The following is a 56,243-nucleotide window of genomic DNA, read 5'->3' as shown; positions in this document are numbered from 1 at the left end:
AGATCGTCAACGAAGAGACCGGCCTCGCTGCCGAAGCAGTCGAAGCCGACAAGTCGTTCACCGACGACCTCGACATCGACTCCATCTCGATGATGACCATCGTCGTCAACGCTGAGAAGAAGTTCGGCGTGAAGATCCCCGATGACGACGTCAAGGACCTCGTCACCGTTCAGGACGCTGTCGACTACATCAACAAGGCTCAGGAAGCCTGACCCACAGCAGCCGAACACGGCCCGTCCACAGACGGGCCGTGTCCACACTATCGACGAGGTTTGTACCATGACATCTAAAGTTGTCGTCACCGGAATCGGTGCGGTAACCCCCTTGGGCGCGACTGTCGATGCCACTTGGGAAGCCATTCTGGCCGGCAAGTCCGGCGTCCACACCATGGACAACGATTGGTCAGAGAAGTACGGCCTCGCCGTGGACTTCGCCGCGCAGGTCGACCCACAGGTCGTGCCCGACAATCTCAAGCGGGTGCAGGCCAAGCGCCTCGACCCCTCGAGCCAGTTCGCCCTCATCTCCGCTCGTGAGGCCATGGCCGACGCCGGCCTCGAGGAGACAGATCCGGAGCGCACTGCCGTCTCCTGGGCTACCGGAATCGGCGGAGTCTGGACGCTGCTCGACGCCTGGGACACTCTCCAGGAAGAGGGCCCGCGCCGGGTCATGCCTCTGACCGTTCCTATGCTCATGCCCAATGGTCCTGCGGCCGCGATCGGAATGGAATTCGAGGCTCGCGCCGGTGTGCAGACTCTGGTCTCCGCCTGCGCCTCATCGACCGAGAGCCTCGGTCATGCTTATGACGTTCTGGCTTCGGGCAAGGCCGATGTCATCATCGCCGGCGGTTCCGAAGCTGCGATCCACCCGATCACCCTGGCGGCGTTCAACTCGATGCAGGCGCTGTCGCGTCGCACTGATTCGCCCGAGGCCGCATCGCGTCCCTACGACGTCGATCGCGACGGTTTCGTCATGGGCGAAGGAGCAGGCACGCTCATCCTCGAAACCGAAGAGCATGCCAAGGCCCGTGGAGCGAAGATCTACGCCGAGGTGGCCGGTTGGGGCATCTCGAATGACGCCTACCACATCACCGGCGGAGAGCCCGAGGGCAAGCATGCCCTCGCCGCCATGCAGCAGGCCCTCGACGGCGGTGAGATCACCGCAGCCGAGATCAAGCACGTCAACGCCCATGCGACTTCGACCCCGGTCGGAGACATCCCGGAGTCGCTGGCCATCAGTGAACTCCTCGGGGACAACGTCTCTGATGCTCTGGTCTCGGCCACGAAGTCGATGACCGGCCACCTCCTCGGCGGCACCGGTGCGGTGGAAGCGATCCTCACGGTCAAGGCTCTGCAGACGCGCACGGCTCCCCCGACCATCAATGTCGATGAGGTCGACCCGAAGGTCGAGGGCATCAACATCGTCCGTGACACTCCGCAGGAACTGCCTTCGGGCGATATCGCGGCGATCACGAACTCATTCGGCTTCGGTGGTCACAACGCCGTCGTCGCCTTCCGCTCCGTCTGATCAACGCCGCTCCAATCGAGCGGCTCGGCCCACTCCAGAGTGGACAGCACAGGTTTGATCCTGGGCTGCTCACCTTGGAGTGGGCCGTTTTCATCGGTGCTCAAGGAAAGAGCGAGTGCGGGCAGGCAAAATGGACACACCCGAGGCAGGTAGGTGTGCCCATTGAGCAGAATTGTGCCGGAGCCGCCGAATGACTGTACGGCCCGGAGGCGATTCAGCCGACCTTGGTCAGCCAGCGAACCGGTGCGCCCTCGCCTGCGTGGCGGAACGCGTCGAGTTCCTCATCCCACGCTTCGCCGAGGGCAGTCGCCATCTCCGAGGAGAACTTCGCGGGATCGCCTGCAGCGCGTTCCATGACGGAGCGGATGCGGTCTTCGGGAACGAGGATATTGCCAGCTGTGTCGGTCACGGCGTGGTAGATGCCCAGATCGGGTGTGTGGCTCCACCGTCCGCCGTCGACTCCGGGAGAGGGTTCTTCGGTGACCTCGTAGCGGAGAGAATCCCAGCCGCGCAGGGCCGAAGCGATACGGGCTCCGGAGCCCGCCGGCGCGCGCCAGCAGACTTCTGCGCGCACGAGACCTGGAGCAGCCGGCTGGGGTGTCCAGTCGAAGCGTGCTTGTGCGCCGATGGCCCCGCCCGCTGCCCATTCGATGTGAGGGCACAGCGCACGAGGTGCTGAGTGGACGAAGAGTACGCCCTGTGTCATATCCATTTCTGCCTCCTACCTCGGATACGTCTTCCCCTACGTTCCGAAAGGAGGTGCTGACCACATGATAGTCGATGTTCGACGTGCAGCCAAGCATCAAAGGTGCTGGTGGCGTCGTGTGTCTGCGCCGCCTCCTGACAATCGGACAATGTCAGCCTGACAAGGCCGAGCACGAGTCGCTAGGCTGGCGGGTTCCGTCTTCAAGCCGAATCTCGGTCGGGAGGCCGAAGCAGCCCCCGCCGAGGAGTGACTACGGTGCGAAAGCGTGCCGTACGGTGCCTTCGCCTTTCGCACATTGCCCACCGTCCGCGTCTGTGGTGCCCCCGGTCGGACTTGAACCGACGGCCAAGGAATTATGAGTTCCCTGCTCTAACCAGCTGAGCTACGGGGGCCAGCCGAGACAACATTAGCACCATCGGTGCCCCCTGCCCCATTCGGATCTCACGCGCATTCGGTCGTGCCGAGACGCACCGCCTCCACGGTCTCAGGCCGGCAGATGCGCCGTCGCGGTGAGAGGGGCGACGCGGGTGAGAACGCTGCGTGCCGCGTCGACGCATGTGTAGCGGTCGGTCGTGATGTAGACGTCGAAGACGGTCTGTCCGTCGCTGCCCGGGTCGTTGCGTTTCGATGCCGCGACCATGCCCGACCAGTCAGGTCCGACTACGACGACTCCGTGTTCATTGCGCATGGGATCGGAGGCGTCGACGAGTCCGGTCCGCACACCACGGATGGGTGGTCCGTCGAACCCGCCGGAGAACATAGCGGTCAGGCCCACAGTGTCACGGATCTTCTCGTACCGAAGTCGTGTCGCCTCGGAGAATCCGTCGTCCTCCCCGAACACTCCCAGGGTGATCGTCGCGGTTCCCGACGCCAGAGCGCGTTCTTCCAATGCCGCGATCTGCGCGATGAGCAGTTCGCGGTTCATCACCAGCGGTTCACGCCGTAGTCCCTGCGAGATCGAATACGGAGTCCCCAGTGCCGGCAGATTGCGTGAGTAGTGCGAGACGAGGGCGTCTTCACTCGGTTCGGAGAACGGCTGCGGCTGTTTCGTAGCCTCACCGAAGTAGGGTCCGGACATGAACCGTGCCCCCAGTGCACGCACACGGTCCAGATCGTCTTCGGTCTCGACGCCGTCGGCGAGGATGACAGCTCCTGTGCGTTCGAGATGGGCATGGAGCAGGCGATTGAGCTCAGCCAGATGTGACTCGCAGTCGATGTGCAGAACATCCGGGTGGAGTCCGACGACCGAGGGATTGACCAGCGGGACGAAGGAGGTGCTGCGCAGATCGGCGCCGACCGATGACATGCCCACTCCCCACCCCAGCGCACGCGCCGAGCGCACTGAGCGCAGCACCGAGGCCGGGGACGATGCGACCCGGTTGGCGTCGAGCTGCAGGATGACTGAGCGGTCGGGTTCCCCGCTGCGATCCTCGAGAGTCGCAAAGGATTCGGCCTCGGCGTGGAGGAACAGGCGGTTCGACTTCGGCAGTCCCGCACCTTCTGCGGTACGCAGTGCCGAATCCCGCAGAGAGGCGTCGATATCACCGGTGATCGTGGAGGCACGCATGGCGTGGCGCAGGTTCTCCGATTCGGCGCGACCCAGCTCCGGATCACCCGTGGGGGCCTGCAGGATCTGATGGCCGACCCGATGGAAAGTCAGTGCGTCGACGACGGGGGCGAAATAGGTTTCGATCCCGCCCGAACGCACGAGTTCCTCGAGCGCAAGCTCGTCATCGGGTATGGGCTCGACCACTGTGTATCCTTCCATGGGCTGATGTGCGTTCACAGTCTTCCATATTCGGACACGGCGGATTGTCTAAAATCCGTAACATTATTGCGCTGACAGCTGAGGGCGTTCTCTTCTCCGCCGGACGCGGTGCGATCGGCGGTTCATACGCGGCGAGGGCCGCCTCGGCGGACTTCGATGAGACCGACGAATCCGGCGAGGACGACAATGACGACGATGGCGGCGAACGCCCCGATCATCCCCCAATGCCAATTGCTCATCGCAGTGATCGAGAACGCCAGAGCAGTCATGATGGCCAGCCCCATCGAGGTGCCGATGCGCTGCCCCGTCTGGAGCACTCCCCCGGAAGATCCGGCGTATCGCAGCGGGACTTCCTGCAGAGTCAGGGTTTGGTTGGGGCTGATGACCATGCCCTGAGCGGTGCCGATGAACGCCAAGGTGAGCAGCATCCACCATTCGCTGCCGATGCCCTGGGACAGCAGTGCGACGACGCCGATCGTGGCCACCAGACCGACAAGGCAAAGGGCGATCCCCCACACTACGAGGCGACGCCCGATCTGAAAGACGAACCGTCCGGAGACGTCGGCGGAGACCGCTGAGAGCAGTGCGGCCGGCAGACCGATCATGCCCGCGGCGAGCGCCGAATGCCCCAGACCCTGCTGCATGTACATAGCGACGAGGACCCAGACGCTTGTGACTCCGAGGAAGTAGAGGGCGATGATGATCGACCCATTGCTGAAGCTGCGGATGCGGAAGAGATCGAGGTCGACCATCGGCGGTCGGCCCATTCGCGCATAACGGCGTTCCCACCACGTCCACAGCCAGATCGCGCCGACACCGAGCGGGAGGGAGAGCCAGATGAACCAACCCAGCGAAGATTCGACGAAGGGCAGAAGGATGAGGAGCACTCCGACCCCGAGGAGGACAACTCCCACCGGGTCGAGGTCCTTGTTGCCCTCGGCACTCTTCGCGCTCTGTTCGACGGCGGGTCGCCAAGCACCGCTCGGCAGCCAGATCCGGGCGAGGACGAGCGAAGCAATGGCAAAGGGCACATTGACCAGGAAGGTCGCCCTCCAGCCGAGGTCACCGCCGAACAGCGCGATGAGGGCGCCGCCGAGCACCGGGCCGATGGCCACAGACAGTCCGACGGTGGTGCCCATCAGCCCGAAGGCACGACCGCGCGGCGGCCCCTGGAAGTACTGCTGCAGCAGGCCCACGACCTGTGGGTTGAGAAATCCCGAGCCCAGCCCCATGGTCACACGGGAGATGTTGAGCGTCAGCGGATCGGGGGCGATCCCTGCCACCAGAGAAGACACCCCGAAGAGGCCCACGCCGATGACGAACAATTGGCCGCGCCCGAAGACATCACCGGCTCGTCCCGCGGCGACGAGGACGACACCGAAGGAGAGCGCATATCCGGTGAGCACCCACTGCAGAGCCGATGTGGACGCGTCGATATCGGCGGCGATGGAGGGCAGGACGACGTTGATGCTGGAGACGGACAGCAGCGACATGAAGAGGGGAACGAGGCCGATGATGAGGATGCGCTTCTGCGTCTGCGTCATCTTCGTGCTCTCGCTCACTCGGTCTCCCCTGTTATGTGTCGTTCCGTCTCATCATACGTTCGCGGATGGTTACTCGGACCCGGTCTTCAGCGTTCGTGGGCGGACACCCAGCCGAGAGCCGGCGCGACGTGCTCGGCAAAGGACTCAAGGAGGTGCAGATTGTAGTCGACTCCCAGCTGGCTGGGGATCGTGAGCATGAGGGTATCGGCGGCTGCGATCGCCGCATCGGCCCTGAGCTCTTCGATCAGTCTGTCCGGCTCACCCGCGTATGTGCGGCCGAACGTCGAGCGAGTGTCATCGATGATCCCGATCTGGTCTCCCTGCCCGGCGCTGCGTCGCCCGAAGTAGAGGTCGTCGAGGTCGGTGGTGATCGGGAAGATGCTGCGGCTCACGGATACTCTCGGCGTCCAGCCATGCCCGACCTCGCTCCACACTGCCCGGTATCGTTCGATCTGCTCTGCTTGCAGGTCGCCGAAGGCGGCGCCGGTCGCTTCGGTGAGCAGGGTCGAGCTCATCAGGTTCACGCCCATCTGTGCCGCCCATTCGGCGGTCGACGCAGAACCTGCGCCCCACCAGATGCGACGGTCGAGTCCGGGCGAATGCGGTTCGACGCGCAGGCGCGCTCCGGGGCCGAACTGCTGCGGATCGGCGGAGGCGAGTTCCTCGCCGCGGATGGCGCGGAGGAAGCGATCCTGAGTTGCACAACTTTAGTTACCCACCGCTGAAGCCCGAATTTACGATTTTTCCAGCGCCTTGAGCATGTTCTCGACGGCCTTGGGCACGTCCGGTGTGAACGTGATTTCCTGCCCACCCACGCGCCCGGTGAACTCCCGCAGCGGCCGCAGACTCGTGATGATCTTCTTCAACGACGCCCCGGTCGCCTCTTGCATGAACCTCGACACGGCTAAGGAAGTGAACACGAGCGTCAAGTGCGCCTCGATCGCGTCCCTCTTCCGGTGAAAGATCGGCCTGGCCCTCAAGTCGGTCTTCGACATCCGGAAAGACTGCTCGACATGCCACAAGTCGTGATAGCTGCCGATCACCTCAGCAGCCGACATGGTCCCGGCGGGAATGTTCGTGACATAGCCTTTGAACCCGGTCAGCTTCATCGCCCGCTCGTAAGCCTTCTCATCGAAGGCCTTCTCCTCATCCGTAACCTTCACAAACCGGGCCTTCTTCGCCGGCTTATCGCCATCGATGATCGCCAATGCCCGGTTACGCTGCAGGTTCAGCGTCTGCTCATCACGCATCGCACGCTTTCGCCGGTACTGCCACACCACCCGCCACGCATCCGGATGATCCTCAGCCGACCAGACGGGTTCGCGTCTCCTCTTCACCCGATCCGGGTCGAGTCGCTTCACACCCTTCGGGGTGATCGTGTCGATGATCTGCCCATCGGTGGTGTACTCACCATTCCACCGAAAATGAGTCGCCAGATCATGCGGGGCTTTCGTCTGCCTCGACCCAACGATGAACCGCAGGCCGGCATCATCGAGTTCTTTAAGGTTCTTGGCTGAGAGCATCCCAGCATCGGCCGCGACGACCATGTCCGTGACCTGGTGCCGTTCTTGGAAGGCTTTGATCACCGGAATGATCGTGTGAGTCTCTGCCTTCGCCCCTTCAAAGCAGCCGATCTCGAGTGGGAATCCGGTCCGATCGACGAGGAGCCCGACGACGATCTGCGGGTCGACACGGCGTTCTTTCGAGTACCCGACCTGACGCAGAGCGTCTTCTTTCTCAGCCTCGAAATATAATGTCGTAACGTCATAAAGAAGCAGACTGATGCCGGTGGTGGCAACACTGTGAGCGAAGCACTTCTCAGCGATCTGAGCCCTGTAGTCGCGCTCTTTCGCCCGGAGTAGGCAGTTGAGGAACGTGTTGCGGTGAACAACCTCGACACCGAGTTCGTCGAGGACTCTGACACTGTCAGACTTCGACGTCGGCTCAACCAGCCGGGCAGCAACGAGCTGGAAGAAGGCCTCATCATTGATGACGTCGAACCCGAGCCTTTGGTACACGCTGCGGATCGTGTCGATGAGCAGCCCAGATCTGCTGGACTTCACGACAGCTGATGACACCCGCGGTTTGTCCGCGGTATCGAAGTCGAGTGTGGCCTGACCGGGGTCACGCAGTTTAGCTTTGCCAGCCTCGACGAGAGCGGCGAGGTCTTCGGGCGTGTGAGCTGACCCGAGGTGCTCGACGATCCTGTACCGCCCGCCGGTCTTATCAGCGATCTGCACGGCAGTGGCGCCCGACGCGGTGGGCACCTTGCGCACGAAAGGGCTCATTCCCCCATGATACGGCTCAAATTAGTTACCCAAATCTCTGACGCATAACCGTCTGACCAGCCTCGATATGTTGGGAGACGCCGAAAACCTCACCTACTTGGGCAAGTCAGGTCCGGGGCCGAACTGCTGCGGATCGGCGGAGGCGAGTTCCTCGCCGCGGATGGCGCGGAGGAAGCGATCGAACTTCTCTCGGGCCATGTTCGCTGCTTTCGGCTCGGTGTGGTCCTCGTAGCCGAAGGCTTCCCAACCCCGCAGGGCCGGTTCCGGCGAACCGCGGCTGATTCCCAACGCCAGTCTCTGGTCAGAGAACAGATCGAGGGCGGCGGCCTCCTCGGCGAGGTAGAGCGGGTTCTCATAGCACATATCGGAGTTGTAACGCCGGTTGTAATAGACTGGGCCGCATGGTTGAACTGGTATCGCTGAGGAAGACGAACGAGGTTGCGGCGTACGTCCGCGCTTCGATGGACCGCAAGGGCGATCGGTGGACCGTCGAGACCCAACTGCGGAAGATCAGGGCACTGGCCGAGGCCAAGGACTGGGAGGTCGTCGAGGTCTACGACGACAACGCGGTGTCGGCGACGAAGAAGCGCCGCGCTGGCACGCGGTGGGCCGAGATGCTGGACGACGCCCGTGCGGGCCGGTTCTCGATGGTCGTCGCCGTGGACATGGACCGCCTCCTGCGCAGCACGAAGGACCTGAACACTCTGATCGACCTCGGCCTGCGGGTCGTCACCGTCGACGGCGAGATCGACCTCTCGACGGCCGACGGAGAGTTCCGGGCGACGATGCTCGCGGCTCTCGCCCGGTTCGAGGCCCGGCGCAAGGCTGAGCGTCAGATCAGGTCGAACGAGCGCCGACGCGCAGAGGGCATCCCCACTTCGGCCTGGAAGGCGTTCGGGTGGACGAGAGATGGCGAGTTGATCCCAGAGGAGGCCGAAGCAGTGCGGCGGGCGTTCGATGCGTTCCTCGGCGAGCCGTCGCTGTCGATCCGGCGCATCCGTGAGGACCTGAACGAAGCAGGGCATCGAACCGCCCGCGGGTCGGAGTTCTCCGTCGATGCCGTGCGGTACCTGTTGGCGAACCCCCAATACGCTGGCTACATCAAGCACTACTCGTCGGGCGAGCTGTACCCGGTGAAGGGTAAGGCGTTTCCGCCCATCGTCAGCGAGCAGACGTGGCGGGCTGCGGTGGCGAAGCTGGAGGACAACGTGCGGAGGTCGGCTAGGCAAGGCAATCAGCCGAAGTACCTGCTGTCCGGGATTGGGTTGTGCGGGAAGTGCGGCGCGACGCTCGTCTCGGGATCTAACAGCCGCAAGCAGCCGACATACCGATGCGGCGAGAAGTTCCACCTCACCCGCCAGCGCGAGCCCGTCGATGCGATGGTCACGGAGGCTGTGCTCACCCGACTCTCGTCGGTGGACGTGCACGACCTCGTGATGCCGCAGGAGGATGAGGGGCCTGACCGCGAGGAGCTGCTGACCGAACGGAACGCCCTGGTCGAGCGCGTGAAGGAGCTGAGTCCACTGCTGCGCGACATCCACCAGCCGGTCCTGGAGATCACCGCGGCGATCAATGGCGTGAAGGCCCGCATCGACGAAATCGACGCGGAGCTGCTCGACCGCTCGGTGTCGGTGGCGGCGAAGCTGCTCGCGGACGTGGACGAGCCGGTCGGTACCGCGGAGCGCCGAGAGGTCGTCGAGTCGAAGTGGAGGGCGTTGGACGTGGACCGTCGCCGGATGCTCGTGGACGAGCTGGTGACGGTGACCATCGAGCCCATCGCTCCCGGCCACGTGAAGTTCGACCCCGACCTCATTCGAATAGAGCCGCGTCGCGACTGACACGCGAGTCGACTCGTCAGTGGACTGGTGAGTCGAGTCATGGGAGAATGGTTGCAGACAAGAAGATCCCACCGGGGGCCAGACTTTGAAGCTGGCGGTACTACTCCCGGATGAGTCGCCGGTCAAACAGCCCAACTACCGTGGCGGGGAACCGGAAGCACACTCATGTTTGAGGACTTCCGATGTCTGTCGTTATCGACGCTCCCCGCGCATTTGCGCTGGACCATCCTGGGCTCGACCAGGACCCGACCCCCGTTTCGCAGGCTGATGGGTTCGATCCCGTCATCGCCGCCGCCCGTGCCGCCGGTCGCCGGGCCGGCGAGCGCCTGGCACTCACGCCACTGACCCCGCGCCAGCGCGCCGCCGTCGCCGCCGTGATGGGCGGTGATCGCTGATGAGCGCCAACTCCGCTGCTTTCGATCAAGTCAACGCGTTCCGCTGGCGTCTGGGCGACCCCTCCCTCACCGACTCCGAGGCCCGTGTCTACGACCTTGGAGTGCTCCGCTCCGTGCTGGAGGAGGCCGTCGAGATCGCCGTCGCCGATGCCCGCGCCGATGGGGTGACCTGGGCCAAGATCGGCGATGCCCTCGGCGTCACGCACCAGGCCGCGATCAAGCGCTACCGCAAGGGCGGTGCCCGATGAGCACCGCCGGCCGCACCATCACCATCGTCCCCGCCGACCTGACCCCGCCCGGAAGGCCTGGCCTGGCACCCGCCGAAGGCGGGCTGCCCGTCGTCGTGATGACGGTCCGCAGCCGTGCTTCGCACTCCAAGAGTTTCGGGAGCCTCATTCGTTCCTACGGGCGCGGCAAGGGCTTGTCGATTGCCGCGCCTTGCAACAGCATGCCTGGTCAGCAGCCGGTACCACCCTCGCTCCGTCGCGTCGCCCCACGGGATCATTTGGGGCCTCATTTGGGGGTCAATAGGGGGTCATTTAGGCGCCGCACTTCCTCTGAGGGCCTCCGCGCCGCCCGCGACGAGGGTGGTCGCCGTGGCTAAGCAGGAGAACAACCCGACCAGCATCGGGCTCACGCAGTACCTCGATCCGTCGTACTGGACCTGGGCCGCCGAGGATCCGAACGGGGCTGCGCTGCTCCAGCAGGGGGCCGGACCGATCCTCGCTTACGTGGTGCAGCGGCTCGAGGCTATCGGCTGCGAGGTCACCGAGGCCTACGGCATCGTGCACGACAAGGACGAGCGCGAGGTCTGGAGCGACACGGAGAAAGCCCTCGTGGTCGAGCCGAAGCCGGATCACTTGCACGCGGTGATCAAGTTCGCAAGTCGTGCGAAGAGCGCTCCGCTGGATCGGCTCGCGTTCGGCATCGGCGTCGAGCCCCAGTACGTCGAGAAGCCGGGTCGCGGACGGTATGCCTTCGACAACATGCTGTCGTATCTGACGCACGTGAAGTACGCCGACAAGCACCAGTACGCGCCGTCGGAGGTCGCCACGGTGCGCGGGCCGGACTACCTCGGCATCGACGCGCAGCGCCGCGAGACGTGGCTCAAGGGCCGCGCCCACGTGAAGAAGAAGGTCGTCGCCGAGAACTTCGAGGACATGCGCGAGCGGGTGCTCCAGGGCGAGATCACTCGCGACCAGATCATGCTCACCGACGAGCTGTTCGACATCTACTCGCGACACCAGCGGGAGATCGACGACGCCCTTTCGGCCTACGGCCAGCGCCGCGCGTACCGGGCGGCGGCGAAGCTCCGCGCCGGTGCCTTCTCGACGCATGTCGTGTTCGTCCACGGGGACGCCGGGATCGGCAAGACGCGGTTCGCCACGGACTTCATCACGTCGGCGATCGACGCGGCGAACACCCACGGCGAGCGGTGGCAGGTCTACCGGGCCGCGACGGGGAACCCTCTCGATGACTGGCGGGGCGAGGAGGTGCTGCTGCTGGACGATCTGCGGGCTTCGGCAATGGACGCGAACGACTGGTTGCTGCTGCTCGATCCGTACAACGCCTCGCCCGCGAAGGCGCGCTACAAGAACAAGGGCGAGGTGGCTCCGCGGCTGATCGTCATCACGGCCACCATCGAGCCGGTCGAATTCTTCTTCTACGCACGCCAGAAGGGCAATGTGGACGAGGCACTGGACCAGTTCATCCGTCGCCTGGCGTCGGTGGTGAAGGTATTCCGGGCCGACGACATCAACCGCTACCTCGTGCAGCACATCGGGAAGATCGAGCCCTACGAGTGGCATCAGTGCAGCCTCCCGGCTTCCGCGCACACCCCGGGCGTCAACGGCAACGCCTACCACCAGCAGGTGGCTCCGTCGCGCGAGCTCACCTACGGCCCGGAGAGCTCCGTGGAGCACGACGCCGACAGCGCCGTCGTCGAGCTGTTGAGCGGGCTCGCGGTGCGCAGCCCCGATGTGCCGCTGGCACTGGTCGCGGGAGGTGCCGCATGAGCACCCATCAGTATCCGCTCTCCCAGGGGGTCGAGGGGGCCGGAGGCCCCTCGCAAGCAGCCGGGGAGGACATGAGCGTCAGCGAAATGTCCGACACGGCTACTGCTTGCCACTCTGGCGTACAGGTGGAGCAGCAGGCCGACTCCCAGGTGAACACCGGTCGGGCTGATGCGGAGGCTGTGCGGCAGAGTCACGGCGGCGCGAAGCGTCGTCGTGGCAGCGGCGGGCGGCTCGATACGCGCTTCGATGACGCCACGCTCGGGGCGCTTCGCAGTCGTGCGGAGCGGCTCGGGCTGGCTCCGAGCACGTGGGTGCGGGCCGTCGTGCGCGATGCCCTGCACGCCTCCCGGAGCGAGGAGTTGGATGCCGCCGTGGCCGCGCACCTGCTCGGCGTCGAGTCCCGCGTCCAGGCCTCGGCGGACGCCCGCGAGCTGGCCGCGCAGGTGCGCCCGCTGGCGATCAACGTCAACGACCTGGACCGCCGCGCGCGGGCCGGTGAGGCCGTGGCGCTGTCGGCGGAGGTGCCCGAGCTGATCGAGCTGCTGCGCGAGGTCCGGGCGCTGCTCGGTGATCGGGCGGCGTCATGAGCACCACGCACTACAGCCCGAGCACGAGCGCCGCAGACACCGAGCGCTACATCCGGGGCAAGGAGGACGAGCGCGGGGTCGCGATCACGTGCGATGTTCCGGGAGGCCCCGGCGCGTTCTCGGCGCGTGCTCGCGCGCTCACGCAGAACATGAAGCGCGACGTCGAGGCCCTGCACTACCGCCAGTCGTTCAGCGATGAGGAGTTCGACCCGAAGAACCCGGAAGACGTGCAGCGGGTCAATGACTTGGGCTACATGCTTGCGAAGAAGATGCACCCTCGATCCGACTGCCTCGTTGTCACTCACACCGATGGGCGGGGCGGCAAGGCACACAACCATGTCTTGGTCATCAACCACGACAACGAGACGGAGAAAGCACTCAGCGACTACCGCACGTTCCACGACCGCAAGGCCGGGAATCAGCGCGGCGTGCAGTCGGCGAACGACGAGCTGATGCGCGAGCACGGGCTCTCGGTCGTGAAGCAGCTGGAACGCGCGCCGCAGGACTGGGAGCTGCGCCGCGAGGACTTCGCCGAAGGGTCGCTGGACCGCGAGATGGGCGACCGGATGAGCGCCGCACTGGCCGATCCCCGATCGGTGGACAAGGCCGGTCTGGAATCGGTGATCGCAGAGCAGAACCAGCAGCACCACGACGGGGAGCGGGTGCCGCGAATGCGGCTGCACACCACCGTCAGCAAGAAGGGAAAGAACGCGGGCAGGGAGACCTGGACGCTCTACATCGAGGACGACCGCGACGAGACGAAGCGGGCCGAGCGCCTCAAGCGCACGAGTGCGCTCTCGGCGGACTTCACGCCGGAGGGCGCACGGGCGTTCTTCGACTACCACCAGCAGCTGAAGGAGCAGGACCATGAGCGCAGCGCTCGACAGGCTGAAGCAGCAGAACGCGCAGAGCGAATCGCCGCAGCAGCTCAGCAGTCCCGAGACGACGGAGACCTTGAACTCGATCCTCGCCGCCGTCGAGGCACAGAACGCGAGGATCGACCGACTGACCGAGCAGCAGAAGAAGCTCGCGGGGTTCGTGAAGGTCATGGACGAGGAGATGAGCAAGCGCATCGACCGGGTGTCGACCTCGCAGCCGTCCGTCAGCACGTCACCGCAGATCGAGAGCGTCGCGAGCAGGCTGACCGAGATCGAGCAGACGCTCAGCGAGTTCGTGCAGAGTCTCGACGGGAAGCGGCTGAGCGCCGCCTCGCAGAGTTTGATCGCCGAGGCGCAGAAGAATCACGCGGCTACGGCCTCGGCGATTGAGGGGCTCCAGGCGCAGGCCGGGGCGAACCAGAAGCTCGTGAGCCAGGTCGGCGGCGCGGTGCAGCGCATGGAGAAGCGGACCGAAGAGCGCGTGCAGAGGGCCGTCGAGCAGGTCGCCGGGGAGGCCTCGGCTGCGATGACCGCGAACCTCGACGCGTCGAACGAGCGCGCCGAGCGGATCATGCAGGCGACGGCGAAGCTGGAGGCCCGTCAGCTCTGGTCGGCTGCCGCCGCGATGTGTCTCGCGCTCCTGCCGGTGCTCGTAGTCGTCGCCGGGCTCTGGATGGGCATCGCCGGGATCATCACGGGCACTCAGTGGGCGCTCGACGTGGACGGGGGCGTCTGGCTCGGTATCGGACGCTGGATCGTGGTTGCCGTGGGCCTCGCCGGGGCCAGCTACGGGCTCTTCGCCTCTGTGCGGTGGGCCGTCGGCCTGGTGGAGACGTGGAAGGACCGCGGGATGCCGAAGTGGCCAACGTGGCGCAGGTGATCAGAACTATCCCTGTACCGCTTCGAGCGCGAAAAAGAGGAAGCACGGAGACGTCGTGACTCGGAGGAAGTCCTCGGGGTGCAGATCGCGAGCTTCTGTCAGAGGCTGCGGCTCAGTGATGCTGGTGAGACGAAACCCAGCCGAAGCGAATTCGTCGAGCATCTGCTGCAGGGACCTGCGCCAGAACCGCATCGGGATGCGCCTGCCGCCGAACTCCCATTCGAAACCGTAGCTGGTGGTCTCGAAGTAGTTCGGTCGCTGCTCCTGGATGTTGTAGGCGACGATCGGGTGGTCGACGGATGCGAACAGTCGGCCACCCGGCCGAAGGACTCGCCGCATCTCGGATAGCGCCGGTGCCCAGTCCTCAAGATAGTGCAGCACGAGCGAGGCGATCACATCGTCGAACGAGCTGTCCTTGAACGGCAGCGGGTCGTTCAGGTCGGCCTGACGGAGATCGACTTCGTCACCCAGGCGCTGCCTCGCATGGTCGAGCATTCCGGCGCTGGCGTCGATGCCCGTGACGACCGCTCCTCGGTCGTGCAGTGCCGCGCTCATTGCACCTGCGCCGCACCCCGCGTCAAGAACTTTGCGGCCTGATACTTCACCGGCCAGAGCTAGCATGGCTGGCCGTTCGTAGTAAGCGTTGGCGAGGCTGTCGTCGTTCTCGGCAGAGTAAGCGGCGGCGAAGCCGTCATAATCGTTGGCTGATAGCGTGCCTTCGTCGGCAGTGTTCAGAAATCCATCGTTCATGCCCCTCATTGTCTCAGTCGAAATCGTTCTTAGCCGAACATACGAAGGGAACGTGCGTGTCACAGATCCCGACCGAGCACAGCCGCCAGAGTCATAACTCCAACATGCCCTACAAGTACCCTGCTGGCCCTGACCGTACGGCTCCCAACACCAATGATGGTCATGGAGTCGATGAGCCCCAGGCGAATCGCGACGTGAGCATCGACGTGCGGGTCACGAAGGCGGAGCGCGAAGCGGTTCGGCGACGTGCTCGCAGGCTCGGCGTGAAGCCGAGCAAATGGGTACGCACGGTCATTCTCGACGCCCTGGACTCCCGCCGGGACGGTCTCGGGCATCTAGAGGTCGCGGCGGCCTCCACGCCGTCGCCGGAGCTGGGTCAGGCGGTCGAGCAGGTGCGCCGAATCGGGATCAACCTGAACCAGGCGGTGCGTCGCGGTGGTGCCCTCGACGACGCTCTGCTGCGCGAGGTCATGGAATCGATGGATGCCGTGCGGGCACAGCTCGGGGATCGGACGGCGCTATGAGTACGGTCAACGTGAAGCCGTCGCGGTCCGCCAGCGACTCGGTCGGGTACGCGCTGTACGGCAACGACAAGGACAAGCGCACAGAGCACGTCCAGACCGGCACCGATCGTGCCGCAGCGATGTCGTGCTCGGTGGAGTCGCCGTGGGCTTTCGTCGCCCGCGCAGAGGCTCTGGCGAGGGCCCACGGGCGGAAGAACGAGCTGTACTCGTACACGCAGAATTTCTCGCCGGACGAGTTCGGCAAGAACGACCGGGGGCACGTGCAGCGGGTCAATGAGCTGGGCGTGAAGCTCGCGGAGCGGATGCACTCGGCCGATCACCTCGTGGTCACCCACGCCGACTCGGCCGGCGGGCACCTGCATAACCACATCTACGTCATCAACCACGACAACCTCACCGGGAAGTCACTGCAGCGGAACACGTCGTGGAAGAACGGCCTGCGCCAGGCCAACGACGAACTGATGCAAGACGAGGGGTGCCAGGCCCTCCCGTCGCCGGAGCAAGCAAAGCCGGACTGGTCGCAGCGCCGGGAGGACTTCGCGTCAGGCGGATTCGAGCGCATCCTCGGGGACAAGGTCGCCGCCTCGCTGCGGGACAAGCGGTCAGTGGACCGGGCGGGATTCACCGAGGTACTCGACGAGCATGGCGTCGCCCTCGCAGAGACCCAGCGTGACGGCTGGACGTACAAGATGCGCCGGGCCGACAACGGCAAGCTCGGCCGGAAGAAAGCATCCGAGCTGACGCCCGAGTTCACCGCCGAGGGCGCACAGCAAATCTTCGAGTTCCACGAGAACAACCGACCGAAGGAGCAGAGCAATGAGCATTCTCGACGAGATGAGGAACGAGCAGCAGGAGACCGAGCCGAGCTCGACGGCGTCGAATCTGTCGGAGCCTACGAACGCCGACGTCATCGCAGCGGTCAACAGGCAGACGAAGGCCGTGAACGGACTGAAGTCGTATCTGCGGATCGCGATCGAGGAAACCGTCAAGGAGGAGCTGAAGGGCCTGCCGTCGACCTTGCAGCCGTCCGTCAACAAGTCGCCGCAGATCGAGAGCACGCTCAGAGAGTTCGCGCAGAGTCTCGACGGGAAGCAGCTGCAGAGCGCCTCGCAGAGCTTGATCGCCGAAGCGCAAATGAATCGAGCAGCTACGGCTTCGGCGACTGAGAAGCTCCAGTCCCTGGCCGAGGACAACCAGAAGCTCGTGAGCCAGGTCGGCGGTGCCGTGCAGCGGATCGAGAAGCGCACCGAGGAGCGGGTCGAGAAGGCGGTCGAGCAGGTCACCGGGGAGGCCTCGGCCACGATGACGGCGAACATCGACGCGTCGAACGAGCGCGCCGAGCGGATCATCGCCGCCACGGCGACGCTGGGGCCCGTCAGCTCTGGTCGGTCGCCGCGGCGATGCGCCTCGCCCTCCTGCCGGTGGTCGTGGTCGTCGCCGGGCTCTGGATGGGCATCGCCGGGCTCATTACGGGCGCTCAGTGGGCGGTGGACGGGGACGGGAGCGTGTGGCTCGGGATCGGGCGCTGGCTCGTGGTCGGCGCTGGCCTCGCCGGGGCCGGTTACGCCCTCTTCGCGTCCGTGCGTTGGGTCGCCAGCTTGGCGGAGACGTGGAAGGGCCGCGGGATGCCGACGTGGCCGAGCTGGCGCAAGAGGTGACCGCGATTCCCGAGGGCAAGCGCGCGGAGCGCGTGCGGCAGCCCCTGCATCGGGACGATTGGTCAGCGTGCACTGTATAGTTCAGTGCATGCTGACTATTGCTTCGCGCCTCGACGTCATGAGCCGGCTTGGCCGGGCCATGGCCGACCCGACGCGCTCCAAGATCCTGATGTCCCTGCTCGACGGCCCGAGCCACCCTGCCGTGCTGTCGCGCGAGCTGGGGCTGACGCGCTCGAACGTGTCCAACCACCTGACGTGCCTGCGCGACTGCGGGATCGTGGTCGCCGAGCCCGAGGGCCGCCAGACCCGCTACGAGATCGCCGACCCGCACCTGGCCGGGGCGCTGACGGCGCTGGTGGACGTCACGCTCGCGGTGGACGAGAGCGCGCCGTGCATCGACCCGCACTGCTCGGTGCCCGGCTGCTGCGCCGCGACCGGTTCAGGGGACGCCTCGTGAGCGCCGCCTGCGGCTGCGACGAGCCGACCACCAGTGCCGCCGAAGAGGCCGAGGAGGCCGAGCGCCCGTGGTGGCGCGATCCGGGACTGGTGGTGCCGATCCTCTCCGGCGTCGCGTTCGGCACCGGCCTGGTGCTGGAGTGGTCGGGGCTGCACGTCGCGGCGCTCGTCGCGTTCTGGGCGGGCCTGCTGCTGGGCGCGTACACGTTCGTGCCCGGCGCTCTGCGGAACCTGTTCGTCAAGCGGAAGCTGGGGATCGCGCTGCTGATGACGATCAGCGCCGTCGGCGCAGTGATCCTCGGCTACGCCGAGGAGGCCGCCGCACTGGCGTTCCTCTACTCGATCGCCGAGGCCCTGGAGGACAAGGCGATGGACCGCGCCCGCGGGGGCCTGCGCGCGCTGCTGAAGCTTGTGCCGGAGACCGCGACCGTGCTGCGCGACGATGCCTCGGTCGAAGTCCCGGCCAAGGAGATCGCCGTCGGCGACGTGCTGCTGGTCCGCCCCGGCGAGCGGGTCGCGACCGACGGGACTGTCCGGTCCGGTCGCTCCAGCTTGGACACCTCGGCGATCACCGGCGAGTCGATCCCGGTCGAGGTCGCCCCCGATGACGCAGTGTCGGCGGGCGCGATCAACACCGCCGGGGTCCTGGAGGTCGAGGCGACCGCGGCGGGCACCGACAACTCGCTGACCACCATCGTGGAGCTGGTCGAGCAGGCCCAGACCGAGAAGGGCGAACGCGCGCGCATCGCCGACCGGATCGCCCGTCCGCTGGTGCCCGGCGTGATGGTCCTCGCCGTCCTGGTCGGCGTGCTCGGCTCGCTGCTCGGCGACCCGGAGACCTGGATCACCCGCGCCCTGGTCGTGCTCGTCGCGGCCAGCCCGTGCGCGCTGGCGATCGCGGTGCCCGTCACGGTGGTGTCCGCGATCGGGGCTGCGACGAAGTTCGGCGTCGTCATCAAGAGCGGTGCCGCCTTCGAGCGCCTCGGCGGCATCCGCCACCTCGCCGTGGACAAGACCGGCACCCTGACCCGCAACCGGCCCGAGGTCACCGCCGTCGTCGCCGCCGACTGCTTCGACGACGCGCAGGTGCTCGCCTGGGCCGCGGCGGTGGAGCAGCACTCGACGCACCCTCTCGCCGCCGCCATCGCCGCCGCGGGCCAGGGAGCCCCCGCCGCGCAAGAGGTGACGGAGGAGGCCGGCCACGGCATCGGCGGCACCGTCGACGGCCTCCGGGTGAGCGTGGGCAGCCCCCGCTGGATCGACGCCGGACCGCTCAAGGCCCGGGTCGAGGACCTGGAGGCCGAGGGCCAGACCTGCGTGCTCGTCACCGTCGACGGCCGCCTGGCCGGGGCGATCGGGGTCCGCGACGAGCTGCGCCCCGAGGTCCCCGACGTCGTGCGCACGCTGAAGAGCCAGGGCGTCGAGGTGAGCATGCTCACCGGAGACAACGCCCGCACCGCCCACGCCCTGGCGCAGATCGCCGGGATCGGCGACGTGCACGCCGAGCTGCGGCCGGAGGGCAAGGCCCGCATCGTGGCCCAGCTCTCCGAGCAGTCACCCACCGCGATGATCGGCGACGGCATCAACGACGCCCCCGCCCTGGCCGGGGCGACCGTGGGCATCGCGATGGGCGCGACCGGCTCCGACGCCGCGATAGAGTCCGCCGACGTCGCCTTCACCGGACACGACCTCGGCCTGATCCCGCAGGCGCTGCGGCACGCCCGCCGCGGCCGGGCGATCATGAACCAGAACATCGTGTTGTCCCTGGCGATCATCACCGTGCTGCTGCCGCTGGCCATCACCGGCGTGCTCGGCCTGGCCGCAGTCGTGCTCGTCCACGAGGTCGCCGAGGTCGTCGTCATCGCCAACGGGCTGCGCGCCGCGCGTGCCCGCAAGAGCCAAGCGGCGGCCGCGTCGCCTGAGACGGCGTCACCGGCCGCGGTCCGCGCGGACAGAGCCTGAGAGGAGTGGATCATGGAGATCACGTTGCAGTACTTCGACGGGTGCCCGAACTGGGAGGTGCTCGACCGGCGGCTCACCGAGGCCCTCGACGGCCGATCGGACGTCCGCGTCGTGCATCAGCGAGTCGAGACTGCCGAGGACGCCGCCCGCCTCGGGTTCCACGGGTCCCCGACCGTCCTCATTGACGGTTCCGACCTCTTCGCCGACGAGCACACGCCGGTGGGGCTCGCCTGTCGAGTGTTCCGCACTCCTGCCGGGCTGGCTGGTTCGCCCACCGTCGATCAGCTGCGCGAAGTACTTGATGCGCCTCTATGAGGGTGGAGCACCGCCGGGTTGCGCGATCATCGCACCGACGCTCAGCGCAGGAAGAGCCGCCTTCATCGAAAACCAGCCAGGATTGCCGTCAGCGTTGTGCTGTAAAGCGCGCGAACGCTGACAACGGGTGCTACAACCCGGGCATGCGCTAGCGCATATCGATGACCCCGGTGCCCACTTCGATTGTGCGGGTCTTTGCGGCGATCGTCGACAGCAGCGGAATCGGAGAAGCCGCCTGGGTCGCGAAATGGTGGACGCGGAAATAGGCACCGTTGATGCCGAGTTCGTCGGCACCGACGGAGATCTCCAACGCGTCGCGCAACATCTGCCCGGCATCGAGGTCGGAACCGTAATGGCCGAAACTGAGGAATCCGAAAGACTTCATAGAGATTGAACCGGGACCCGTCACCCTTCTATTCCCGCCAGCGTGCCGGTTCCCACCCACACATCGATGACGCCGGTCGGCGGACACGGCCTCGATCAAGGCGAAGAGCATATATCGACCGGCGTACGGGTCGACAGACGCGCTGCGGCTTGAATGACGGGATATCGGGCGAAATTTTCGTCCGGCAGCGTGTCAGAGCAGTCGGGAACCATTCAGGCCGGTCGGAAGGGGCACGTCCGGCAGGAGCGAGTCGGAGCCGAAAGGTCCGGCTCAGCGGGCGGCCTATAACCCTATAACCCGGTCAGCCCGCACGCGGACCTCAGCAAAGGTCAACCCGCAGGTGGACCTCAGCAAGGGACAGCCCGCACGTGGACCCGGAGACGACGAAGGCCCCGTCCACTCGGACGGGGCCTTGGCTGCTCCCCCGGCTGGGCTCGAACCAGCGACCCTTCGATTAACAGTCGAATGCTCTGCCAACTGAGCTACGGAGGAATGCCGCAGTATCCTGCGGACGTGCTGTCCACCTTAGCAAACCCCACGGCCCGCGAACAAAACCTGACAGAGTGCTTTACCTCACAGGAATCGGGGTTTCCCCACCCGCCGCCGCGGGTTCCCTGACAGTCTCAGCGCAGGGTTGCCTCACAGTCAGGACAAACACAGTTCACAGCCGTCTGCACGACCGTCCTGCGCGATAGACTCGAAGCGATCCGCTCCCCGCATCTGCCCCATCGAAATCTGCCCCGTCGAAACCGGAAGAGTCATCGTGACCATTGTGGCAATCGCCTTCGCCGTCCTGGCAGCTGTGGCACTGGCGTTCGGCGCCCTGTACCAGCACGACGCTGTTGCGGGGCAGGATGACTCGCACAATGGACTCAGCTGGGCGCATTTCACCGAACTGCTGCACAACCGCCGGTGGCTCCTCGGGCTGATCATCCTCGGCTTGGGAACGGCAGGAAACTTCGTGGCCCTGGCGTTGGCACCGGTGATGGTGGTTCAGCCGATCGGGGCGTTCTCACTCATCGTCTCCGTGCTGCTCGGCGTCCGTCACCGCGGGCTCAAGGTCAACAGGCGGCTCGTCCAGTCGGTCGTCTGGTGCACTGTCGGGGTGACGCTCTTCGTCGCGCTTTCGGCCACGACTGCGCAGTCGGAGGTCCACCTCGGCGCCGATGCGATGCCGCTGTTCTGGATCACCTCCATCGCCGTCATCGTCGGCCTCGTGATCATGCTGGTCTTCCGCCATGCCCCTCAGCTCGTGCTCATCACTGCGGCCGGGCTGCTCTTCGCCTGTGTGGCCACGAATGCCCATCTGGTCAGCGTCCAGTTCCTCCAGGCCGGGCTCGAGCAGGTCACCTGGATCAACGTCGCCGCACTGTTGGCGGCCGTGGCGCTGGGATCCTGGTTCGTCCAGAATTCCTATGCGGCAGGACCTCCTGAGATGGTCATCGCCGGGCTGACCGTCATCGACCCGATCGGGGCCGTGATCCTGGGCACCATCGTCCTCGGCGAGGCGGCACATTCACCCGTCTGGCTGGTCGTGCTCATCGGTCTCACCGGATTGGTCGCCTGTGCGGCCGTCGTTGTATTGTCGCGGTATCATCCCGATGTCAGAGATCGAGAAGCTCAGCGCAGGGACGCCCGGCGTTCCGACACCATGACCGACACCGAGGAGAGCTGAATCCTGTCTGCGCACCGTCCCACTCAGAAACGTCGGATCCTCATTCCGGCAGAGACCTACGCCCCCGAAGTCAATGGTGCCGCGAAATTCGCCGAACGGTTGGCCGAAGGTCTCGCGGACCGCGGAAATGATGTCCATGTGGCCTGTCCCTCAGCGACGGGCAAGCCTTCGGTCAGCGTCGAGAACGGAGTCACCGTTCACCGGCTCACTGCCCATCGATGGCCACTGCACCCGACATGGATGATCTGCATGCCGTGGGAGACGAAGCCCGAGCTCTCACGACTGCTCGACAGCATCCGCCCTGATGTCGTCCACACTCAGGCTCATTTCGTCATCGGCCGCTACGCGTTCTCCGAATCGATCCGGCGCGGAATCCCCGTCGTGGCCACGAATCATTTCATGCCCGACAATGTCCGCCCCTACCTCAGGGCTCCGAAGGCCGTTCTCAACGTCGGCACCGCCATCGCCTGGTGGGATCTGCGCCGAAAATTCCAGTCCGCCGATTTCATCACGGTTCCCACACAGCTGGCTGCCGACCTGCTCACCGAGAACGGTTTCTCCTCCCCCATCCGCGCGGTCTCCTGCGGGATCGACCTGCAGCGCTTCGCTCATCTGCGTGAGCTAGACTCGGCTGCTCCGCGGGCCATTCCCCCTCGCGTCCTCTTCGTCGGTCGCCTCTCCTCGGAAAAACATGCCGCAGACATCGTCGAGGCCGTGGCGAAGACCGATCCGGAGCTGGGTCTCGAAGCCGATATCGTCGGCGGCGGCGACCAGGAGGAGCCGCTGAAGCAGCTGGCGTCGGAACTCGGCATCGCCGACCGTGTGAATGTACTCGGCAAGATCAGCGACAAGGCACTCATGGAGGCGTACCAGCGCTGCACCTTCTTCTGCATGCCCTCGACCGCCGAACTGCAGTCCATCGCCACGCTCGAGGCATTGGCCTCCCGTAAACCCGTGGTGCTTGCCGACGCGGTCGCGCTGCCGCATCTCGTCCGCGACGGCATCAACGGGTATCTGTTCCCGCCGCGCGATATCGATGCGTTGGCCGATCGGTTCACGCGCATCTGCCGGATGCCCGACGTCGAACTCGATGACATGTCGAAGGCGTCTCTCGACGTCGTGGCCAAACACGACATCGAGTACACCCTCGATACGTTCGAAGCGATCTACGACGGAGTCGTCCGAGACGCCGTCGACTCGCCGGCGGCGTGAGGGCTGATCGGCCTCAGGGACCCGCCGGCGGGACGAAGATCGTCGGTTCTGTCGACATCTGATTGAAGTCGACTCCGGAGATCATGTCGTCGACGGACCTCCACCGACCACCGATGTCGCCGAAGCCGAGTGACTGCTGCATCCAGACAAAGAAGTCAGGGGCGGTCCACCCGATGCCGCGCAGCTGCTGGCAGGTCACCGCTCCATCGCGTTTGGCCAGCCGCTGTCCGCTCTCGTTGAGCACCAGCGGCACATGCAGCCAGCGGGGTTCGGGCACTCCCAGCAGCCTGGCCAGATACGCCTGGCGAGGTGCTGAGGAGGCGAGGTCGTCCCCGCGCAGGATCTCGTCGATTCCGCTCGCTGCGTCGTCGACGACGACGGTGAGATTGTAAGCGAAGACGCCGTCACCTCGCCGCAGCACGAGATCGTCGACGATGGCGTCCACCCGGCCCAGCAGCACATCGTCGATCTGGTGCTCTCGATTGTCCGTGCGCAGACGCAGCGCCGGCGAACGGTTCTCCGCCTCCAGTCTCCGCCGGTGGGATTCGCGCTCCCCCTCGCCGAGGCTGCGGCAGGTCCCGGGATACGCCCCGGGTGGCGCGTGCGGTGCGCTCGGCGCTTGGGCAATGTCCTTGCGAGAGCAATAGCATTCATAGACGAGACCGTCCGCCGCCAGTTTCGCAATCGCGGCCGAGTACTCCTCGGTACGTTCAGATTGGATGGTAGGCGGCTCATCAGGTGTGACCCCGAGTTCGGCGAAGACTTCGAGCTGCGAGTCTGCCGCACCGGCCCGCACCCGGTCGAGATCCTCGATCCGCCACAGGAACCGTCGGCCGGTCTGCCGAGCCCGCACATAGCTGAGCAGACCGGAGCGGATGTTGCCGATGTGGAGGTCACCGCTCGGACTCGGAGCGAAACGACCAGCTCGGACAGCCGGGTCGGACCTGGTCACTGACGAGCCACGAGATCGCCGTACTGCGGGAACCGCTCGAGGTAGTCCTGCACATAGGAACAGGTCGGTACGATTGAGGACCCATCTGCTCTGATCCGTTCGAGCACTTCAGTGACGAGGGTGCGGGCGAAGCCGCGCCGGGAGAAGCCTTCGGAGATGATCGTGTGCTGCAGCTCCACGGTGCGGTCATCGATGACCTGGTAGGCGAGGAACCCGATGAACTCCCCCGGGGTCTCATCGGTGAACAGTTCGTACCGTTCACGGTCGAGGTTCTTCACGACCCTCACCGGTGTGGGGCTGAGCTGAGGCTCTGGCATTGGTGCGCTCCTTCATGGCCGACTCCTAAGTGAACGATACATGGTGTCGCGTGGCCCGGTCGGGAACAACCGGGCCCCGCGGCATCAGTCGACTATCTTGGTGGTCAGGCCGCCCGCCTCGGTGTCGGCGGTGGTCTTCCGTTGGAGCCGTGACTCGAGCCATCGGGCGAAACCGGCGACGAGCATATTGATGATGATGAACAGGACCGCTCCGACGATGAAAGTCGGCAGCAGGTTGTTGTACTCGCGTCCGATGAGGTTCACCTGGTACAGCAGATCCTGGTATGTGACGATGAAGCCCAGAGCGGAGTCCTTGAGGAGGACGACGATCTGGGCGATGATCGTCGGCATCATGGCCCGCAGAGCCTGCGGCAAGAGCACGAGGCTCATGACCTGGCCGGAACGCAGCCCGATGGCCATTGCGGCCTCGCGCTGCCCTGTGGGGACGGCGAGGACGCCGGCCCGGATGATCTCGGCCAGCACCATTCCGTTGTAGAGGGTGAGGCCGAAGACCACGGACCAGAACGAACCGATCTCGTTGCCGAACATGAGGAACATCGCGAAGATCAGCAGCAGGACTGGCACACCCCGGAAGAACTCGAGCACGATCGTGCCGGGGACGGAGATGACCTTTCGGTTGGACAGACGCAGCAGAGCGAAGACGATGCCGACGACCATCGCCAGCACGGAGGCGACGACGGCCACCTTGAGCGTGGCGAGCATCCCCTGGAGCAGCACCGTCTGGATCTGCGCAAAGGTGAATGGATACCACTTCGCCGGATCGAGTTGGCCCGCGTCGGCGAACTTCCAGACCACGAAGGCCGCGATCGCCAACAGCACGAGCGTCGAGATCACGGAGAGGATGATGTTGTTCCGGCGCGATTTCGGACCGGGTTCGTCGAACAGCACTTGAGTGGGTGCGCTCATCGCAGGATCACCAGCTTCTTCTCCAGGTAGTCGAAGACTCGTCCGAGCAGCAGAGCCAGGATGAGGTAGGCCAGCGCGGTGCCGAACAGCAGCGGGATGACCAGGTCCCCGCGGATCTCGATGGCATTGCGCATCGCCGAGATGAGCTCTCGGTTGTTGAACGCCGAAGCGATCGAGGTGTTCTTCAGCATTGCGATGATGACACTGCCCAGGGGCGGGATCACTGTGCGGAACGCCTGCGGCAGGACCACCTCGCCGAGGGTCTGTCCGAAGCTCAGGCCCACGGCCCGTGCGGCTTCGGCCTGACCGACCGGGATCGTGGCGATACCCGACTTCAGGGTCTCGGCCACAAAACAGGCGGTGTAGACGGTGAGCGCGATCGTGGCGTAGACGAACGAGTTGAAAGAGCTCGTCGAGCCGAACCGGATGTCGAGGAACGGCAGCCCGAACGCACAGAAGAACATCACCAGGGTCAGCGGCGTGTTCCGGACGACGTTGATGTAGGTCGAAGCCGCCCCGCGCAGCACCGGGGTCGGAGACACCCGCATGGCGGCGAGCACCGTGCCGAGGATCATGGACCCGACCAGGGCGACGGTGAAGAGCTTGATCGTTCCCCACGCACCGGAGAGGAACAGCTGGAGAAGCTCCAGGAAATCCATATCAGATTCCTTAATCGATGCGAGGGCACCGGGATCGGCGCCCTCGCATCATGTCAATCTGTGGACGGGGTCAGTAGCGGTCGACTTCGGGCATGTCGACATCATCGGTGGATCCGAGGGTGTATTCGAATGCCTTCTCCCAATCGCCGTCGTCCATGCCCTGCTCGAGTGCGTCGTTCACGGCATCGCGCAGCGCATCATCGTCCTTCGGCAGGCCGACGCCGTAGGGCTCTTCGGTGAAGGGTTTGCCGACGACCTTGAACTCGCCTTCATACTGCTTGGCATATCCGCGCAGAATCGCATCGTCAGTGGTCACGGCGTCGACGGATCCGGACTGGAGGTCGGTCACGCACTTCGAGTACGCGTCATAGGTGACGAGTTCGGCCTTCGTGTACTTCTCCTCGATGTTCTGCGCCGGGGTCGAACCGTCGACGGAGCAGACCTTCTTCCCGTCGAGGTCCTCCGGCCCGGCAATGTCCGAATCCTCGGCTACGAGCAGATCCTGGCCTGCCACGTAGTACGGTCCGGCGAAGTCGACGACCTTCTTGCGCTCGTCGTTGATCGTATAGGTGGCCACGACCATGTCGACGGTGCCCTGCTGCAGGAAGGGCTCACGGTTGGCCGACACGGTCTCGGTGTACTTGATCTGGTCGGGTTCGAAACCGAGCTGTGCGGCGACCATCTTCGCGATCTCGATGTCGAAGCCCTCAGGCTCTTCCGAGCCTGCCGAGACGTTTCCGAGGCCAGGCTGGTCCTTCTTCACGCCGATGGTGATCTCACCGGCGTCTTGTGCGGCTTTCCACGTCTTCGAGTCGGCGATGTCCGCGCTGTCGTTGACCTCGTACTCCGGAGCCTCGGCCTGGGCCCCATCGCCGTCGGCCGGTGCATCGGGAGTTCCGCCCTGGCCGCAGCCGCTGAGCGCGAGGATGCCGATCGCCGCGGAGGCGACTGCCAGTCTGAGCTTCTTCATTGTCTCTCCTTGTGAGTGAGTTGGTGCTGAGTGATCGGGTGGATTCAGTTCGTCAGGATCTTCGACAGGAAGTCCTTGGCTCGGGTGCTCTGGGGATTGGTGAAGAACTCCTCGGGTTCGGCGACCTCGACGATCTCGCCGTCGGCCATGAACACCACGCGGTGCGCGGCCTTGCGGGCGAAGCCCATCTCGTGGGTGACGACGACCATCGTCATACCCTCCTCGGCAAGTCCGACCATGACGTCGAGGACTTCGTTGATCATCTCCGGGTCCAGCGCCGAGGTGGGCTCGTCGAAGAGCATCACCTTCGGCTTCATCGCCAGTGCCCGGGCGATGGCCACACGCTGCTGCTGGCCGCCGGAGAGTTGAGCCGGATATTTGTCTGCCTGGTGTGCGACCCCGACTCGTTCGAGCAGCGCCATGGCCTGTTTGTCCGCCTCGGACTTCGAGAGCCTGCGCACCTTGATCGGTCCCAGGGTGACGTTCTCGAGGATCGTCTTGTGAGCGAAGAGGTTGAACGCTTGGAAGACCATCCCAACGTCCGAGCGCAGCTGCGCCAGGGCAGCCCCCTCGGCCGGCAGATCCTTGCCGTCGATGGTGATGATGCCCGAGGTGATGGTCTCCAGCCGGTTGATCGTCCGGCACAGAGTCGATTTGCCCGATCCCGATGGGCCGATGACGACGACGACTTCCCGCTCGGCGATATCGAGGTTGACGTTCTTCAGGGCATGGAAATCGCCGTAGTGCTTCTCGACGTTCGACACCGACACCAGCGGTTGTGATTCAGCTCTCATGTGATGTGATCCTAGTGAACCGGAGCACACAAGGAAAACTCAGCCCCTTGTCAGAAAGAACTGCAACCGACTTGTGACTTCGACCGCGGCCCCGCCGGAGCGTGCCTGCCGCCCTCAGATGGACGCATTGTGGGCGATCTTCTCGCCCTCCTCGCGCAGCTCGACCTTGCGGATCTTGCCCGACACCGTCATCGGGAAGGACTCGCGCACCTCGACGTAGCGGGGGATCTTGAAGTGGGCGAGCTTGCCGGAGCAGAACTCGCGCACCTCCTCGGCGCTGAGTGAGTCGAATCCGTCCTTGAGGATCACCCAGGCCATGAGCTCTTCGCCGTACTTCTCGTCGGAGACGCCGATGACCTGGACGTCGCGGATGGCAGGGTGGTGGTAGAGGAACTCTTCGACCTCGCGCGGGTAGACGTTCTCACCGCCGCGGATGACCATGTCCTTGATGCGTCCGGAGATGTCGACGTAGCCGTCGTCGTCCATGATCGCAAGGTCCCCGGTGTGGATCCAGCGGGCGGCGTCGATCGTCTCAGCGGTCTTGTCGGGCTGTTCCCAGTATCCGAGCATGACGGCGTAGCCCCGCGTGCAGAACTCTCCCTTCTGTCCCCGCGGAACCGTCTGGCCTGTGACCGGATCGGCGATCTTGATCTCGAGGTGGGGCATCACCCTGCCGACTGTCTGGGTCCGCTTCTCGATCGAGTCGTCGACGCGGGTCATCATCGACACCGGCGCGGTCTCGGTCATGCCGTAGCAGATCGCGACCTCGGACATGTTCATGTCCTCGATGACGCGGCGCATGGTGTTGACCGGGCACGGCGAGCCGGCCATGACTCCGGTGCGCAGTGTGGAGAAGTCGAACTCTCCGAATTGCGGATGTTCGAGCTCGGCGATGAACATCGTCGGCACCCCGTACAGCGAGGTCGCCTTCTCCTCGGTCACAGCGGCCATGGTCTTCACCGGGTCGAAGCCCGGCGAGGGCAGAACGATTGCGGCTCCGTGGCTCAGCGCTGCAAGGTTGCCGATGACCATTCCGAAGCAGTGATAGTACGGAACGGGAACGACGACCGCATCGGCGGGCGTGTAGTCGAGCATCTCACCGATGAAGAACCCGTTGTTGAGGATGTTGTGGTGACTGAGCGTCACACCCTTGGGGAACCCCGTCGTGCCGGAGGTGTACTGGATGTTGATGGGCTCATCAGCGGAGAGGTCGTCGATGACCTGCTGCAGACGCACCGCGTACTTCGCACCGTCGTCGTCGAGCAGCTTCCTGCCCCGGTCGATGAGGTGGCCGAAGGATTCGCGCTCGCCGATCGCTGCGTCCCCGGTCAGGTCCTCGGGCACGGTGTCGAGGAAGACGAGGTCGAGAGACGGGATCTTCGCGGCCACCTCGGTGGCGATCGCGCGGAAGTCCGAATGCGGAGGTGCGACGATCTGCGAGATCATCAAGGTCATGCCCGACTGTCCGACCACGTATTCGAGTTCGTGGCTGCGGTAGGCCGGGTTCACGTTGACGAGGATGGCCCCGATCTTGGCCGTCGCATACTGGACGAGCGCCCATTCCGCGACGTTCTGGGCCCAGATGCCTACTCGGTCGCCCTTCTTGACACCGCGTTCGAGGAGGCCGATGGCCAAGGCATCGGTGTCTCGGTCGAAGTCGGCGTAGCTCCAACGACGCCCCGAATGCCGGTCGACGAGCGCCAGGGCATCGGCGTTTGCCGCCGCGGTGCGCTTGAAGTGTTCGGCGATCGTGATCCCCAGGAGGGGTTCGGTCGATGTTCCCGAGGAGTAGGAGAGTTCTGCCATGTCGTGATGCTCCCTTGCTTCGATACGCAGGACTACTATGATCTACTGCACAGTATTCCTTCTCTGTCCTCAGCGCAAAAGCTGGAGAGGAAGTCGCCGCCCGGGACCTGCGTCGCCGTGTCGACGCCACCCACACGCGACACATAGGTGGCTCGTCCCGAGTCGATGAGGACGAGCGAGGACGCCAGCTCGATGACGTCTTCGACATCGTGGGTCACGAGCATCGCCGTGCGGCCTTCGAGCACGCGGCGCATCACCCGTCTGGTCTCGATCCGCACGTCGACGTCGAGTGCGGCGAGCGGTTCGTCGAGGAGGAGCAGGGTGGGATCGATGACGAGGGCACGGGCCAAAGCGATCCGCGCCGCGTGCCCTCCGGACACCGCGCTCGGGCGGCGCTCCGAAGTGCCGCCGACACCGAGGCGATCCAGCATCTCCTGTCCGCGCCGGCGTGCCTCCTGCCTGTTGACGCCGCGACAGCGCAGCCCGAAGGCGACGTTGTCGATGACATTGAGGTGCGGGAACAGCAGGGGGTTCTGGGCGAGGTGGACGATGCCGCGCGCATGGATGGGCGGCCAGATTCCGGCATCCACGTCGAAGATCACATCATCGCCGATCCGCAGGCTGCCCGCATCGGCTGCCAGGACACCGGTGAGGATCTGGAAGAGCGTCGACTTCCCGGCACCGTTGCGGCCGATGATCGCCGTCGTCGACCCGCTCGGCACCGTGATATCGAGTTCGGATCCCCGTTCGGCCAGGGAAGCACGCAGGCTGAGGTCGGGATGGGCGTCGGGGAACTCCCGCCGAGGCAGCCGCACGGGCGGTGCCGTCGGCACGGTGGAGACGGACGCCGGCGATTCTGCGGTCGCGGCCGCGTGAGCGCCGGCGCGGTCCGCAGGTACGGAGGAAGCAGCGGGCGCAGAGGACCCTGCGGAAGCGGATCCGACGCCGCGGGACCCTTCGAGGTTCGCCGGCGACAGCGGAGCGGGACGGCGCACACGCGGAGCGTGAGGCGAACGGTATGCGAGGACGATGATGATGAGCGCCACAAGGACAAGCAGCAGCGACAGCGCAATGGCCGACTGCGGATCGGATTCGCGAACGAGGTAGATCTGCAGGGGCATCGTCCGCGTCACGCTTTCGAGCGATCCGGCGAAGGTCAGAGTGGCTCCGAACTCGCCGAGTGAGCGGGCGAAGCAGAGCACGGCTCCGGTGATGATGCCCGGGCGCAGCAGCGGCAGGCTGACGGTGAAGAATACGCGCGCCGGGGTGGCCCCGAGTTCGGCGGCGGCGAGCTCGAAGCGCGATCCCTGTGCCGCCACCGCGGTCTCGACCGACATCACCATGAAGGGCATGGACACGAAGATCTGGGCGACGATGACGGCGGCCGTGGTGTAGGCCAGGCCGAGTCCCGCCTCGGTGAGAGCCGCGCCGAGTGGGGCGGAGCGGCCCCATGTGTAGAGCAGAGCGAGACCACTGACGACGGGAGGCAGGACGAGCGGCAGAAGGATGAGTGTGCGCACGACTCGCTGGCCCGCGAACCGCTTCGTCGCCAGCAGGTACCCGAGGGGGAACCCGATGGCGACGGAGACGATCGCAGAGACGGTCGAGGTCAGCAGCGACAGGCCCATCGCGATCCGCGACTCCGGTGCCTGGATGACCGCCGAGACAGTGTCCGGCTCGATCCTCGAGATCATCCCGATGATCGGCAGGAGCAGGAAGGCGATGCCGACCGTCGCCGGAATCCACAGCCAGGACGGCGCTGTGGAGTGGCTGCGTGTGCGTCTGTTCATCAGGGCGTGGCGAATCCGGCTTCCTCAAGCATCTTCACAGCCGTGTCGGACTGCAGGTACTCGACGAAGGCGTCGGCTTCCTCCTGGTTTTCACTCGCTTCTACGGCGGCGGCCGGGTACTGGTTGACCACCTTGTCGGCGCCTTCGAGGTCGACCATCTCGACTTCGCCGTCACCGCGGGGGATGTCGGTCACATAGACGATTCCGGCGTCCGCCTGGCCGGCGCTGACCTTGCCGAGAACATCGGTGACCGAGTTCTCTTCGCTCTTGGGGTCGAGGGTGAGGTCATTCTGGTCGGCCCATTTCTCAGTGGCTGAGCCGCAGGGCACCTGCGGTGCGCAGATGACGAGGTCCTTGCCCGTGAAGTCCTTCGGAGTCTCGATGTTCTCCGGGTTGCCCTTGGCGACGGCCAGGGCCAGCGTGTTCGAGGCGAAGATCTGCGGATCACCGGCGAGCAGGTCGTCTCCGGCCAAGGTGTCCATGTTCTTCTCATCTGCGGTGGCGATCACGTCAGCGGGAGCGCCTTCGGAGATCTGGGAGACGAGGTCGGACGAGCCGGCGAAGGAGAACTTCACGTCCGAGATGTCCGGGTTCTCCTTCTTGAACTCATCGGCGATGTCGGCGAAGACCTCGGTGAGCGAGGCGGCGGCGAAGACGGTGAGCTCCGTCTTCTCTGCCGAACCATCGTCGGAATCGCTCGAGGAGCCGGACGAGCAGGCGGTCAGCGTCAGGGCTGCGACGGCGCAGAGCCCGATGAGAGTCTTCTTCATGTTCCTATTGAACCCGCAGATGCGCTCCATTGTCGACTTCATCCCCCGATATGAGACTCCATCTGTGGTCGGGGCTCGAATTCGCGGTCCGAGAGATCAGTCCTCGGACACCGTATCGACCGAGACCATCGTCGCCTTCACCGAGGCGGTGGCGAGGCTGCCTGGCTGCAGGCCGAGTTCACGGCAGGCTTCGGCCGACATCAGCGAGACGACGCGGAACGGCCCGCACTGCAGGCTCACCTGGGCCATCACTCCGTCGACGGTGACGTCCGTGACGAGGCCGGCGAAACGGTTGCGTGCGGAGCTGACGACACCGGTCGGGTCCGGCAGACTGCCGGCATTCGACTGCGCCAGCGCAGCCAATTCACGACCGTCGACGACGGCACGGTTCGATGCGTCCTTGTGGGAGCTCAGCCGCCCTTCGGTGATCCAACGCCGGACTGTGTCGTCGCTGACTCCCAAGAACTGGGCCGCGTCGCTGATGCGCAGCTGGGTCATTCGAGAGCTCCTACCCATTCTTCGGTGCCGTCGGTGAAGTGCTGGTGCTTCCAGATCGCTACCCGAGCCTTGACCTCGTCGATGAGTTCGGAACAGGCAAGGAAGGAATCCTTCCGGTGGGCGGAGGCGACGACCGCGGCCAGGGCCACATCTCCGATTTCGAGGTCTCCGACTCGGTGGACGACGGAGAGCCTGACCGCGGGATGGCGGGCGGCGATGTCGGAGGCCACCTCGGCGATCTGGGTGCCCGCGAGCGGATGGGATTCGTAGTGCAGACGATCGACTCCCCGACCTTCGTCGTGGTCACGGATGACTCCGGAGAAGCTGACGACGGCACCGCACGTGTCTGTGAGGACTTCGGGTTCGAGCTCTGCCGTCGAGATCGGGGTGTCGACGACCCCGGTGGTGATGACGGTGCCGGTGCTCATGACTCGCGCGTCCAATCTCCGCTCCTTCCGCCGGACTTCTCGATGACCTTGACTTCGCCGATCACGGCCTGGTTGTCGACGGCTTTGATCATGTCGAAGATCGTCAGCGCCGCGGTCGTCACAGCGGTCAGGGCCTCCATCTCGACTCCGGTCTTCGACACGGTCTTCACCGCGGCGGAGATGGCCACCGCATCCGGGCGAAGCTCGAAATCGACGTCGATGCCGGTCAGCGGCAGCGGATGGCACAGCGGGATGAGGTCGCTGGTGCGTTTGGCGCCCATCACCGCGGCGATGCGCGCCACCGGCAGGGCGTCGCCCTTGGGCAGCCCGGCTTGCGCGATCATGTCGATGACCTCAGGCCGGGTGGTGATGGTTCCGGTGGCCACTGCTCGTCGTTTCGTCACGTCTTTGTCTCCGACGTCGACCATCTGGGCAGTTCCGGTCTCGTCGACGTGGCTGAGTTTCATGCGATCTTCCACGTCATCAGCCTATCTCCCACAGCTGAGAACGGATCGTCTGCGCCTGGCTGCTCGGGCGAGACGAAGACGAGATGGGTGGCTTCGGCATAGCTGTGGAGCAGGTGGGAACGGGACCCGCCGACGAACTCGAGTCCTTCGTCGGTGAGCCTGGCACGACGGACCTGGAGTTTTCCTGCCGGATGAGTCTCGTCGAATCCGTGGGCCAAGCGGTGGTAGGCGACCTCGCGGGGTGGCTCGTGTCCGCTCAGGCCGAGCAGAGCAGGGCGGATGAAGAGTTCGAAGCTGATGAGTGTGCTCACCGGGTTGCCCGGCAGCGCCACCCAGGCATGGTCGGCCAGGCGTCCCCGCCCCTGCGGTCCCCCGGGCTGCATGGCGATGGGTTCGAAGACCATGGAGGAGTTCGCGTCGAGTTCGGCGGCGAGTCTGACCACCTCGTGGGCGCCCTTCGATATGCCGCCGGTGGAGACGACGAGATCTGCGGAGCTGGCCCGCACCGTCTCGAGCAGCCGCTGCGGATCGTCCGGGACGAAGGCGACGTCGACGGCGACGCCGAGACGCCGCAGTCCTGCCGAGAGCGTCACGGAGTTCGCGTCGTTGATCCCGGCGGCCGCCTCAGCGGTGATCTCGTCGCCGGTGCTCACGACAAGCACTCGCGGCAGCGCCTGCACAGGCAGCTCGCTGATGCCGCAGGCCGCGGCCACACCGAGGTGGGCCGGTGTGAGCATCGTGCCCGCCCTGAGGACGGTCTGGCCGGCGCGGACATCGCTGCCGCGGACCCGGACGAAGGCACCCACGTCGGCGTCGACCGGGACCTCGAGCGTGATGGACTCGGTCCCGAAGACTCCCGGTGAGGTGTCCTCGATCTTGACGATGGTGTCGGTGCCCGGCGGCAGCGGTGCCCCTGTCATGATCTCCACTGCTGTTCCCGCTGCGACCGCCTCACCGCGAGATCCGGCGGCGACGCGTCCGCGCACCGGGACTGGTCCCAGCTGATCAGCACGGGAAGTTCCGGTCGGCGGCGCATCCCGAGCGTTGAGAAGATCGTCGACGGTCGCAGCGGCGAGGGCGTAGCCGTCCATGCTCGAGTTGTCGAAGCCGGGCACGTCGATCGGTGAGGCCACATCGGCGGCCAGTCGGCGCGGCGCGGCGACCAAGGAGGCCAGCGGCAGCGTCTCCGTCCCGAGGAATGGCGCGATCGTCTCGTATATCCGCTCACGATGCATCTTCGCAGTAGTCATGGGACGATGATATCGACACGCTTTCAAGGAGGATGACGCAATGGAGAAGATCGGCCTGCCCATGCCGGTGCTGAGAACTCCGACAGTCGACCCGGGCGAGGAGTTCACTGCCCACAGCGAGAGCGCTCTGCTCGACACCTTCGATCGTCGCGCTCGCGACCTCCGCATCTCGCTCACGGACTTCTGCAATCTGCGCTGCACGTACTGCATGCCGGAAGAAGGCGTCGAGTTCATGTCCCGCGATTCCGCGATGACCGGCGACGAAATCGTCCGCTTCGTCCGCATCGCCGTGGAGAAGTTCGGCGTCGATCAGGTCCGATTCACCGGGGGCGAACCGCTGACCCGCAAGGACATCAACGAGATCATCGCCGGTGTCGCGGCGCTGCAGCCGCGTCCGAATATTGCGCTGACGACGAATGCGATCGGTCTGGACAAACGCGCTGCGGCGTTGAAGGACGCCGGATTGGATCGCATCAACGTCTCGCTCGACACGATCGATCCGTCGACCTTCGAACGCATGACCCGACGTCCGTTCCTCAAACGGGTCCTCGACGGCATCGACGGGGCGAAGGATGCCGGACTCCAACCTGTGAAGATCAATGCCGTGCTGCTGCCGGGGATCAACGACGCACAGGCCCCCGATCTTCTGCAGTGGTGCCTCGAACAGGGCTTGAGTCTGCGGTTCATCGAACAGATGCCCTTGGATGCCGGTCATTCCTGGGACCGGACGTCGATGATCACCGCAGCCGATATCTTCGCACTCCTCGAACCCCGTTTCGTGCTCACTCCGGATTCGGCCCCTCGCAACGGTGCCCCGGCCGAGAAGTTCCTCGTCGCCGATCGTCGTCGTCCCGACGCAGTCCTCGGAACAGTCGGGATCATCGCTTCGGTGACCCGTCCGTTCTGCGCCGACTGCACTCGCACTCGCCTGACCGCGGAGGGCCGCGTGCGCACCTGCCTGTTCTCCCGCACCGAGGTCGATCTGCTCAGCGCAATGCGCAACGGTGCCTCGGACGAATCGATTGCGAACCTGTGGAAGGGTGCGCATTGGAAGAAGCTCGCCGGTCATGGGATGGACACGGAATCATTCGAGCAGCCCCAACGTCCCATGAGTGCTATCGGAGGGTAAGTGTCCACCATCACCGTTCGGTTCTTCGCCGCAGCCCGCGAGGCCTTCGGCGCCCGCGAATCCCAGATCCGCGCCGGTTCCGTCGCTGAGCTCCTCACCACCCTCGCCGAGGCGGCCGATCCCCAAGCAGCGGCGGTGCTTTCGCGCTCGAGCTTCCTCGTCAACTCCGTGGCCGCCACCGACCGGTCCGCTGCGCTGTCCGACGGTGACACCGTCGACGTCCTCCCACCGTTCGCCGGTGGCTGAGTCCCTGGTTTCGGACGCTGGCGAAGGACCGCGTTCCGTCAGCGCTGGTGGGCAGCCGACCGTGACAGATAGGCCAGGTACCCGCCGCTGATCGAGGTCACGTCGATGCCGCGTGAGCGCAGCTGTGCGGCCGTCTTGGCCGAACGCACTCCTGACCGGCAGTAGAGTGCCACACCGGGTGCTGACTCGGCCGGCGACTGTCGGCTGATCGTCTCAGTCGACGGCAGCCTGGTCGGGTCGGCCAGCAGCTCGTCCATGGGAATATGGAGAGCACCGGGAACCATCCCCGAGGCGACCTCGTCGTCATCGCGGATATCGACGAGGACCGCCTCGTCGTCGACCTCCTGCCAACTGAGCGTGGCGAGGCCCAGGGTACGCTCCTGATCCGCCGTCTCCGACCCGGTTTCTGCCGACTCGCCGATCGCGCTGACAGGGGCGAATGAGTCCTGTTCGTAGTCGCCGCGATGCTGTTCGAGGTCGGTGACCGGAGATCTGCCGGGGATCGGTGAGACCGGTACGATCTCCCATCCGACGTCGAGGCTGCTGTGGATGGCCACACTGTTGTGCAGCGGCGTGCCGATTCCGGTCAGCACCTTGATGGCTTCCATCGCCATGGCTGAACCGATGCTACCGCACAGGGGTCCGAGGACTCCGGCGACCGAGCAGTCGGGCACGCTACCCGGTGCGGGAACCTCGGGATAGAGGTCGCGCAGGGTGGCGCCGTGTTCGGCATCGAAGACGGCGACCTGCCCGTCGAAGCCGAGGATCGTTCCCCACACGAGGGGGATGCCGAGAATCTCACAGGCATCATTGGCGAGATAGCGGGTGGCGAAGTTGTCGCTTCCGTCGATGACGATGTCGATGCCGTCCAGAGTGTCGAGGGCATTGTCAGGGGTCAGCAGCGCAGGGATCGTGCGGACCTCGATCGACGAGTTGATTCCGCTCATCCGCTGCTGGGCAGAATCGATTTTGCGCGTGCCGATGGCCGCCTCGGTGTGGATGACCTGTCGATGCAGATTGCTCAGCTCGACGATATCGGGATCGACCACGGTGATCGTGCCGATGCCGACGGCCGCAAGATAGCTGAGAATCGGGGCGCCGAGTCCCCCGGCACCGATGACGAGGACATGCGAGTCGAGCAGTGCCGCCTGCGCGCTCTCCCCGAACCCGGACAGTCGGATCTGGCGAGCGTAGCGGGTCCGGTCGGCAGGGCCGAGGCGTGAAGTGGACATGGCTCCATTCTAGTTCGGCTGTGTGGTCAGCGCCTGAGCCGTTCTCTCGGCGTCTTCGCCTTTGCTGTGAGCCTCAGCAGTCGAGATAGTCGACGACAGTGCCCGCTGTCAGCTCTTCTGTGCCGCGCGGAGAATCGGTGGTGCGGGGGATTCTGATGATCACGGCGGCTGCGGCGAAGTTCGGCAGTCTGGCGCGGTCGGAGGCGAGGATCTCTCCTGTCTCAGTGAAAGTGCCGGGACGGAAGGTGACAGCGTTGCCGTGGCGGCGGAGGCTCGGACCCGCGAGGATGCCCTTCCGCCATCTCTGCCGCAGTGTCTTTCCGGCCAGCAGCGAGCCGGCGAAGAGGTGAAAGGCGACGAAGGCTCCCTGCGGTGTGCCTGGCAGATGGAGCAGCGGCAGGGTGCCGTAGTGTCCGAATCCCTGAGGGGATCCGGGTCGCATACCCAGTCGGCGGAAGGTCGAATGGTCAGGCTCCAGGGTCTGGCGGACGACTTCGAAGGCTCCGGCGCTGATTCCGCCGGTCGTCACGACGAGATCGGCCTCGGTCTCCAAAGCTGTCAGTACGCCGCGCAGCTGCCCGGGATCGTCGCTGCAGGTGGCCTCGATGGCTTCGGCGCCGAGGTCGCGGACGGCGGCGGCGAGCATCGGCAGGTTCGAGTTGAAGATCTGGGGGCCGACCGCCTCGGTGCCGGTGTCGGCTGCGTGGTCGGGACTGCGGATTTCGTCTCCGGTGACGATCACCCCGATGCGGGGTCGGCGGGTCGCTTCGATTTCGGTGATGCCGAGCATGGCGAGGGTGCCGACTCCGGCGGATGTGATCCGCGCACCAGCAGGCATTACGGTCTCCCCGCGGCTGATGTCCTCACCGACCGAGCGGATGTTCCAACCGGGGCGCACGGCTTCGGGAAGGGAATCGATCCGGATGGCCTCGGGAGGCGGCCCGGTCTGCAGGGCGTCGGTGAGTTCGACGGGGATGACAGCCTCGGTGCCGGTGGGGACGGGAGCCCCGGTCATCACGCGCACGCCGCATCCCGGCTGCAGGGCGACGCGGTCGTGACCGGCAGGCGTGTCGCCGACGACCCGGATGGCCTCCCCGTGCCGAGCCGCGTTCAGGGCTTGGGAGTCGAGGGCGAATCCGTCCATCGCCGAGGCGGCAAAGGCGGGCACCGAGCGTGGAGCCGTGATGTCTGTTCCAATGGTGCGTCCGGCGGCGAACTTCGCGGGCACCACCTCGGTGTGCGGCACCGGTGCCGATCCGGCGATGAGCTCGGAGTAGTCCTCTGGGTCCAATGATGTCCTTCCCTCGCATCGATCCTACGCGTCGCGGACCGATGATTCGGTGCAGGTCAGGCCGTGTTCGTCTACAGTGTGGAGCGTGGACACTGACCGAGCGGTAACCATCGGATCCTCACAGCTGAAACTGCTCAGCTGGGAGGCCGCCGCGACTGCCCTGTTGGCGATCTCTGCGGTAGTGCTCTTCGGCGTGGGAACAACGTTTCCGCAGGTCCGAGGCTTCGGCTATGTGCCGATGCTCGCGGCCCTGGTCATCGCGTGGAGTGTCAATCGGAGTTTCGCCCGGGATCTCAGCATCATCACCGCATGTCTTGCACTCATCTCGGCGATCTCGGTCGAGGCCGATATCTCGTGGACGAACATCGCGCGGATGGGTGTGGTCCTCTCCGCCGTCGTCATCGGTCCGTGGCTGGTGACCCGGTATGTGTTCAAGGACAAGACGATCCAGTACCCGATGCGGCGCGGCCGACCCTGGTCGCGGCTCGAATGGGGGTGGCTGGTCTTCGTCGTCGTGGTCGCATGGGCGGTGCTGCCCCAGTACTTCATGCGCACCGGGGTCTACCTCAACTGGCCGCCGCTGACGAACTGGTCGGAGATCATCCGCCTGTTCTTCGGAGTCAACGCCGTGGGCATCTGGGACGAACTGTTCTTCATCTGCACCGTCTTCGCCCTGCTGCGCAAACACTTCGCGTTCTGGACGGCGAACGTCTTCACCACGATCATCTTCGTCTCGTTTCTCTGGGAGCTCGGCTATCGGTCGATCGGTCCGCTGCTGACGATCCCCTTTGCACTCGTGCAGGCCTTCATCTTCACCCGCACGAAGTCGCTGCCCTATACGGTCACGGTGCATCTGCTCTTCGATGCGCTCGTGTTCCTCACGATCGTCTACGCCCACCACCCGCAGGCGCTGCCCATCTTCATCGGCGTCTGAGCCTCCAGCACGTCGGCGTCTGAACGCCCAGCACGTCGGCGTCTCAGCCCCCGCGCTGGCGTCGGAATCCCCACCCGCCTCGACGCATCCCACCTGCCTTGACGCACCCGACCTGCCTTGACGCATCACACTCGCCACGACGCATCCCACACCATTACCCATACAGCCTCCCGCCAATGCCAATTCCTCCCCTCAGCGCGGCACCTTGCACCGGTGCGGCCAAAACCTCCTGCAGGAACAGGGTGTTCTGCCGCTGGCGGTGGGTGATGCGCCTCCGGGAACGCCGAAGGCCCCTCGAACACACCTATTCGAGGGGCCTTCACGGACCAGATTCCCTGGTCAGATTCCATTGCCAGAAGCGTCAGCGGATTCCGCGCAGCAGCTTGAGCATAGGCTTCGTCAAGGTCAGCGCGAGCAGACCGAGCACAACCGACGAACCGCCGACCGACAGCCAGTATGGTGCCTGGTTGGCAGCGTCGAAGTACCCGCCGAGCACACCGGACAGCGCCGTTCCCACACCTGACGCGAGGAAGAACACGGCGATCATCTGGGACTGGAACACCTTCGGAGCGACCTTCGTCGAGAACGACAGCCCGACCGGCGAGATGAGCAGCTCACCGAAGACGAAGACAGCCAGAATCAGGGCGACCCACAGCAGCGGCGTCTCATTGGGACCGGCGCCCGCGAAGGGCAGGAACATGAGGAATCCGACGCCGATGCACACGAGCGACAGGCCTGCCTTGACCGGCGTCGAGATCTGCTTCGGGCCGAGCTTCATCCACATGGTCGCGAACAGCGGTGCGAAGACGATGACGAAGAAGGCGGGAATCAGCTGGATCCAGTTGATCGGCATCTCCCAGCCGAAGATCGACCGGTTGAGCTGAGTGTCCGAGTAGACAGTGAGCACGCCGAAGATCTGCTGATACATCGACCAGAACACCACAACTGTGATGAAGAACGGGATGAATGCGAGCACTCGAGAGCGCTCGTCGGAGTTCGTCTGCGGCGAAGTGTACATGACGATGAAGTAGCAGGCGGCCGCGCCGGCAGAGATTCCAGCGATCCACCAGTCGAGATTCTCAGGATTGACGATCTTCGTCACCCACAGAATGACGGCGAGGAGAATGACGACCACGACGGCCACGGTGAAGAGGTAGAGCTTGTTCTTCGGCAGCGGATTGACTGCAACACGGGATTCCGGCGGCAGGCTCTTGCGACCGGTGAGATAGATGATGAGACCGAGAGCCATACCGACGGCGGCGGCTCCGAATCCATAGTGGAAGCCGATGTTCTGCTGCAGAAGGCCGGTGAGCAGCGGGCCGATGAGCGCACCGATGTTCACGCCCATGTAGAAGATCGTGAAGCCGGCGTCACGACGCGGGTCCTTCTCTTCGTAGAGTTCGCCGACCAGCGCCGAGGCGTTCGCCTTCAGACCACCGGACCCGAGCGCGACGAGGATGAGACCGACTGCCACTCCCCCGAAGCCGGGGATGAGCGCCAGGCAGATGTGGCCGATCATAATGATGATCGCGGAGTAGAAGAGGACCTTCTCTGCTCCGGCGAGACGGTCGGCGACCCAGGCGCCGAGGATCGTGGCGAGGAAGACCGCACCGCCGTACGCACCGACGATCCCCACGGCTGTGCCCTGCTCCATCCCCATGCCGCCGTCAGTGACGCTGAAGTAGAGGTAGAGGGCGAGGATACCGTTCATCCCGTAGTAGGAGAAGCGCTCCCACAGTTCCAGGCTGAACAGCTGCAAGAGCGGCAGGGGGTGTCCGAAGAAGCGGGTATCGCCGCGGACTGCCTCGGTCGTCGAGGTGCTTGAAGACATTGTGTGCTTTCCGTAGTGGTGTGAAATGCCACGTTCCGTGTGCTGTTTCACGATGGACCAGCGGATATATTACTCCTCGGCCATCCCGCGGTCACCCCAGGCAGACACTGGGACACAGCGTCCCAGAAAGCGGAAAGTCAGAGTGATTCAGATCTCTTCTGCGGCCTCAGACACGCGCTGTCGCGACCGCTTGGCCGCCTTCCGATCGTCACGTCTGCCGACGATCAGATTGAGCACTCCGGCACACAGAACGATCACCGAGGCGGCCACCGGGACAGCCATCGCCACAGCCGTCCCCTGATCCTCGGCGAGGATGCCGTTGATCGCCGAGGACACCGATTGGCCGACGATGATCGCCGATCCTGCCATCGACATCACCGTCGCGGAACGACCAAGCGGGGCCCGTTCGGCTGCGAGGCTGAAGAGGGTGACGAGGCTCGGCCCGATTCCCGTTCCCATGAGCAGCAGGGCCAGGACGATGATCGGCATCGATTCCGTCGACGCGAGGATGACCGATCCCGTGACCAGGATCGGCGCGAAGCACAACAGCCGTGCCCACAGCGCAAACGTTGCCGGGAAGAGCGCCACCGAGATGGCCAACACAGCCGAGCCGATGCCCATCACCCCGTAGATGAGGCCGGCTTCCTCCGGCCGGCCGATGTCATTGGTCAGGGCGGTCAGTGCCGTGAGGGTGGATCCGAACACCATTCCGACGCCGAAGACGCCGAGGATGATGACGAAGACTCCGGCGGTGAACATGTCCTTTGCCGGTGCGCGCTCGCCGAGGCTGTTCGACGTCCCCGTCGAGCGTGCCCGACCCGTCGGGTGCAGGGCGAATGCCGAGACGAAGATCAGCGTCATCACGATCGCCCCGATGATGGGGGCGACCGGATTGAAGAACGTCGCCAACAGTCCGACAAGGAAGGGTCCGAAGACGAAGATGACCTCATCGGCGGCGGATTCGTAGGCCATCGTGGCGTTGAGGACCTTCGGCCGCCTCGGCGACGGCAGTGTCGTCAAGACGATGTCGACGATCCGTGAGCGTGACATCGGTGCCACCTGAGGCGAAGTGGCGCCGATCGCGAACGCGGCGATGAAGACGACGAAGTCGGGCAGCGGACTGAATACGACCCACGCCATGAAGGTCAGGGCCAAACAGTTGAGGACACCGGCGATGAGCAGAACATAGCGCTGCCCCCACCGATCGGCTGCCGCGCCGATGAACGAGCCGAACAGTGCCGTGCCCAATCCGACCATGGCGGAGTTGACTCCGCCCAGGCTCAGCGATCCGCGGCCCGCCACAACGAGCGTGAGGACGCCGACGACGATCATGGCGAACGGCATGCGGGCGACGAACGCGATCGGGAAGTAGCTGCGGCCGACGGCCGAGAACAGAGTCGGTGAGGACGGCTGTCCGGAAGAATGCCGAGCCCGGGCGGGAAAATCGCTGTCAGTCATATCAATCCAGTTTCTGCTCCCGATCGTCCGGGAGGTCGTGCCGCCGTGGTGACCTGGATCAAATCACTCGGTAGATGCACTCTGGTGGTCGGAGAAAGTCGAACCGGACGGTTCCCCTTCAGGCTACTGCGTTTGGCCACTCGATTCGAGTGGAAGCGAACCAGGAGACGTTGAGCTTCGTCACCAATGCACGGACCCCATTCCCATCCCCGACTCAGAAAGAACGCAGATCGGTCTGCGAGGATGACGGATATGAACTTCTTGTCTCGCGTCATCGTCAACGCATGTGCGATCTGGGTGGCCGCCTGGATTCTGCCGGGCGTGACGATCACAGGGAACCGGGTCGTCGAGGAGCAGGCCGGAGCCATTCCGGCGATGATCATCTCCTACCTCGTCATCGGCCTCATCTTCGGGTTGGCGAATGCCTTCATCAAACCGATCCTCAGCTTTGTCTCCGCCCCGATCACGTGTCTGACTCTGGGCCTGTTCTCCATCGTCATCAATGCGATCATGCTGGCCCTGACGAGTTGGCTCAGCGGGTTCACACCCTTCGAGTTCAGCATCGATTCGTTCTTCTTCTCCGCCATCCTCGCGGCGATCATCGTCTCGATCGTCTCCGCCCTGCTCGGATGGCTGGTCCCGGACAGAAGCGCCGAGCACGACCGGAGATGAGCAAAGTCCTCTACGCGATGTAGACTGTGGCTGAGAGTCAGCTGACCACCAGAAACATCGCCGGAGGAGACCATGTCCAATATCGCCGCCCCGAAGAGAACCCGCAATTCCGCATCGTTTGCCGATGTCATCGTCTTCGTCTTCGCCTTCGCGCTCTTCCTGTTCGGGCTCTACCTCTTCGGAGCCTCGTTCTCCTCACCCGAGGGAACCGAGTTCTGGGTGTTCTGGGGCGGTCTGCTCGCGTCGAGCTTCGCTTTCCTCGTACCGATCGTCTACCGCTGGGCCCGCGACTCTCGCGGCTGATCCCCCGGCAGGTTCACGAAGGGCCGCTGCGCTGATGCGCAGCGGCCCTTCGTCGTCCGTGCTCAGTTCGTGCTTCCCCGTGACAGTCGTCGCCGGCAGAATTCCATGATCGCCGAGGCGGCTTCCTCCGATCGCTCGTAGTGTACGAGGTGGCCTACCCCGCTCAATTCCACGAATTCGACATCGGCGAGCTCCGCGGCGAATGCTCGGGTGGGTTCGATGGGGGCGATTGCATCCTTGTCCCCGGCGATGACGAGCGTGGGCATCGTCAGGTGGTCGGCCACCTCGGTGACGGTGTGAGCGACGGACGTCGCGAAGGCCTCCGACAGGGATCCTCGGTCGGCGAACGACGAAAAGTGCCTGCCGTGCTGGTCATGGATGAACCGGCGCAGCCCGGGGTCGCGGGTCGTGGCCATGGCCATGCTCATGGCCCGCACGATCGCAGGATTGCTCAGCAGGCAGCGACCGGCGCGCTCGGGCAGTCGCGCACCGAGGGCGTAGTACACGCGGGTCGCCGCGGTGAGGAACCGTGCGGGCCCTTCCAATGCGGGACTGGTGATCGGGTTGATGAGCACGAGCTCGTCGACCGACTCACGGTGCCGAGCCGCGAGGTGGCTGACCAGGATCGACCCGAACGAATGACCGACGAGGATCGGCGTCGCCCCTGTCTGCCGACCGATATCGGCACGAAGGGCCACGAGGTAGTCGACGAACGCAGAGAGCGAGGACCCCGAGTCCAGCGGCGCAGTGAGCCCGAACCCGGGCAGATCAGGGACGATCACCTCGCGGTCGGTGACGCTGCCGGCGATGAGGTCCATTCCGTGATGGTCTCCTCGGAACCCGTGCACCATCAGCAGAGGGCGCTGCTGACGGTCCCCCGGATAGACCCATGCGGCCGTGCTGTGCGAACCCAGGCGAATGTCGATTCGCTGTGATGGCCGTGACCGCAACTCAGCCGGCTTCGGTGGTGTATACGGAGCTGACCGCACGGCGGGGAACGACCACGACGGGCACGGGCAGTACACGCAGCAGACGACGGGCTCGCGCACCGATGGCGACCTTGCCTCCGCGGCCGAGCCGGCTCGAGCCGATGAATGCGAGGTCACCGGGTTGCCATTCGATGGCCTCGGCAGCCTCTTCGATATCGGCCCCCGCTTTCGACTTCACTGTTGCCCGCCCCGAGGCGAGCATCTCCGAAGCCTGGTCGGCCAGCACCGCTCCCCCGTATTGTTCGGCGAATTCGGTGATCTCGGCGACCTCGTCGTCATAGAGTCCGTCGTCCTCGATCAGTGAGAGCAGTCGCAGGTCGACTCCCAGGCCGAAAGCCGATTCGATTGCTGCGCCGATGAGTGACGAAGCACCTGGACGAGCACCGTAGAGTGCGGTCACGCGCGAGATCGGCCCGATATCAGACTTCCCCGAGGGAGCGAGGACGACGGGCACTGTCGATGCATGCAGCAGCGACGAGGCGACCGTGCCGATGCGCAGCTGCCGCATGAGGGTGGTGGCACGGGCGCCGATGACGATGCCCAGGGCGCCTTCTTTCTCAGCGACCTCCATGAGGCCCTTCGACTCGTTCGACGCGATGTGGATGGCACCCCTGGCCTTGACGTCATCGGGAATGAGAGCCAGGGCCTCGTCGAGCCAGTCGTCGATCTGCTGGGCCACGATTCCGGCACCGTCCTTCGGCACGGCGCTGCCGGCGAGGATCGTCGCCGATTCCGGGCGGACGATGGTGACCACGAGCTCGACATCGATGGAGCGGGCGATCGAGATGGCCAGCGAGATCGCATCCCGGCCCCGATCCGTGGCGATGTATCCGACGACAAGACGTCTGGTGGTGGCGGTCTCTGACATTCTCAACTCCTGAGGCTGCGCGTCCGACTGATGCACTTCTCCCTCGATTCTACGTCGGCGCAAACGGCGCTTCGAACTGCCGATTTCGGGAGCGGTCCTTCGTGCCCGAGCATTCCAATCGAAATAATTTGAGAAAATAATGAACAAAACTCCCACAGGCATTGAATGCTGTGCTAAATTCGACAGTGCAATTACGGATTCGCAGACATCACCCTGATTGTATATTGACAATAGAGGACGCTGACGCCGTCCCCACGAGATCCACGACCATGAAAGGAGAGCAGTTTCGATGTTTAATTCTCTTGCATGCCCCGACCTTCGAACACGTCGGCATGAATATGCTGCCTGCCCGATTGGCGGACAAGGACTCGTCGGCTGATACAGCCGTCTTTCACGTCTTTTCCACCGGTTGGCTTCCGGCCGCCGTTGTCCCCTGAGCCACCGGTTGCCTGAGATCCGGCATCTTTCACGCCTGGCATGTGTCCAAGTCATTTCGGCTAGCCTGCAGTGCTGCACCACCGCACGCAGCAACCTCTGACCCAGACACACCACGACGGACTCGTTGAGTTCGGACTCTGATCTGCTGTCACCGCGGATAGTCACGGTATGACTGTGTACGTTCGCAGCGTTGCCCATCATTCCGAGTCCACTGCCTTTTCGAGTTTCGTTGCCATTTCGATGAACCTGTCATTTCAATGACACCTTGCCACAGTGGCGGTCCTCTGCCTTTCTGCGGTGCACCCATTGTCGGGTGATTCATTGTCATTGATGCGACATTTTCGGATTCTGTCTATCTGATCGCCATTCCGGGATATCTCCTGCCTATTTGCGGATATCCCCTGCCTGAAAACCACGAGGAAGAATTGTGTCGACCACATTCCCATTCACCTATCCACGCCGCTGGGCCCTGAGCACCGGGATGAAGCTCATCCGCTGGGCTCGCCGCCCAGCTCCAAGCACCGAAGACCGTCGCCAGAAGGCGGCCCGTCGCCAACAGAGCCGCCTGCGCGAACACGCTCGAGAGCAGCGTGTCCGTGAACTGCGCGAACGGGACATCGTGCGCTACCTCAGCCAGGTCAGGCCATACATCTGAGTCACCACTGCCCGAGTCTGCGGACTCGGGCAGTGTCTCCAAACAACGGCACGTTCTGTGCTGAGCGTCACTCTCCGCCGATTTGGTCTCTCACCCACACGTGGGTAATATTGATCAGGCAAGCGGGGGTATGGCGCAGTTGGTAGCGCGTCTCCATGGCATGGAGAAGGTCAGGGGTTCGAATCCCCTTACCTCCACCGCTGAAAGGCCGGAATCCGAATCAGGATTTCGGCCTTTCGTCGTCCCCACCCTTCTCTGCTACCTGACGGGGGCTCAGCAACCTGGCGCCAGGTTGCTGAGCCCCCGTCAGGTAGCAATCAGGGGGAGGATTCTAGGTTGAGGAGGTGGCGCTTCTTCTCCTCTCCCCATGCGTAGCCGGTCATTGATCCGTCGGCGCCGATGACGCGGTGGCAGGGAACGATGATGCTGATGGGGTTCTTCCCATTGGCGGCTCCGACGGCCCGTGCGGCGCCGGGGCGTCCCAAGTTCCCGGCCAGCTCTCCGTACCCGGCGGTGCGGCCGAAGGGGATCAGGGTCAGTGCCTGCCACACCGAGCGTTGGAATTCAGTGCCCTTTGCCGCAAGCGGCAGATCGAACCGAGTGCGTCTGCCCGCGAAGTACTCCCCCAGCTGCGTCTCTGTGCGGTGGAAGATCTCCAGATCCCCCGCCGGCGTCGGATCGCTGCCGAAGGTTCTGCGCAACCGCGCATCGATCTCGTCGGACACCTCCAGGTAGAGGCCCGTGAGGCAGATTCCGTCCGAGGTGGCCAGAATTGATCCCAGTTCTGTGTCCAGGATCGTCGTGTACACCGGCGCCGAGGCTGTCGGCAGTCGGAGAGCTCCCGTCACGACGGTTGGGCTGCCGGTGTCAGAGATTGTCGTGTTCGACGTAGTCATATCTGTGTCTCCTCTGTGCCTGAGTATGATTCTTCGCTGTCGATCGTTGATGGTCGCGAGTGGTCAGGTCCGCGCAGCATGAGCGTGATGGGCCCAGAGCAGGTGGGTGAGGTAGGACCTCCAGGGACTGGACTTTCTCACTGTCTCGGACCAGTCACCTGTGGAGACTGAATTCCCGCCGAGTTCGGCAACGGCCTTCTTCACTCCGAGGTCGGAGCCCATGAACACATCCGGATCGCCCAGGGCGCGCATCCGGATATAGCCGTTGCTCCATGGACCGATACCGGGGAGGGCAAGCAGATTCATGCTCGCAGCGTCGCGGTCGCTTCCGGGACCGAGATCCAGCCTGCCATCTGCCATCGCCGTCGACAGCGACTGAATAGTGCGGATGCGGCTGGCCGGCAGGGACCATTTCTCTGCGGGGACCGCGGCGATGCATTCTGCGGTCGGGAAGAGCCGATCCACACCGTCGACGATCATCTCCGTCGACAGCGCTTCTCCGGTGCCGGCGACGAGTCGCTCCAAGTGGGTGCGAGCCGCGGACAACGAGATCTGCTGACCGAGCACTGTCCGCAGCGCCAACTCTACGGGATCACTGTGTCCGGGCGACCGGATTCCAGGCAGCTCATCGACCACGCTGCGAAGCCCCGCGGATCTGAGGGTCTCAGCGATCGCCACGGGGTCGGCGTCGAGATCGAGAGTGCGCCTGGCACGGGCCACGGCGCTGCCCAGATCGCGGGTGTCGGCCAACCGGAGGCGGCACGCGATGAAGTCTCCTGCGCCTTGCCGCAGCGTGATGACGGCTGGTCCATGGGCCAACCTCATAGAGCGCGTGTAGGCACCGTCTGATATCGATTCGATCCCGGCCACGGCTCTCATCTCGAAGTACTTCAGCAGATGCGCAAAGTCGAACGGGGGACGGTACGCCAGTCTGAGAACGAGTTCGTCGGTCACCGGATGTTCGGCACCTGCGGTGCGCAGCTGTCGCGGGCTGATCGAATACATGTCGCGAAATGTCTCGTTGAACTGTCGGATGCTGGAGAAGCCTGCCGCGAAGGCGATCTCGCTCATCGGCATCGAGGTGGCTTCGATGAGAGTGCGGGCTGTTCTCACACGTTCCGTGCGGGCCAGGGCAAGAGGCCCGGCACCGACTTCGGCATGGAAGAGTCTGCCGAGCTGTCGGGAGCTGTAGCCGAGCGCGGCGGCCACAGACGCGACTCCCCCACGATCTACGGCACCGTCCCGGATGAGCCGCACGGCCCGGGCGACGATGTCACCGCGAGTATCCCATTGCGGCGAATTCGGACTCGCATCGGGCCGGCATCTCCGGCAGGCACGGAAACCTGCGTCTGCGGCTGCGGCAGCGGTGATGAAGAAGTCAACGTTCGCCCGGTGCGGCGTCTTTGCCGGACAGGACGGACGGCAGAAGATCCCGGTGGTGCGCACCGCGGTGAAGAACATCCCATCGAAGCGTCGGTCACGGGACGTGACTGCCTGATAGCACTGATCGGACGTGAACATAGTCCCATTCTCTGCCCCGAACGGAACAATTACTAGCGGTTTTCAGACACGGCAGTGCCTGGGACCAGACGAGGCAGGAAGCGGACGAGGACGAGCATAGCCAGCAGTTCGACGAGTGTCTGTGTCACGACCCCCGCGGGACCGATCCCCTCGCCGGTGATCGCACGCACAATCGGGAGCATGACCAGGGAATTGCGCGTCACTCCTGACAGAATCACGGCGCGTGACCGGCGTGGCCCAAGATGAAGCAGCCTTGTGACGCACCATCCGATCGCGGTCATGCCGACCGCGAAGACTGCGAAGACGATGGCCACGATTCCCAACTGTCCGGCGAATCCGGCGATCATCGGGATGACAGCGGCAGTGATGACGAGCAGCGTCACGGTCATCGCGGGGTCCATCAGACGCGTGGTCGCATCGACGGCCCCGACCAGTCTCGGTGCCCACCGGACGATCCGCTGAACGAGTACAGCAGCCGTGAACGGGACGATGATGAACAGCAGCAGTGCGCCGGCCAGCGGACGGACGGGCAGATCAACGCTCAGCCGGCCACCGGTGATCGCCCACAGCATCACCGGCAGCAACAGCAGCTGTGCGATCATGAGCACGGGAGTCAACGTCAGAAGCAGATCAGCAGCACCCCCGGCAGCACGTGTGAATGCGATGACATAGTCGATGCAGGGACACAGCAGCACGATGAGCACCGCCGGCAGCAGAGGATCAGCGATGTCGAAGACCGCAATGAGACCGGCGACGACCAATGGGACGACGAGGAAGTTCAAAGCCGCCACCACCGCGAGGAAACGCAGATCGCGAACCGCGCGCATCCCTGTGTCGAACGGGATGTCGAGAAACGTGAGGAAGAGCAGCACGATGAGGCACGGGGCCAATGCTGCTTCGGCGAGAGCGGCGAAGCCGGTGATGCCGGCCCCGAGGACGACTCCGAACGCCGCGCCGCCGAACCACCAGAGTGTCCGGACCGACAAACTGCGGGAGTGCTTCGCCGAACATGAGGCATTTCGCTCCGGCCCCGAATGTGGAGGAGTCGACAATTCGGATCAGAAGATCAGTCGGATTCGGGCCAGTAGTGGGAATCCGGCAACGACCGTCTGCCGAAAATGGCTTGGCCGACGCGGACGCAGTCCGCTCCCTCTTCGATGGCGACTTCGAAGTCACCGGACATCCCCATCGACAGCCGAGCGGGGCCGAGCAGGTCAGGATCGGTCTCGCGAACCCGGTCACGCAGGCTGCGCAGCAGCTGGAAGCAGGGACGGACGCGGTCGATGTCCGAAGAGAGGATCGCCAGGGTCATCAGCCCCTGCACCTTGAGGGACTCGAATGCTCGAATATCTCGGAGAAAGCCGAGGAGTTCTTCCGGGGGCATGCCGAATTTGGAATCCTCGGCGGACGTATTGACTTGGACGTACACGTCGAGGCTTCGCCCTTGCGCTTGGAGCCGTCGGTCGAGGGCTCTGGCGACCTTGAGCCTGTCGAGGGCCTGGAACTCGCCTGCGAACTCCGCCACGTCTTTGGCCTTGTTCGACTGGAGATGCCCGATCACCGCCCAGTCGATGTCGAGATCAGCCATCTCATCCGATTTCCGGTGGGCTTCCTGCACCTTGTTCTCTCCCAGCTTCGCACAGCCGGCGGCGACGGCGAGGCGGATGCGCTCTTGGGGAACGGTCTTGCTCACGGGCAGCAGCTCGATGTCGGTTCGGTCCCGCCCGGCACGCTCGGCGGCAGCGGCTATCCGGCGCTCCACCCCTGCGATATTGGCTCGGAATTCCTCGACCGTCGTTGCCGTCGAATACTGTTCGTCGTGATTGAGTCCGTTGTCGTCTCCCATATTGTCATCGTACTCAGGTTCTGTGCCCGTGCATGCGGTGCTCACGCCACGATGCGGGCCCGAGCGGTCGGTCCCCGCCCGGTCATCGATTTGGCGTCCTCCCAGGCCGCGGCCAATCGCGGCCCCACCTGCTCCAATTCGGTCTCCGGCACCGTATAGGGAAGCCGGATCCACCGGTCGAGCCCGCCGACCGGAGCGAAGTTCGGTCCGGCGACGAGCCGCAGACCATGGTTCCTGGCCGCGATCGAGAGCACTCCGGAACGCGCTTCCGGCAGTTCGGCCCACAGGGCCATACCGCCGGAGGGGACGAAGAGCTTCCACTCGGGAACCCAGGACCTCACCTGCGCGACGAGTATGTCGCGAGCAGCTCTGAGCCGAAAGCGGCAGTCGGCGACTATCGCGTCATGGTTCCCCATGAGCTCAACGGTCACGAGCTGCTCGAGGACCGGTGCTCCCAGATCGAGTTCGAGGCGGGAGGAGGCGAAGTGTTCGACTCGGCGGCGGGGAATGCGCATCCAACCGATGCGCAGTCCTCCCCAGCAGATCTTGCTCATACTGCCGACGGTCACCGAGTCAGTGATCAGTGCAGACATCGGGGTCGTCGTCGGGCCGTCGTCCAACCCCAGTTCGACGAGCGACTCATCGAACACCGGAACGACACGATTCCTGCGGAGAGCCTCTGCCAGGCCCGGGCGCTGGGCCTCGGTCAGAAGCGCGCCGGTCGGATTGTGGAAATCGGGGATGAGATAGGCGCTGCGCGGACGCGTCTGGCGCATCAGCTGCTCCATGGCATCGATGTCCCAGTGATGTCCCTCGGGCCCGAACTCGAGCGGATAGGTCACCAGTGTGGCCCCCGCAGACTCGAGGGTGGCTATCGCGTTCGGGTAAGTGGGGTTTTCGATGAGTACTCGCGAGGTCCCCCGCGTTCCGCCTCGGCGTGTGGACTCACCCGATTCGACGTCGAGGAGGGCCCGGACGGCGATGGCCGCTCCGCCGAATGCCCCGGACGTGATGAGGATCTGGTCGGGGTCCGTCGGCGTGCCCCGCCGTGTGTGCCGATCGGCGATGATCTCACGCAGGACCGGAAGACCCGAAGGATAGTACCCGGTCCCTGGGAGGTAGGCGCCCAATCGCGACAGTGCCCGTTCATAGGCTTCGAGGATGTTCGGGGAGGCGGCCGGCGCGGTGCAGGTGAGGTCGATCTCCGTGTCATCCGCTCCCGCAGGTGAGAGCAGATGATCGATGCGACCACCGGGAACACGGGGCAGCTGCACAACGCTGCCGGAAGCGCGTCGAGTCAGGATGTACTCCTGGTCCCGCAGCTGTGCATAGGCACGCCCCGTCGTCGTCCGCGACAGCCCGATCGCGACTGCGAGTTCCCGCTCACTCGGCAGCCTCGCCCCGACCTGGATGCGCCCGTCGGTGATCGCTGCGGCCAGTGCTGCGGCAAGCGATTCGAAGACCGGCGCCTTCCACGGACCGCTGCCGATGACGTCCACGATGCGCTTCGCGCCCACGACCGGTGTGTTCACAAGGCAATCCTCATGAGACCACTTTCCCGCAACTGGCTATTTCCCACAAGACCAATTTCGGCCATGATGGAGGTGCCACCCTGATCGCAGCCCACAGAAAGCCACCGGATGACAACGATGAGAGCACCGAAACGTCAGCTCGCCAACGTCGGCCCCATCGAACAGCTGCGCGGAGGACGACTGTGGCGACGCTTCCCCCAGCTGCTCCTCGGCCTTTACCTCTTCGGCGCCTCCATGGCGATGATGGTCAACGCGGGTCTCGGCATGATGCCGTGGGACGTCCTCCACTCTGGCCTCCAGAACCATGTGCCGCTGACCTTCGGCACCATCATCACCATTCTGGCCTTCCTCGTGCTGCTCATCTGGATTCCACTGCGCCAACAGCCGGGCATCGGCACGATCCTCAACGCGCTCCTCGTCGGGCCCGCACTCGACCTCACCCGTCTGTTTCTGCCGCGGCCTGAAGACCTCGGATGGAGCATCGTGCTCATGGCTGCAGGCGTCGTCCTCAACGGGGCCGCCTCGGCGATGTACATCGGCTCCCAATTCGGGCCGGGGCCGCGCGATGGACTGATGACGGGCATCTCCCGAGTCACCGGCCGGTCGATCCGACTGGTGCGCACCCTCATCGAAGTCAGCGTCGTCGCCTTCGGCTGGCTGCTCGGCGGAGTCGTCGGCGTCGGCACGGTCCTCTATGCGCTGGGTATCGGCCCGATCACCCAGGCGCTCCTCCCTGCCTTCACCGTCGAGCTGCGCCCACGTTCGATGCCGTCGACGACCGACGAAACCGGCGACGACTGAGCTGCAGGCGCCCCGAGTCTCACTCCATCGAATCGAGGATATCGGTGAGGTGGTCGAACGTGGTCAGCGGATTGACGATCGCGAATCGGGCATTCGGTCTCCCCTGGTGCGAACTGGGCACCACGAAGGCGCGCTGGTCTTCGAGGAGACGGTCCGACCACGCGTCATAGTCCGCCCGCTGCCAACCGTCGCGTTCGAACACGACGACCGAGAGTTCGGGCTCGCGCACCAGCCGCAGATGCTCCCGTCGCTTGATCTCGGTGGCGATCTGTCGAGCCAGATCGATCGAATGTCCGATCGCCTCCCGGTACGTTTCGGCACCATAGCTGGCCAGCGAATACCACAGCGGCAGTCCGCGAGGCCGCCTGGTCAGCTGGATGGCGAAGTCCGAGGGACTCCAGTCCTGCGCGTCGGTGAGCGTATCGAGGTATTCGGCCTTCTGTGTGTGCGCTCGCCGTCCCCGATTCGGATCCCGGTAGATCAGTGCGCAGGCGTCGAAGGGCGCGAAGAGCCATTTGTGCGGGTCGACGATGAGCGAATCGGCCCGCTCGACTCCGGCGAACTTGTGGCGTGCCTGCGGCGAGAGCATCGCGGCCAGACCATAGGCGCCGTCGATGTGGAGCCAGAAGTCGAACTCGTCCTTGAGCGCGGCGATCCCAGCGATGTCGTCGATCGTGCCGAAGTTCGTCGTCCCCGAGGTGGCCACAACCGCGATCACGGCATCGCCGTGCTCGGCCAACGCCTCGCGCACCCCCTCGGGGCGCAGGATCCCGTCTTCGCCCGTGGCCACGGGAGCGATGTCGACGTCCATGACCTCAGCCGCCGAGGCGACCGATGAGTGGGCCTCGGCACTGCACACGATCACCCACCGCCCCGGGCGGGCCGTGCCGAGCTTCTCCTTCTGCGCATTGCGTGCAGCCACGAGTGCGGACAGGTTCCCTATCGTCCCGCCTTGGACGAACACTCCCCCTGCAGCCTCAGGCAGCCCGAACTCTCCGGCCAGCCAGCGCAGAACCTCGTTCTCCGCGTGGACGACTCCGGCACCCTCGAGCCAGGAGCCGCCGTAGAGGGCGCTGGCGGAGACGACGAGGTCGAAGGCGACAGCGGCCTTCGTCGGCGCACTGGGAATGAAAGACAGGTACTTCGGATGGTCCGTGGAGATGCAGGCGGGAGCGAAGATGTGCTCGAAGATCGCCAGGGCCCGCGCGGACCCGAGCCCCTCCTCGGTGACGGTGGGTCCGGCCAGCCTGCGCAGCTCGGTCTCCGAAGTCGGATGATCGAGTGGAGTGTCCTCGGCCAGAGTGCGGCGTCGGGAGTATTCGAGGACCAGATTGACCAGGTTGCGAGTCTCGTCGGAGACGACGTGCATGCGGGAATGAAGACTGTCGGTCATGGGAGCTCCTCGAAGGCTGTCGATGGCGATGACGATGGGGATCACCCACCGCATACGAGACTAACGGCAACCGAGGGAATTGTGCGGTTCGCGAGAAGCGATCGCAAGTTCTGATTTTCAGTCATAATATCTTGCGATTCGGTCGTGCACTCGGGTACATTCGCCCTATGAGCGCCGACCACCCTCCCGAGTCGACACCGAGCCGGGCCAAGGAAGCCATCACCGGAGCAGGTCTCTCCCAGCGCCGCGTCGCCGAGGCGCTCGGCATCGACGAGACGAAGCTGTCCAAGGCGCTGTCCGGGCGGCGCCGGTTCACCGCCGAGGAGCTGCTGGGTCTGGCCACTGCGACCGGGGTGACCGTGCGGTGGCTGCTCGGCGACGAATCGCCGGTCTCTGCGCTCCCGCCGACCTCGACGACCGCCTTCGGCAGCGACGAGGAGGCGACACCGAAGCGCAGCATCGCCGAGGCAGCTTGGACGCTCTTCGGCCGACACGGCTTCGACGCGGTGCGCATCGCCGATGTCGCTGCGGCCTCCGGCGTCTCCGCGCCGAGCATCCACTACTACTTCGCAAACAAGTCCGAGCTCTTCGACGCCGCTCTCGACTTTTCGGTCAAGCTGGCCTTCGACCGGCAGATCGCCTGGCTCGATGACATCGCCGATCCCGCCCACAGGCTCGAACGGCTCCTCGAGCTGCAGTCGCCGTTGGGCCGTACGGAGCGCGGGGAATGGTCGATCTGGCTGCAGACCTGGGCTCGGCTGACGCTTGAGGACTCGGCATTGACCGACTATCCGCTCAGCTACGAACGCTGGTCCGAAACCGTGCAGACGACGATCGAAGACGGTCAGCGGACCGGCTGCTTTCGAACCGGCGACCCACGTGCCATGGCCGATGAGCTCACCTCGCTGCTCGACGGGCTCGGCATCAAAGTGCTCACCGGAGTGATGGACATCGACACCTTCTCACTGCGCCTGCGCTCCTATCTCGACCGCTCCATCATGCACCCGTCCGTCGCCGCGCCAGCGGCGACGACCGCCGACACCACAGATGAAACAGACAGATCCGCCGACAGACCCAAGGAGTCATCATGAACCGCAGAGTCATCCTCACCTGTGCCGTCACGGGAGCCGGGGACACCACCGGCAAGAGCGATCACGTGCCAGTCACCCCTGAGCAGATCGCCGACGACGCGATCGCGGCGGCCCGTGCCGGCGCTTCGG

Annotated in this window: 57 protein-coding genes, 3 tRNA genes and 2 pseudogenes (2 of these 62 running past the window's edge); 27 read left to right on the top strand and 35 right to left on the bottom strand. The window is 64.9% G+C overall.

The annotated features are described in order from the left end of the window. Both EB835_RS09420 and EB835_RS09415 read left to right on the top strand, forming a co-directional pair. Positions 1-212, top strand: the 3' portion of a protein-coding gene (locus EB835_RS09420) for an acyl carrier protein (protein ID WP_135809201.1). The gene continues 40 nt to the left of window position 1, outside the view; 212 of the gene's 252 nt are visible here — the last part of the coding sequence; its start codon lies beyond the left edge, outside the window; it ends in the stop codon at positions 210-212. A gap of 67 nt (positions 213-279) precedes the next feature. Further along, entirely contained in the window at positions 280-1,524 is a 1,245-nt protein-coding gene (locus tag EB835_RS09415) for a beta-ketoacyl-[acyl-carrier-protein] synthase family protein (protein WP_135809200.1), read from the top strand. A gap of 214 nt (positions 1,525-1,738) precedes the next feature. On the opposite strand, the gene EB835_RS09410 is transcribed toward EB835_RS09415, so the two are convergent. The 7 genes and pseudogenes from EB835_RS09410 to EB835_RS09380 form a co-directional block, all read right to left on the bottom strand. Then, positions 1,739-2,230, bottom strand: a complete 492-nt coding sequence (locus tag EB835_RS09410; RefSeq protein WP_135809238.1) for a DUF3145 domain-containing protein — start codon at positions 2,228-2,230, stop codon at positions 1,739-1,741. Positions 2,231-2,545: 315 nt separating this feature from the next. After that, a tRNA-Ile gene (locus EB835_RS09405) sits at positions 2,546-2,622 on the bottom strand. 92 nt (positions 2,623-2,714) lie between these two features. After that, positions 2,715-3,983 carry an EAL domain-containing protein gene (locus EB835_RS09400; protein ID WP_240688657.1) on the bottom strand — a complete coding sequence of 423 codons (1,269 nt, stop codon included), beginning with the start codon at positions 3,981-3,983 and terminating at the stop codon, positions 2,715-2,717. A gap of 137 nt (positions 3,984-4,120) precedes the next feature. Next, a complete protein-coding gene (locus tag EB835_RS09395; RefSeq protein WP_135809199.1) occupies positions 4,121-5,560 on the bottom strand; it encodes an MFS transporter in 1,440 nt (479 codons plus the stop codon). Positions 5,561-5,628: 68 nt separating this feature from the next. Further along, positions 5,629-6,234: pseudogene (locus tag EB835_RS09390) on the bottom strand (alkane 1-monooxygenase); the annotation flags it as partial. Between the two features lie 42 nt (positions 6,235-6,276). Continuing rightward, positions 6,277-7,830 carry an IS1634 family transposase gene (locus tag EB835_RS09385; RefSeq protein ID WP_168216682.1) on the bottom strand — a complete coding sequence of 518 codons (1,554 nt, stop codon included), beginning with the start codon at positions 7,828-7,830 and terminating at the stop codon, positions 6,277-6,279. A gap of 93 nt (positions 7,831-7,923) precedes the next feature. After that, on the bottom strand, positions 7,924-8,193 hold the full coding sequence (locus EB835_RS09380; protein WP_135809198.1) for an LLM class oxidoreductase: 270 nt from the start codon (positions 8,191-8,193) through the stop codon (positions 7,924-7,926). Positions 8,194-8,231: 38 nt separating this feature from the next. Between EB835_RS09380 and EB835_RS09375 the strand changes: the two genes are divergently transcribed. From EB835_RS09375 to EB835_RS09340, 7 genes are all read left to right on the top strand, one after another. Then, on the top strand, positions 8,232-9,668 hold the full coding sequence (locus tag EB835_RS09375) for a recombinase family protein (RefSeq protein WP_135809197.1): 1,437 nt from the start codon (positions 8,232-8,234) through the stop codon (positions 9,666-9,668). Positions 9,669-9,850: 182 nt separating this feature from the next. After that, the gene (locus EB835_RS09370; protein WP_015779966.1) at positions 9,851-10,063 is read left to right on the top strand and encodes a hypothetical protein; all 213 of its coding nucleotides are present in this window, start codon (positions 9,851-9,853) and stop codon (positions 10,061-10,063) included. Further along, positions 10,063-10,311 (top strand): hypothetical protein, encoded by a 249-nt coding sequence (locus tag EB835_RS09365; protein ID WP_135809196.1) that lies wholly within the window; start codon positions 10,063-10,065, stop codon positions 10,309-10,311. Before EB835_RS09370 ends, EB835_RS09365 begins: the two co-directional genes overlap by 1 nt. A 339-nt stretch (positions 10,312-10,650) precedes the next feature. Then, complete coding sequence (locus EB835_RS09355) at positions 10,651-12,078, top strand: Rep family protein (RefSeq protein WP_135809194.1); 1,428 nt, start codon at positions 10,651-10,653, stop codon at positions 12,076-12,078. Further along, positions 12,075-12,665 carry a hypothetical protein gene (locus EB835_RS09350; RefSeq protein ID WP_135809193.1) on the top strand — a complete coding sequence of 197 codons (591 nt, stop codon included), beginning with the start codon at positions 12,075-12,077 and terminating at the stop codon, positions 12,663-12,665. Before EB835_RS09355 ends, EB835_RS09350 begins: the two co-directional genes overlap by 4 nt. Next, complete coding sequence (locus EB835_RS09345) at positions 12,662-13,933, top strand: relaxase/mobilization nuclease domain-containing protein (RefSeq protein ID WP_135809192.1); 1,272 nt, start codon at positions 12,662-12,664, stop codon at positions 13,931-13,933. Before EB835_RS09350 ends, EB835_RS09345 begins: the two co-directional genes overlap by 4 nt. Next, positions 13,884-14,423, top strand: a complete 540-nt coding sequence (locus tag EB835_RS09340) for a hypothetical protein (RefSeq protein ID WP_135809235.1) — start codon at positions 13,884-13,886, stop codon at positions 14,421-14,423. The genes EB835_RS09345 and EB835_RS09340 overlap by 50 nt, the downstream gene beginning before the upstream one ends. 6 nt (positions 14,424-14,429) lie before the next feature. Here EB835_RS09340 and EB835_RS09335 read toward each other — a convergent pair whose 3' ends face one another. Beyond that, a complete protein-coding gene (locus EB835_RS09335) occupies positions 14,430-15,173 on the bottom strand; it encodes a class I SAM-dependent methyltransferase (RefSeq protein ID WP_135809191.1) in 744 nt (247 codons plus the stop codon). A gap of 194 nt (positions 15,174-15,367) precedes the next feature. Between EB835_RS09335 and EB835_RS09330 the strand changes: the two genes are divergently transcribed. The 6 genes and pseudogenes from EB835_RS09330 (at position 15,368) to EB835_RS09305 (ending at position 20,088) form a co-directional block, all read left to right on the top strand. Next, positions 15,368-15,697 (top strand): plasmid mobilization protein, encoded by a 330-nt coding sequence (locus EB835_RS09330; RefSeq protein ID WP_205749903.1) that lies wholly within the window; start codon positions 15,368-15,370, stop codon positions 15,695-15,697. After that, positions 15,694-16,863, top strand: coding sequence for a relaxase/mobilization nuclease domain-containing protein (locus tag EB835_RS09325; protein ID WP_135809190.1), 1,170 nt, complete (start codon positions 15,694-15,696; stop codon positions 16,861-16,863). The genes EB835_RS09330 and EB835_RS09325 overlap by 4 nt, the downstream gene beginning before the upstream one ends. Next, positions 16,814-17,355, top strand: a pseudogene (locus tag EB835_RS20840) (hypothetical protein). Before EB835_RS09325 ends, EB835_RS20840 begins: the two are co-directional and overlap by 50 nt. Positions 17,356-17,443: 88 nt before the next feature. After that, entirely contained in the window at positions 17,444-17,812 is a 369-nt protein-coding gene (locus EB835_RS09315; protein ID WP_135809189.1) for a Cd(II)/Pb(II)-sensing metalloregulatory transcriptional regulator CmtR, read from the top strand. After that, positions 17,809-19,773, top strand: coding sequence for a heavy metal translocating P-type ATPase (locus tag EB835_RS09310; protein WP_127362084.1), 1,965 nt, complete (start codon positions 17,809-17,811; stop codon positions 19,771-19,773). Before EB835_RS09315 ends, EB835_RS09310 begins: the two co-directional genes overlap by 4 nt. Before the next feature lie 12 nt (positions 19,774-19,785). Next, positions 19,786-20,088 carry a thioredoxin family protein gene (locus EB835_RS09305; RefSeq protein WP_135809188.1) on the top strand — a complete coding sequence of 101 codons (303 nt, stop codon included), beginning with the start codon at positions 19,786-19,788 and terminating at the stop codon, positions 20,086-20,088. A 148-nt stretch (positions 20,089-20,236) separates the two neighbouring features. On the opposite strand, the gene EB835_RS09300 is transcribed toward EB835_RS09305, so the two are convergent. Both EB835_RS09300 and EB835_RS09295 read right to left on the bottom strand, forming a co-directional pair. Then, a complete protein-coding gene (locus EB835_RS09300) occupies positions 20,237-20,473 on the bottom strand; it encodes an LLM class flavin-dependent oxidoreductase (RefSeq protein WP_135809187.1) in 237 nt (78 codons plus the stop codon). A 419-nt stretch (positions 20,474-20,892) separates the two neighbouring features. Further along, positions 20,893-20,965 (bottom strand) — tRNA-Asn (locus EB835_RS09295). A gap of 271 nt (positions 20,966-21,236) precedes the next feature. Between EB835_RS09295 and EB835_RS09290 the strand changes: the two genes are divergently transcribed. Continuing rightward, the gene (locus EB835_RS09290) at positions 21,237-22,148 is read left to right on the top strand and encodes a DMT family transporter (protein WP_240688654.1); all 912 of its coding nucleotides are present in this window, start codon (positions 21,237-21,239) and stop codon (positions 22,146-22,148) included. Then, positions 22,149-23,360, top strand: a complete 1,212-nt coding sequence (locus tag EB835_RS09285; protein WP_346763148.1) for a glycosyltransferase — start codon at positions 22,149-22,151, stop codon at positions 23,358-23,360. A 13-nt stretch (positions 23,361-23,373) separates the two neighbouring features. Here EB835_RS09285 and gluQRS read toward each other — a convergent pair whose 3' ends face one another. From gluQRS to EB835_RS09220, 13 genes are all read right to left on the bottom strand, one after another. After that, positions 23,374-24,312 (bottom strand): tRNA glutamyl-Q(34) synthetase GluQRS, encoded by a 939-nt coding sequence (gluQRS, locus tag EB835_RS09280; RefSeq protein ID WP_135809185.1) that lies wholly within the window; start codon positions 24,310-24,312, stop codon positions 23,374-23,376. After that, positions 24,309-24,629 carry a GNAT family N-acetyltransferase gene (locus EB835_RS09275; protein WP_135809184.1) on the bottom strand — a complete coding sequence of 107 codons (321 nt, stop codon included), beginning with the start codon at positions 24,627-24,629 and terminating at the stop codon, positions 24,309-24,311. Before EB835_RS09275 ends, gluQRS begins: the two co-directional genes overlap by 4 nt. 84 nt (positions 24,630-24,713) lie before the next feature. Further along, entirely contained in the window at positions 24,714-25,556 is an 843-nt protein-coding gene (locus EB835_RS09270) for an amino acid ABC transporter permease (protein ID WP_135809183.1), read from the bottom strand. After that, complete coding sequence (locus tag EB835_RS09265) at positions 25,553-26,215, bottom strand: amino acid ABC transporter permease (RefSeq protein WP_135809182.1); 663 nt, start codon at positions 26,213-26,215, stop codon at positions 25,553-25,555. Before EB835_RS09265 ends, EB835_RS09270 begins: the two co-directional genes overlap by 4 nt. A 70-nt stretch (positions 26,216-26,285) precedes the next feature. Next, positions 26,286-27,185 (bottom strand): transporter substrate-binding domain-containing protein, encoded by a 900-nt coding sequence (locus tag EB835_RS09260; protein ID WP_135809181.1) that lies wholly within the window; start codon positions 27,183-27,185, stop codon positions 26,286-26,288. Between the two features lie 44 nt (positions 27,186-27,229). Beyond that, entirely contained in the window at positions 27,230-27,958 is a 729-nt protein-coding gene (locus EB835_RS09255) for an amino acid ABC transporter ATP-binding protein (protein ID WP_205749905.1), read from the bottom strand. Between the two features lie 135 nt (positions 27,959-28,093). Next, on the bottom strand, positions 28,094-29,785 hold the full coding sequence (locus tag EB835_RS09250) for an AMP-binding protein (protein WP_135809179.1): 1,692 nt from the start codon (positions 29,783-29,785) through the stop codon (positions 28,094-28,096). A gap of 35 nt (positions 29,786-29,820) precedes the next feature. Beyond that, positions 29,821-31,575, bottom strand: coding sequence for an ABC transporter permease (locus EB835_RS09245; RefSeq protein ID WP_135809178.1), 1,755 nt, complete (start codon positions 31,573-31,575; stop codon positions 29,821-29,823). After that, complete coding sequence (modA, locus tag EB835_RS09240; RefSeq protein WP_135809177.1) at positions 31,575-32,345, bottom strand: molybdate ABC transporter substrate-binding protein; 771 nt, start codon at positions 32,343-32,345, stop codon at positions 31,575-31,577. Before modA ends, EB835_RS09245 begins: the two co-directional genes overlap by 1 nt. Before the next feature lie 96 nt (positions 32,346-32,441). Further along, the gene (locus tag EB835_RS09235) at positions 32,442-32,843 is read right to left on the bottom strand and encodes a TOBE domain-containing protein (RefSeq protein ID WP_135809176.1); all 402 of its coding nucleotides are present in this window, start codon (positions 32,841-32,843) and stop codon (positions 32,442-32,444) included. Continuing rightward, entirely contained in the window at positions 32,840-33,286 is a 447-nt protein-coding gene (locus tag EB835_RS09230) for a molybdenum cofactor biosynthesis protein MoaE (protein ID WP_240688653.1), read from the bottom strand. The genes EB835_RS09235 and EB835_RS09230 overlap by 4 nt, the downstream gene beginning before the upstream one ends. Then, entirely contained in the window at positions 33,268-33,738 is a 471-nt protein-coding gene (gene moaC, locus EB835_RS09225; RefSeq protein WP_135809231.1) for a cyclic pyranopterin monophosphate synthase MoaC, read from the bottom strand. Before moaC ends, EB835_RS09230 begins: the two co-directional genes overlap by 19 nt. Beyond that, the gene (locus EB835_RS09220; RefSeq protein ID WP_135809175.1) at positions 33,735-34,988 is read right to left on the bottom strand and encodes a molybdopterin molybdotransferase MoeA; all 1,254 of its coding nucleotides are present in this window, start codon (positions 34,986-34,988) and stop codon (positions 33,735-33,737) included. Before EB835_RS09220 ends, moaC begins: the two co-directional genes overlap by 4 nt. A gap of 40 nt (positions 34,989-35,028) precedes the next feature. Between EB835_RS09220 and moaA the strand changes: the two genes are divergently transcribed. Then, entirely contained in the window at positions 35,029-36,117 is a 1,089-nt protein-coding gene (gene moaA / locus EB835_RS09215) for a GTP 3',8-cyclase MoaA (protein ID WP_135809174.1), read from the top strand. Continuing rightward, the gene (locus EB835_RS09210) at positions 36,118-36,363 is read left to right on the top strand and encodes a MoaD/ThiS family protein (protein ID WP_135809173.1); all 246 of its coding nucleotides are present in this window, start codon (positions 36,118-36,120) and stop codon (positions 36,361-36,363) included. It begins immediately after the preceding gene. Between the two features lie 38 nt (positions 36,364-36,401). Here EB835_RS09210 and EB835_RS09205 read toward each other — a convergent pair whose 3' ends face one another. Both EB835_RS09205 and EB835_RS09200 read right to left on the bottom strand, forming a co-directional pair. Next, positions 36,402-37,595 (bottom strand): ThiF family adenylyltransferase, encoded by a 1,194-nt coding sequence (locus EB835_RS09205; RefSeq protein WP_135809172.1) that lies wholly within the window; start codon positions 37,593-37,595, stop codon positions 36,402-36,404. 73 nt (positions 37,596-37,668) lie between these two features. Further along, complete coding sequence (locus tag EB835_RS09200) at positions 37,669-38,886, bottom strand: molybdopterin molybdotransferase MoeA (protein ID WP_135809171.1); 1,218 nt, start codon at positions 38,884-38,886, stop codon at positions 37,669-37,671. 85 nt (positions 38,887-38,971) lie between these two features. On the opposite strand from EB835_RS09200, the gene EB835_RS09195 reads away from it, so the two are divergent. Beyond that, a complete protein-coding gene (locus EB835_RS09195) occupies positions 38,972-39,820 on the top strand; it encodes a CPBP family intramembrane glutamic endopeptidase (RefSeq protein ID WP_240688652.1) in 849 nt (282 codons plus the stop codon). 361 nt (positions 39,821-40,181) lie between these two features. Here EB835_RS09195 and EB835_RS09190 read toward each other — a convergent pair whose 3' ends face one another. Further along, positions 40,182-41,651 (bottom strand): peptide MFS transporter, encoded by a 1,470-nt coding sequence (locus EB835_RS09190; RefSeq protein WP_135809169.1) that lies wholly within the window; start codon positions 41,649-41,651, stop codon positions 40,182-40,184. A 147-nt stretch (positions 41,652-41,798) separates the two neighbouring features. After that, complete coding sequence (locus tag EB835_RS09185) at positions 41,799-43,109, bottom strand: MFS transporter (protein WP_135809168.1); 1,311 nt, start codon at positions 43,107-43,109, stop codon at positions 41,799-41,801. Positions 43,110-43,361: 252 nt separating this feature from the next. Between EB835_RS09185 and EB835_RS09180 the strand changes: the two genes are divergently transcribed. Then, positions 43,362-43,781 carry a phage holin family protein gene (locus EB835_RS09180; RefSeq protein WP_135809167.1) on the top strand — a complete coding sequence of 140 codons (420 nt, stop codon included), beginning with the start codon at positions 43,362-43,364 and terminating at the stop codon, positions 43,779-43,781. A gap of 72 nt (positions 43,782-43,853) precedes the next feature. Continuing rightward, positions 43,854-44,084 carry a hypothetical protein gene (locus EB835_RS09175; RefSeq protein WP_135809166.1) on the top strand — a complete coding sequence of 77 codons (231 nt, stop codon included), beginning with the start codon at positions 43,854-43,856 and terminating at the stop codon, positions 44,082-44,084. 62 nt (positions 44,085-44,146) lie between these two features. Here EB835_RS09175 and EB835_RS09170 read toward each other — a convergent pair whose 3' ends face one another. Both EB835_RS09170 and EB835_RS09165 read right to left on the bottom strand, forming a co-directional pair. Continuing rightward, positions 44,147-45,073, bottom strand: a complete 927-nt coding sequence (locus tag EB835_RS09170; RefSeq protein WP_276605996.1) for an alpha/beta fold hydrolase — start codon at positions 45,071-45,073, stop codon at positions 44,147-44,149. Then, entirely contained in the window at positions 45,036-45,941 is a 906-nt protein-coding gene (locus EB835_RS09165; RefSeq protein WP_135809164.1) for a universal stress protein, read from the bottom strand. The genes EB835_RS09170 and EB835_RS09165 overlap by 38 nt, the downstream gene beginning before the upstream one ends. A gap of 865 nt (positions 45,942-46,806) precedes the next feature. Between EB835_RS09165 and EB835_RS09160 the strand changes: the two genes are divergently transcribed. Then, positions 46,807-47,034 carry a hypothetical protein gene (locus EB835_RS09160; protein WP_135809163.1) on the top strand — a complete coding sequence of 76 codons (228 nt, stop codon included), beginning with the start codon at positions 46,807-46,809 and terminating at the stop codon, positions 47,032-47,034. 124 nt (positions 47,035-47,158) lie between these two features. Then, positions 47,159-47,231: transfer RNA gene (locus EB835_RS09155), tRNA-Ala, on the top strand. A 120-nt stretch (positions 47,232-47,351) separates the two neighbouring features. Here EB835_RS09155 and EB835_RS09150 read toward each other — a convergent pair. The 5 genes from EB835_RS09150 to EB835_RS09130 form a co-directional block, all read right to left on the bottom strand. Continuing rightward, a complete protein-coding gene (locus tag EB835_RS09150) occupies positions 47,352-47,930 on the bottom strand; it encodes a methylated-DNA--[protein]-cysteine S-methyltransferase (RefSeq protein ID WP_135809162.1) in 579 nt (192 codons plus the stop codon). Between the two features lie 63 nt (positions 47,931-47,993). Continuing rightward, positions 47,994-49,451 (bottom strand): AlkA N-terminal domain-containing protein, encoded by a 1,458-nt coding sequence (locus EB835_RS09145; protein ID WP_135809161.1) that lies wholly within the window; start codon positions 49,449-49,451, stop codon positions 47,994-47,996. Between the two features lie 32 nt (positions 49,452-49,483). Further along, on the bottom strand, positions 49,484-50,437 hold the full coding sequence (locus tag EB835_RS09140; RefSeq protein ID WP_168216681.1) for an arsenic resistance protein: 954 nt from the start codon (positions 50,435-50,437) through the stop codon (positions 49,484-49,486). An 80-nt stretch (positions 50,438-50,517) separates the two neighbouring features. Then, positions 50,518-51,297: a YggS family pyridoxal phosphate-dependent enzyme gene (locus EB835_RS09135; RefSeq protein ID WP_135809159.1), complete on the bottom strand. Its 780-nt coding sequence runs from the start codon at positions 51,295-51,297 to the stop codon at positions 50,518-50,520. A 41-nt stretch (positions 51,298-51,338) separates the two neighbouring features. Continuing rightward, on the bottom strand, positions 51,339-52,829 hold the full coding sequence (locus EB835_RS09130; protein WP_240688650.1) for a MocR-like transcription factor YczR: 1,491 nt from the start codon (positions 52,827-52,829) through the stop codon (positions 51,339-51,341). A 117-nt stretch (positions 52,830-52,946) separates the two neighbouring features. Between EB835_RS09130 and EB835_RS09125 the strand changes: the two genes are divergently transcribed. Next, positions 52,947-53,630 carry a membrane protein YczE gene (locus EB835_RS09125; protein ID WP_346763147.1) on the top strand — a complete coding sequence of 228 codons (684 nt, stop codon included), beginning with the start codon at positions 52,947-52,949 and terminating at the stop codon, positions 53,628-53,630. Between the two features lie 19 nt (positions 53,631-53,649). On the opposite strand, the gene EB835_RS09120 is transcribed toward EB835_RS09125, so the two are convergent. Continuing rightward, positions 53,650-55,023 carry a pyridoxal phosphate-dependent decarboxylase family protein gene (locus EB835_RS09120; protein WP_135809157.1) on the bottom strand — a complete coding sequence of 458 codons (1,374 nt, stop codon included), beginning with the start codon at positions 55,021-55,023 and terminating at the stop codon, positions 53,650-53,652. A gap of 167 nt (positions 55,024-55,190) precedes the next feature. Between EB835_RS09120 and EB835_RS09115 the strand changes: the two genes are divergently transcribed. Together EB835_RS09115 and EB835_RS09110 are read left to right on the top strand one after the other, a co-directional pair. After that, positions 55,191-56,114: a TetR family transcriptional regulator C-terminal domain-containing protein gene (locus tag EB835_RS09115; protein WP_135809156.1), complete on the top strand. Its 924-nt coding sequence runs from the start codon at positions 55,191-55,193 to the stop codon at positions 56,112-56,114. Next, on the top strand, positions 56,111-56,243 hold the start of the coding sequence (locus EB835_RS09110; RefSeq protein WP_135809155.1) for a beta-keto acid cleavage family enzyme. 779 nt of this gene lie beyond the right edge of the window; the window shows 133 of its 912 coding nt (coding positions 1-133); the start codon lies at positions 56,111-56,113; its stop codon lies off the right edge, out of view. The genes EB835_RS09115 and EB835_RS09110 overlap by 4 nt, the downstream gene beginning before the upstream one ends.

This window comes from Brevibacterium sp. S22 (genome assembly GCF_004745485.1).
Lineage (GTDB): Bacteria > Actinomycetota > Actinomycetes > Actinomycetales > Brevibacteriaceae > Brevibacterium.
This window is presented reverse-complemented; position numbering and strand designations above follow the sequence as displayed.

Excerpts from the sequence above, each read along its gene's own strand:
- EB835_RS09415 (WP_135809200.1), top strand. The coding sequence starts at position 280 with ATGACATCTAAAGTTGTCGTCACCGGAATCGGTGCGGTAACCCCCTTG.
- EB835_RS09410 (WP_135809238.1), bottom strand. The coding sequence starts at position 2,230 with ATGACACAGGGCGTACTCTTCGTCCACTCAGCACCTCGTGCGCTGTGC.
- EB835_RS09385 (WP_168216682.1), bottom strand. The coding sequence starts at position 7,830 with ATGAGCCCTTTCGTGCGCAAGGTGCCCACCGCGTCGGGCGCCACTGCC.
- EB835_RS09380 (WP_135809198.1), bottom strand. The coding sequence starts at position 8,193 with ATGTGCTATGAGAACCCGCTCTACCTCGCCGAGGAGGCCGCCGCCCTC.
- EB835_RS09375 (WP_135809197.1), top strand. The coding sequence starts at position 8,232 with ATGGTTGAACTGGTATCGCTGAGGAAGACGAACGAGGTTGCGGCGTAC.
- EB835_RS09370 (WP_015779966.1), top strand. The coding sequence starts at position 9,851 with ATGTCTGTCGTTATCGACGCTCCCCGCGCATTTGCGCTGGACCATCCT.
- EB835_RS09365 (WP_135809196.1), top strand. The coding sequence starts at position 10,063 with ATGAGCGCCAACTCCGCTGCTTTCGATCAAGTCAACGCGTTCCGCTGG.
- EB835_RS09350 (WP_135809193.1), top strand. The coding sequence starts at position 12,075 with ATGAGCACCCATCAGTATCCGCTCTCCCAGGGGGTCGAGGGGGCCGGA.
- EB835_RS09345 (WP_135809192.1), top strand. The coding sequence starts at position 12,662 with ATGAGCACCACGCACTACAGCCCGAGCACGAGCGCCGCAGACACCGAG.
- EB835_RS09335 (WP_135809191.1), bottom strand. The coding sequence starts at position 15,173 with ATGAACGATGGATTTCTGAACACTGCCGACGAAGGCACGCTATCAGCC.
- EB835_RS09325 (WP_135809190.1), top strand. The coding sequence starts at position 15,694 with ATGAGTACGGTCAACGTGAAGCCGTCGCGGTCCGCCAGCGACTCGGTC.
- EB835_RS09315 (WP_135809189.1), top strand. The coding sequence starts at position 17,444 with ATGCTGACTATTGCTTCGCGCCTCGACGTCATGAGCCGGCTTGGCCGG.
- EB835_RS09305 (WP_135809188.1), top strand. The coding sequence starts at position 19,786 with ATGGAGATCACGTTGCAGTACTTCGACGGGTGCCCGAACTGGGAGGTG.
- EB835_RS09300 (WP_135809187.1), bottom strand. The coding sequence starts at position 20,473 with ATGAAGTCTTTCGGATTCCTCAGTTTCGGCCATTACGGTTCCGACCTC.
- EB835_RS09275 (WP_135809184.1), bottom strand. The coding sequence starts at position 24,629 with ATGCCAGAGCCTCAGCTCAGCCCCACACCGGTGAGGGTCGTGAAGAAC.
- EB835_RS09270 (WP_135809183.1), bottom strand. The coding sequence starts at position 25,556 with ATGAGCGCACCCACTCAAGTGCTGTTCGACGAACCCGGTCCGAAATCG.
- EB835_RS09265 (WP_135809182.1), bottom strand. The coding sequence starts at position 26,215 with ATGGATTTCCTGGAGCTTCTCCAGCTGTTCCTCTCCGGTGCGTGGGGA.
- EB835_RS09260 (WP_135809181.1), bottom strand. The coding sequence starts at position 27,185 with ATGAAGAAGCTCAGACTGGCAGTCGCCTCCGCGGCGATCGGCATCCTC.
- EB835_RS09250 (WP_135809179.1), bottom strand. The coding sequence starts at position 29,785 with ATGGCAGAACTCTCCTACTCCTCGGGAACATCGACCGAACCCCTCCTG.
- EB835_RS09245 (WP_135809178.1), bottom strand. The coding sequence starts at position 31,575 with ATGAACAGACGCACACGCAGCCACTCCACAGCGCCGTCCTGGCTGTGG.
- modA (WP_135809177.1), bottom strand. The coding sequence starts at position 32,345 with ATGAAGAAGACTCTCATCGGGCTCTGCGCCGTCGCAGCCCTGACGCTG.
- EB835_RS09235 (WP_135809176.1), bottom strand. The coding sequence starts at position 32,843 with ATGACCCAGCTGCGCATCAGCGACGCGGCCCAGTTCTTGGGAGTCAGC.
- moaC (WP_135809231.1), bottom strand. The coding sequence starts at position 33,738 with ATGAAACTCAGCCACGTCGACGAGACCGGAACTGCCCAGATGGTCGAC.
- EB835_RS09220 (WP_135809175.1), bottom strand. The coding sequence starts at position 34,988 with ATGACTACTGCGAAGATGCATCGTGAGCGGATATACGAGACGATCGCG.
- moaA (WP_135809174.1), top strand. The coding sequence starts at position 35,029 with ATGGAGAAGATCGGCCTGCCCATGCCGGTGCTGAGAACTCCGACAGTC.
- EB835_RS09205 (WP_135809172.1), bottom strand. The coding sequence starts at position 37,595 with ATGTCCACTTCACGCCTCGGCCCTGCCGACCGGACCCGCTACGCTCGC.
- EB835_RS09190 (WP_135809169.1), bottom strand. The coding sequence starts at position 41,651 with ATGTCTTCAAGCACCTCGACGACCGAGGCAGTCCGCGGCGATACCCGC.
- EB835_RS09185 (WP_135809168.1), bottom strand. The coding sequence starts at position 43,109 with ATGACTGACAGCGATTTTCCCGCCCGGGCTCGGCATTCTTCCGGACAG.
- EB835_RS09180 (WP_135809167.1), top strand. The coding sequence starts at position 43,362 with ATGAACTTCTTGTCTCGCGTCATCGTCAACGCATGTGCGATCTGGGTG.
- EB835_RS09175 (WP_135809166.1), top strand. The coding sequence starts at position 43,854 with ATGTCCAATATCGCCGCCCCGAAGAGAACCCGCAATTCCGCATCGTTT.
- EB835_RS09165 (WP_135809164.1), bottom strand. The coding sequence starts at position 45,941 with ATGTCAGAGACCGCCACCACCAGACGTCTTGTCGTCGGATACATCGCC.
- EB835_RS09150 (WP_135809162.1), bottom strand. The coding sequence starts at position 47,930 with ATGACTACGTCGAACACGACAATCTCTGACACCGGCAGCCCAACCGTC.
- EB835_RS09145 (WP_135809161.1), bottom strand. The coding sequence starts at position 49,451 with ATGTTCACGTCCGATCAGTGCTATCAGGCAGTCACGTCCCGTGACCGA.
- EB835_RS09135 (WP_135809159.1), bottom strand. The coding sequence starts at position 51,297 with ATGGGAGACGACAACGGACTCAATCACGACGAACAGTATTCGACGGCA.
- EB835_RS09125 (WP_346763147.1), top strand. The coding sequence starts at position 52,947 with ATGAGAGCACCGAAACGTCAGCTCGCCAACGTCGGCCCCATCGAACAG.
- EB835_RS09120 (WP_135809157.1), bottom strand. The coding sequence starts at position 55,023 with ATGACCGACAGTCTTCATTCCCGCATGCACGTCGTCTCCGACGAGACT.
- EB835_RS09115 (WP_135809156.1), top strand. The coding sequence starts at position 55,191 with ATGAGCGCCGACCACCCTCCCGAGTCGACACCGAGCCGGGCCAAGGAA.